The sequence below is a fragment of the Kitasatospora sp. NPDC059722 genome, assembly GCF_042733235.1.
GTDB lineage: Bacteria > Actinomycetota > Actinomycetes > Streptomycetales > Streptomycetaceae > Kitasatospora.
Window position 1 is genome coordinate 14,725 of the sequence record NZ_JBHWGD010000009.1, and the last position, 57,671, is coordinate 72,395.

The 57,671-nt window shown below is 72.5% G+C and carries 46 protein-coding genes and 1 pseudogene (1 of these 47 running past the window's edge); 16 read left to right on the forward strand and 31 right to left on the reverse strand.

Features of this window, described 5'->3' with window-relative positions; all coding sequences use genetic code 11:
* Positions 1–111: 111 nt before the first annotated feature.
* Positions 112–1,557, reverse strand: coding sequence for a DHA2 family efflux MFS transporter permease subunit (locus ACFV4F_RS07740; RefSeq protein WP_380500833.1), 1,446 nt, complete (start codon positions 1,555–1,557; stop codon positions 112–114).
* 79 nt (positions 1,558–1,636) lie between these two features.
* Between ACFV4F_RS07740 and ACFV4F_RS07745 the strand changes: the two genes are divergently transcribed.
* Positions 1,637–2,329: a TetR/AcrR family transcriptional regulator gene (locus tag ACFV4F_RS07745; RefSeq protein ID WP_380500834.1), complete on the forward strand. Its 693-nt coding sequence runs from the start codon at positions 1,637–1,639 to the stop codon at positions 2,327–2,329.
* Positions 2,330–2,340: 11 nt separating this feature from the next.
* Here the strand turns inward: ACFV4F_RS07745 and ACFV4F_RS07750 are convergent, their stop codons facing one another.
* The 8 genes from ACFV4F_RS07750 to ACFV4F_RS07785 all read right to left on the reverse strand — a co-directional run bounded on the left by ACFV4F_RS07750 (position 2,341) and on the right by ACFV4F_RS07785 (position 10,956).
* On the reverse strand, positions 2,341–2,841 hold the full coding sequence (locus ACFV4F_RS07750) for a flavin reductase family protein (protein WP_380500835.1): 501 nt from the start codon (positions 2,839–2,841) through the stop codon (positions 2,341–2,343).
* Entirely contained in the window at positions 2,838–3,923 is a 1,086-nt protein-coding gene (locus tag ACFV4F_RS07755; protein WP_380447676.1) for an alpha/beta hydrolase, read from the reverse strand. The genes ACFV4F_RS07750 and ACFV4F_RS07755 overlap by 4 nt, the downstream gene beginning before the upstream one ends.
* On the reverse strand, positions 3,920–4,693 hold the full coding sequence (locus tag ACFV4F_RS07760) for a 2-oxo acid dehydrogenase subunit E2 (protein ID WP_380447678.1): 774 nt from the start codon (positions 4,691–4,693) through the stop codon (positions 3,920–3,922). Before ACFV4F_RS07760 ends, ACFV4F_RS07755 begins: the two co-directional genes overlap by 4 nt.
* Positions 4,690–4,917, reverse strand: coding sequence for an acyl carrier protein (locus ACFV4F_RS07765; protein WP_359973398.1), 228 nt, complete (start codon positions 4,915–4,917; stop codon positions 4,690–4,692). Before ACFV4F_RS07765 ends, ACFV4F_RS07760 begins: the two co-directional genes overlap by 4 nt.
* Positions 4,914–6,782, reverse strand: a complete 1,869-nt coding sequence (locus ACFV4F_RS07770) for an HAD-IIIC family phosphatase (protein ID WP_380500836.1) — start codon at positions 6,780–6,782, stop codon at positions 4,914–4,916. Before ACFV4F_RS07770 ends, ACFV4F_RS07765 begins: the two co-directional genes overlap by 4 nt.
* 4 nt (positions 6,783–6,786) lie before the next feature.
* Positions 6,787–7,821, reverse strand: coding sequence for a 3-oxoacyl-ACP synthase III family protein (locus ACFV4F_RS07775; protein WP_380447682.1), 1,035 nt, complete (start codon positions 7,819–7,821; stop codon positions 6,787–6,789).
* Between the two features lie 34 nt (positions 7,822–7,855).
* The gene (locus tag ACFV4F_RS07780) at positions 7,856–8,260 is read right to left on the reverse strand and encodes a hypothetical protein (RefSeq protein WP_380447684.1); all 405 of its coding nucleotides are present in this window, start codon (positions 8,258–8,260) and stop codon (positions 7,856–7,858) included.
* Positions 8,261–8,340: 80 nt separating this feature from the next.
* Complete coding sequence (locus ACFV4F_RS07785; protein ID WP_380500837.1) at positions 8,341–10,956, reverse strand: DUF6531 domain-containing protein; 2,616 nt, start codon at positions 10,954–10,956, stop codon at positions 8,341–8,343.
* A gap of 282 nt (positions 10,957–11,238) precedes the next feature.
* Here ACFV4F_RS07785 and ACFV4F_RS07790 point away from each other — a divergent pair, with 282 nt between their 5' ends.
* The gene (locus ACFV4F_RS07790) at positions 11,239–13,962 is read left to right on the forward strand and encodes an AAA family ATPase (RefSeq protein ID WP_380447688.1); all 2,724 of its coding nucleotides are present in this window, start codon (positions 11,239–11,241) and stop codon (positions 13,960–13,962) included.
* Between the two features lie 61 nt (positions 13,963–14,023).
* Here ACFV4F_RS07790 and ACFV4F_RS07795 read toward each other — a convergent pair whose 3' ends face one another.
* Positions 14,024–14,740, reverse strand: a complete 717-nt coding sequence (locus ACFV4F_RS07795; RefSeq protein ID WP_380447690.1) for a BTAD domain-containing putative transcriptional regulator — start codon at positions 14,738–14,740, stop codon at positions 14,024–14,026.
* Between the two features lie 394 nt (positions 14,741–15,134).
* Here ACFV4F_RS07795 and ACFV4F_RS07800 point away from each other — a divergent pair, with 394 nt between their 5' ends.
* From ACFV4F_RS07800 to ACFV4F_RS07825, 6 genes are all read left to right on the forward strand, one after another.
* A complete protein-coding gene (locus tag ACFV4F_RS07800; RefSeq protein WP_380500838.1) occupies positions 15,135–16,316 on the forward strand; it encodes an MFS transporter in 1,182 nt (393 codons plus the stop codon).
* Between the two features lie 37 nt (positions 16,317–16,353).
* Complete coding sequence (locus tag ACFV4F_RS07805; RefSeq protein WP_380501034.1) at positions 16,354–17,502, forward strand: acyltransferase family protein; 1,149 nt, start codon at positions 16,354–16,356, stop codon at positions 17,500–17,502.
* The gene (locus ACFV4F_RS07810) at positions 17,499–18,716 is read left to right on the forward strand and encodes an acyltransferase family protein (protein ID WP_380500839.1); all 1,218 of its coding nucleotides are present in this window, start codon (positions 17,499–17,501) and stop codon (positions 18,714–18,716) included. The genes ACFV4F_RS07805 and ACFV4F_RS07810 overlap by 4 nt, the downstream gene beginning before the upstream one ends.
* A 197-nt stretch (positions 18,717–18,913) precedes the next feature.
* The gene (locus ACFV4F_RS07815; RefSeq protein ID WP_380500841.1) at positions 18,914–19,756 is read left to right on the forward strand and encodes a patatin-like phospholipase family protein; all 843 of its coding nucleotides are present in this window, start codon (positions 18,914–18,916) and stop codon (positions 19,754–19,756) included.
* Positions 19,753–20,934 carry an acyltransferase family protein gene (locus ACFV4F_RS07820; RefSeq protein ID WP_380500843.1) on the forward strand — a complete coding sequence of 394 codons (1,182 nt, stop codon included), beginning with the start codon at positions 19,753–19,755 and terminating at the stop codon, positions 20,932–20,934. The genes ACFV4F_RS07815 and ACFV4F_RS07820 overlap by 4 nt, the downstream gene beginning before the upstream one ends.
* Complete coding sequence (locus ACFV4F_RS07825; protein WP_380500845.1) at positions 20,931–21,746, forward strand: alpha/beta fold hydrolase; 816 nt, start codon at positions 20,931–20,933, stop codon at positions 21,744–21,746. The genes ACFV4F_RS07820 and ACFV4F_RS07825 overlap by 4 nt, the downstream gene beginning before the upstream one ends.
* 163 nt (positions 21,747–21,909) lie before the next feature.
* Here ACFV4F_RS07825 and ACFV4F_RS07830 read toward each other — a convergent pair whose 3' ends face one another.
* The 10 genes from ACFV4F_RS07830 to ACFV4F_RS07875 are packed head-to-tail and all read right to left on the reverse strand — an operon-like array spanning position 21,910 to position 32,121.
* Positions 21,910–22,593, reverse strand: a complete 684-nt coding sequence (locus ACFV4F_RS07830) for a response regulator (RefSeq protein WP_380500847.1) — start codon at positions 22,591–22,593, stop codon at positions 21,910–21,912.
* Entirely contained in the window at positions 22,590–23,786 is a 1,197-nt protein-coding gene (locus ACFV4F_RS07835; RefSeq protein WP_380500849.1) for a sensor histidine kinase, read from the reverse strand. Before ACFV4F_RS07835 ends, ACFV4F_RS07830 begins: the two co-directional genes overlap by 4 nt.
* Before the next feature lie 13 nt (positions 23,787–23,799).
* Positions 23,800–25,194, reverse strand: coding sequence for an MFS transporter (locus tag ACFV4F_RS07840; RefSeq protein ID WP_380500851.1), 1,395 nt, complete (start codon positions 25,192–25,194; stop codon positions 23,800–23,802).
* Entirely contained in the window at positions 25,194–26,261 is a 1,068-nt protein-coding gene (locus ACFV4F_RS07845) for a zinc-binding dehydrogenase (protein ID WP_380500853.1), read from the reverse strand. The genes ACFV4F_RS07840 and ACFV4F_RS07845 overlap by 1 nt, the downstream gene beginning before the upstream one ends.
* The gene (locus ACFV4F_RS07850) at positions 26,258–27,091 is read right to left on the reverse strand and encodes a TIM barrel protein (protein WP_380500855.1); all 834 of its coding nucleotides are present in this window, start codon (positions 27,089–27,091) and stop codon (positions 26,258–26,260) included. Before ACFV4F_RS07850 ends, ACFV4F_RS07845 begins: the two co-directional genes overlap by 4 nt.
* Positions 27,088–28,290 carry an alcohol dehydrogenase catalytic domain-containing protein gene (locus ACFV4F_RS07855; protein ID WP_380500857.1) on the reverse strand — a complete coding sequence of 401 codons (1,203 nt, stop codon included), beginning with the start codon at positions 28,288–28,290 and terminating at the stop codon, positions 27,088–27,090. The genes ACFV4F_RS07850 and ACFV4F_RS07855 overlap by 4 nt, the downstream gene beginning before the upstream one ends.
* A complete protein-coding gene (locus ACFV4F_RS07860; RefSeq protein WP_380500859.1) occupies positions 28,287–29,276 on the reverse strand; it encodes an ROK family protein in 990 nt (329 codons plus the stop codon). The genes ACFV4F_RS07855 and ACFV4F_RS07860 overlap by 4 nt, the downstream gene beginning before the upstream one ends.
* On the reverse strand, positions 29,273–29,956 hold the full coding sequence (locus ACFV4F_RS07865; protein WP_380496499.1) for an HAD-IA family hydrolase: 684 nt from the start codon (positions 29,954–29,956) through the stop codon (positions 29,273–29,275). The genes ACFV4F_RS07860 and ACFV4F_RS07865 overlap by 4 nt, the downstream gene beginning before the upstream one ends.
* 45 nt (positions 29,957–30,001) lie before the next feature.
* Positions 30,002–30,877, reverse strand: coding sequence for an SDR family NAD(P)-dependent oxidoreductase (locus ACFV4F_RS07870; protein ID WP_380500861.1), 876 nt, complete (start codon positions 30,875–30,877; stop codon positions 30,002–30,004).
* Positions 30,874–32,121 carry a sedoheptulose 7-phosphate cyclase gene (locus ACFV4F_RS07875; RefSeq protein ID WP_380500863.1) on the reverse strand — a complete coding sequence of 416 codons (1,248 nt, stop codon included), beginning with the start codon at positions 32,119–32,121 and terminating at the stop codon, positions 30,874–30,876. Before ACFV4F_RS07875 ends, ACFV4F_RS07870 begins: the two co-directional genes overlap by 4 nt.
* 330 nt (positions 32,122–32,451) lie before the next feature.
* Here ACFV4F_RS07875 and ACFV4F_RS07880 point away from each other — a divergent pair, with 330 nt between their 5' ends.
* A complete protein-coding gene (locus tag ACFV4F_RS07880) occupies positions 32,452–32,913 on the forward strand; it encodes a hypothetical protein (RefSeq protein WP_380500865.1) in 462 nt (153 codons plus the stop codon).
* Positions 32,914–32,918: 5 nt separating this feature from the next.
* Positions 32,919–33,818, forward strand: coding sequence for an alcohol dehydrogenase catalytic domain-containing protein (locus ACFV4F_RS07885; RefSeq protein WP_380500867.1), 900 nt, complete (start codon positions 32,919–32,921; stop codon positions 33,816–33,818).
* Positions 33,819–33,869: 51 nt separating this feature from the next.
* Here ACFV4F_RS07885 and ACFV4F_RS07890 read toward each other — a convergent pair whose 3' ends face one another.
* The 3 genes from ACFV4F_RS07890 to ACFV4F_RS07900 all read right to left on the reverse strand — a co-directional run bounded on the left by ACFV4F_RS07890 (position 33,870) and on the right by ACFV4F_RS07900 (position 37,347).
* Positions 33,870–35,045, reverse strand: coding sequence for an MAB_1171c family putative transporter (locus ACFV4F_RS07890; protein WP_380500869.1), 1,176 nt, complete (start codon positions 35,043–35,045; stop codon positions 33,870–33,872).
* On the reverse strand, positions 35,042–35,572 hold the full coding sequence (locus ACFV4F_RS07895; RefSeq protein ID WP_380500871.1) for a hypothetical protein: 531 nt from the start codon (positions 35,570–35,572) through the stop codon (positions 35,042–35,044). Before ACFV4F_RS07895 ends, ACFV4F_RS07890 begins: the two co-directional genes overlap by 4 nt.
* A 320-nt stretch (positions 35,573–35,892) precedes the next feature.
* A complete protein-coding gene (locus ACFV4F_RS07900) occupies positions 35,893–37,347 on the reverse strand; it encodes a DHA2 family efflux MFS transporter permease subunit (RefSeq protein WP_380500873.1) in 1,455 nt (484 codons plus the stop codon).
* 127 nt (positions 37,348–37,474) lie between these two features.
* Between ACFV4F_RS07900 and ACFV4F_RS07905 the strand changes: the two genes are divergently transcribed.
* Positions 37,475–38,059 carry a TetR/AcrR family transcriptional regulator gene (locus ACFV4F_RS07905; RefSeq protein ID WP_380500875.1) on the forward strand — a complete coding sequence of 195 codons (585 nt, stop codon included), beginning with the start codon at positions 37,475–37,477 and terminating at the stop codon, positions 38,057–38,059.
* A 104-nt stretch (positions 38,060–38,163) separates the two neighbouring features.
* Complete coding sequence (locus ACFV4F_RS07910; protein WP_380442279.1) at positions 38,164–38,322, forward strand: DUF6059 family protein; 159 nt, start codon at positions 38,164–38,166, stop codon at positions 38,320–38,322.
* Positions 38,323–38,479: 157 nt separating this feature from the next.
* On the opposite strand, the gene ACFV4F_RS07915 is transcribed toward ACFV4F_RS07910, so the two are convergent.
* The 4 genes and pseudogenes from ACFV4F_RS07915 to ACFV4F_RS07930 all read right to left on the reverse strand — a co-directional run.
* A complete protein-coding gene (locus tag ACFV4F_RS07915) occupies positions 38,480–39,619 on the reverse strand; it encodes a nucleotide disphospho-sugar-binding domain-containing protein (RefSeq protein WP_380500877.1) in 1,140 nt (379 codons plus the stop codon).
* 32 nt (positions 39,620–39,651) lie between these two features.
* Entirely contained in the window at positions 39,652–41,007 is a 1,356-nt protein-coding gene (locus tag ACFV4F_RS07920; protein ID WP_380500879.1) for an acetyl-CoA carboxylase biotin carboxylase subunit family protein, read from the reverse strand.
* Between the two features lie 98 nt (positions 41,008–41,105).
* Positions 41,106–43,163: a PEP/pyruvate-binding domain-containing protein gene (locus ACFV4F_RS07925; protein WP_380500881.1), complete on the reverse strand. Its 2,058-nt coding sequence runs from the start codon at positions 43,161–43,163 to the stop codon at positions 41,106–41,108.
* A 283-nt stretch (positions 43,164–43,446) separates the two neighbouring features.
* Positions 43,447–43,584 (reverse strand): annotated as a pseudogene (locus ACFV4F_RS07930) (exodeoxyribonuclease III); the annotation flags it as partial.
* Between the two features lie 142 nt (positions 43,585–43,726).
* On the opposite strand from ACFV4F_RS07930, the gene ACFV4F_RS07935 reads away from it, so the two are divergent.
* A complete protein-coding gene (locus tag ACFV4F_RS07935) occupies positions 43,727–45,250 on the forward strand; it encodes a recombinase family protein (protein WP_380500883.1) in 1,524 nt (507 codons plus the stop codon).
* Positions 45,251–45,266: 16 nt separating this feature from the next.
* On the forward strand, positions 45,267–45,740 hold the full coding sequence (locus tag ACFV4F_RS07940; protein WP_380500885.1) for a hypothetical protein: 474 nt from the start codon (positions 45,267–45,269) through the stop codon (positions 45,738–45,740).
* 21 nt (positions 45,741–45,761) lie between these two features.
* Here the strand turns inward: ACFV4F_RS07940 and ACFV4F_RS07945 are convergent, their stop codons facing one another.
* Both ACFV4F_RS07945 and ACFV4F_RS07950 read right to left on the reverse strand, forming a co-directional pair.
* Positions 45,762–46,550, reverse strand: coding sequence for a hypothetical protein (locus ACFV4F_RS07945; protein ID WP_380500887.1), 789 nt, complete (start codon positions 46,548–46,550; stop codon positions 45,762–45,764).
* 12 nt (positions 46,551–46,562) lie between these two features.
* A complete protein-coding gene (locus ACFV4F_RS07950; protein WP_380500888.1) occupies positions 46,563–49,697 on the reverse strand; it encodes an NB-ARC domain-containing protein in 3,135 nt (1,044 codons plus the stop codon).
* A gap of 490 nt (positions 49,698–50,187) precedes the next feature.
* On the opposite strand from ACFV4F_RS07950, the gene ACFV4F_RS07955 reads away from it, so the two are divergent.
* Complete coding sequence (locus tag ACFV4F_RS07955; protein ID WP_380500891.1) at positions 50,188–50,598, forward strand: hypothetical protein; 411 nt, start codon at positions 50,188–50,190, stop codon at positions 50,596–50,598.
* 294 nt (positions 50,599–50,892) lie between these two features.
* On the forward strand, positions 50,893–55,707 hold the full coding sequence (locus tag ACFV4F_RS07960) for a hypothetical protein (RefSeq protein ID WP_380500893.1): 4,815 nt from the start codon (positions 50,893–50,895) through the stop codon (positions 55,705–55,707).
* A gap of 249 nt (positions 55,708–55,956) precedes the next feature.
* Here the strand turns inward: ACFV4F_RS07960 and ACFV4F_RS07965 are convergent, their stop codons facing one another.
* Positions 55,957–56,370, reverse strand: a complete 414-nt coding sequence (locus ACFV4F_RS07965; RefSeq protein ID WP_380500895.1) for an AAA family ATPase — start codon at positions 56,368–56,370, stop codon at positions 55,957–55,959.
* Between the two features lie 171 nt (positions 56,371–56,541).
* Positions 56,542–57,671: the end of a WGR and DUF4132 domain-containing protein gene (locus ACFV4F_RS07970; RefSeq protein ID WP_380500897.1), read on the reverse strand. It continues 2,515 nt past the right edge of the window; the window shows 1,130 of its 3,645 coding nt (coding positions 2,516–3,645); its start codon lies off the right edge, out of view — the gene reads right to left on this strand; the stop codon is at positions 56,542–56,544.

Consider the following 57,671-nt stretch of genomic DNA (forward strand, 5'->3'; position numbering starts at 1 on the left):
CCACTGCCGGTCTCCTCGGGGTTGGTGCATTAGTTAAAGTCGGTCGGGGGGGGCGGGGGGGCGGGCCCCCCCCCCGCGCGCCCCCCCCCCCGCCCCGTGAGGGACGGGACGTCAGACGCTCTCGGGCTGCGGCGCGGGCGAGGTCTCGGCGGCGGGCTGCGCCCGGCCCGGCAGGACGAGGCCCGCGACGAAGACGACGACGGCGGCGGCGACCGCCCACCAGAAGGCGTTGCTGAAGGACGCGTCGGTCGGGGCCGCGTGCTCGCCGCCACCCTGGATGATCAGCGCGACGACGGCGATGCCGAGCGACGCGCCGATCTGGTTGAGGATGAAGACCGCGCCGGTCGCGCCGCCCACGGACTCGCCGGGCACGGTGCGGTAGACCGCGCCCATAGTGGGGGCACCGACCAGGCCCATGCCGAAGCCGGCGGCGAGCTGGGCGACGGTCAGCACGGCCTGCGAGGTGTCGGCGCCGGACTGGGTGAACACCAGGGCCCCGGCCCCGATCAGCAGGGCGCCGAGCGGTACCAGTTGCCGGGCGCCGAACTTGTCCGCGAGCTTGCCGGCGATCGGCATGCCGATCAGGGTGCCGAAGCCCAGCGGGGCCAGCAGCAGACCGGACTCCAGGACGGTGTGGTGGTGGACCTGCTGGTAGTAGAGCGGCAGCAGGAAGAGCAGCGAGAACAGGCCGCCGCCGAGCAGGAACATGGTGGCCACCGCGGCGCTGAAGCCCTTGTTGGCGAAGAGCCGCAGGTCGATCAGCGGGGCCTTGTCGGTGCGCAGCGCGTGCACGACGTAGCCGATGAACAGCACGACGCCGAGGACCAGGCCGATGATCACCTTGGCGCTGCCGAAGCCCTCGCTGCCCGCCTGGGACAGCGCGTAGACGATCGCCGCGAAGCCGGGCGGGAGCAGGGCGATGCCGAGGCCGTCCACCGGCACCGGGTCCCCGCTGGGCGCCGGGTCGGCCGGCAGGACCTTGACCGCGAGGATGATCGCGGCGAGCGCGAACGGGATGTTGACCAGGAACATCCACACCCAGGACAGGTTCTCCAGCAGCAGGCCGCCGACGATCGGGCCGACCACCGGGCCGAGGGTGATCGGCACCGAGATGAGGCCCATCACCCGGCCGATCCGCGCCGGTCCGGCGGCGCCGGCCACCACGGTCATCATGATCGGGTCGACCATGCCGCCGCCGAGGCCCTGGAGGACGCGGAACGCGATCAGGGACTCGACGTTCCAGGCGACGGCGCACAGCGTCGAGCCGGCCAGGAAGAGGGTCAGGCCGAGCAGCCACATCCGCTTGGCACCGAAGCGGACCATGGCCCAGCCGGCCAGCGGGATGGCCAGCGCCACCGCGAGCAGGTAGCCGGTGGTGATCCACTCGACGCTGGCCAGGGTGGCGTTGAAGTGGCCGCCCAGGGTGCTGATCCCGACGTTGACGATGGTCGCGTCGAGGTAGGACATCATGCCGCCGAGCACCATGACGCCGACCAGGGTGAGCAGCGGGCGGTCGAGCCGGGCGGGCCCGCCCCCCGCCGCGTTCGTTTCAGACACGGAAACTCCTTTGCACCAGACCGCCAAGCTAAATGAACTAGGTAGTTCATTTCGATGGCTGGGACGGTAGCATGGCTCCATGAGTGTTGGCGAGACCGAAAAGACGACCGGGAGCCCCGGCGACCGGGGCCGGATGGACAAGCGCCGAGCGATCGTGGAGGCCGCCCTGCGGGTCTTCGCGCGGGTCGGCTACGCCCAGGCGAGCCTCGACCAGATCGCCACCGAGGCGGGGGTCGCGAAGCCCACGATCTACAACCACCTCGGGTCCAAGGAGAACCTCTTCCGGCACGTCATGACGGAGACCGCGGCGCGCTCCAACGCGAAGACGATGGACGTGCTGGAGTCCTTCCCCAACGAGCCGCAGGACCTGCGGCCCGGGCTGGAGGACGTGGCCCAGAAGCTGGTCGACTGCTACTGCGACGAGCAGTCCGAGTCGGTGCGCCGCCTGCTGTACGCCGAGGCGGTGCGCTTCCCCGACCTCTTCGACGCCGTCCGGGCGAGCGGGCCGGACCAGTTCGTCGACGCGCTGGCCGGCCGCCTGGCCAGGCTGGCCAACGCCGGGCAACTGCGGATCGAGGACCCGGTCCGCGCCGCCAACCAGTTCATCGCCCTCGTCTACGAGGAACTGCCGGGCCTGAGCGGGCTGGGCACGCGGCCGCTCGACCACGCCGAGGTGACCAAGGTCGTCACCGCCGGGGTCGACACCTTCCTGCGCGCCTTCGGTACGAGGGCAGGCGTCGACCCCGGTACCGCTTCCGGTACCGGGGTCTGACGGATCCGGCCTCAGCGGTCGAGCCGCTGGTACGACCCGCGGAAGAACAGCAGCGGATCGCCGTCGGCGAGCGCGTCGAGCCGGAGCACCCGGGCGACCACGATCACGTGGTCGCCGGCGGGATGCTCCGCCTCGACCGCGCACTCCAGCCACGCCAGCGCACCGTCGAGGATCGGTGCGCCGCCCGGCGAGGAAGTCCACGGCAGGCCCTGGAACTTGTCCGTCCCGCTCGCCGCGAGACGGTTCGCCGCCTCGGCCTGCTGCGCCCCGAGGATGCTGATGCCGAGCGGCTCCGCGGACCGGATGAGCGGCCAGCTGGCGCTGGTGTGGGCGACGCAGAAGGAGACCAGCGCCGGTTCCAGCGACGCCGAGCAGAAGGAGTTCGCGACCAGCCCGGCGCGGTGGCCGGTGGCAGGGTCGGCCGAGGTCACCGCGACCACGCCGGTCGCGAACCGGCCGAGCACGTTGCGCAGGCACCGGGTGCCGCCGTCGAGGTCGATCGTCGTGTTCACGGCCGCCGCCCCTTCCCGTACCGCAGCCGGGCGAAGTCCCGGGTCAGCGCGACGCGCTGGTCGCCCAGGCCGCCGCGCATGCGCAGCACCGACAGCAGGGTCCACAGCCGGGTCTGCGCGAAGTGGCCCGGTGAGCCGTGCACGTCGTCGTGGGCGAGCAGCCGCACACCGCGCACGTGTTCCCGCAGCAGCCGGGCGTCGGCGGGCGGGATGATCTCGTCCCGCAGGCTGGTGACGTGGGCCACCGGGATGCGCAGTGCGCCCAGTTCGCCGGGCGTCAGCGCCCAGTCGCGGATCACCCCGTACACCTCGTCGGGCTTGGTGCCGATCAGGTGCGCCAGGGTGTCGGTGGTGACGCGCGGCACCGTCCGCTGCCAGGCGGTGTCGGTGAAGAAGTCGTGTACCGGGGCGCCCGCGCCCACCACCCCTCTGATCCGGGAGTCGTGCAGGGCGGCCCGCAGGGCGCCGTGGCCGCTGAAGCTCAGCGCCAGCGCGTACGTCCGTGAGGTGTCCGCCCGGTCCCCCACGGCGTCCAGCACGGCGGGGAGCATCCGCCAGCTGTCGGCGCGGTAGGGCAGGGTGTTCTCGCCCACGCCCGGCATCTCGGTGACCACGCCGGCGAACCCGAGGGCGCCGAGCTGGAGCAGCACTGGCGCCCACTGCTCCTTGACGGACACGATGCCGCCGGTCATCACCAGCAGCGGCTTGGGGTCCGCGGCGTCGAGCCCGGCGCTCCAGCAGCGGATCCGGCCCTCGGGCAGCTCGACGTCCAGCCGCTGCACGGCGGGGAAGTCGGCGCGCCACCGGTCGAACGTGTCGGTGCAACGGCTCAGGGCCTCCCGGCGCGCCGAACCGTCCACGTACGGGAACCGGGCCATGTTGTAGTGCACGCAGGCTTCGAGCAGCTTCCCTTCGGCCTCCAGCCGGGCCGCGTCGGTGCTCCACTCGTGGACCCAGGACCCGGGCCCGCCGTTCCCGTCGTGCCGGACGCGGTCCAGCAGCGGGTCGTAGTGCTCGGGTGGCAGGCCCTGCGAACGGGTGTGCGCGACCACGAAGTTCTTCAGCTCGGTGATGTCGTTCATACGCTCTCCAGCGACTCCTTGACCTCGGTCAGTACGTCCGCGGCCTCGGCCCCGTCGATCACGCGGTGGTCGAAGGCCAGGCTGAGCCGCAGCACCGGCGCCACGGTGACCCGGCCGTCGCGGACCACCGGCCGGTCCAGGATCCGGCCGACGCCGAAGGTGGTGGTCGTGCCGCCCACCGAATGGAAGGAGTCGACCGCGCGGTGTCCCAGCGAGGTCACCGCGAACGTCCCGGTGAGGTGGGGGCGCAGCGCGAGCGAACCCGCCGCCTCGCGGAAGCGCTCGCGTCCCTCGGCCCACGGCGCCCGGTGCAGCTGCCGCACGCCCTCGAAGTCCGGCAGCTGCTCGGCGTCGCCGTCCCGGACCCGGACGAGGTGCTCCTGGATGTCGTCGAGTTCGGCCTCGTGGAGGTTCGGTACGACGGTGCCGAGCACCACCCGCCGGCCGTCGAGGGTCCGGTCGAGGGTCAGTTTGCCGTTGACGAACGGGTAGTGCGCGATGCGCAGCCGCTGCGGTCCGCCCTCCACGGCCGCGTTGGCGTCCGGGTGCCCGGCCAGGACCCGTCCGGCCGCGCGCAGCACGTAGGCCGTGGTGGAGTACCGCACGCCCGTGCTGTCGAGGGCCGCGGCGCGGTGGGCCAGCACCCGGCCCATGTCCACCTCGGTGTCCAGGAAGACCGGCGCGAAGTCGCGGATCACTTCGAGGAAGAACAGGGTGTGCCGGCGCTGGCGCGGCAGCGGCTCGCCGACCTCGGTCTCTTCGGCGGTCACGACTCCACCGCCAGCCGGTAGACGGCCTCCAGGCTGGGCGCCTCCAGCACCTCGGACAGCCGCAGCGAGCGGCCGGTCTCGCGCTCCAGGAGCGTGCACAGCGCCAGCAGGTGCACCGAGTCCCACTCCTCGACGGTGTCCAGGTCCCGGCCGAGGTCCTCGGCCGAGACGGGCAGGGCGAGTTCGTCGCGCAGGAGCGTGACGAAGTCGTCGATGGTCCTCACGGGGTGTCCCCTTCGAAGTTCGCGGTCAGTCGGATGTGCCCGACGGGCTCGGGCAGCGGCTCCAGCAGGTGCCGGAAGGCGGCCGAGTCGTCGTCGACCGTGACGGTCTCGAAGCCGGCCCGCGGATAGAAGTCGGCGACGTTGCCGTTCTTCGCGGTGCGGCGGTAGTCGGCGCGCACCTCGGCGGCGCCGCTGCCGCGCGCGTGGCGCAGCACGGCGCCGAGCACGGCCTGTTCGATGCCGCGGCTGAACACCCGGCAGCTGAGCAGGAAGTTCTCGATGTGCAGGACGTCCGCGTCCCGCCGCAGCAGGACGGCGCCCACCAGTCCGTTGTCGCCGAAGCGGTCGGCGGAGGCGATGGTGAGCACCTGCGCGGCCGGGTCCTCGGCCATCGCCCGCACCTGTGCGGGCTGCAGCCGCCGCGTGGTGAGGTTGAACTGGTTGGTGCGCAGGGTGATCTGGGAGACCCGGGCGAACCGGTCGGCCGTCGCGGGGCCGAGGGCCACCGAGATGTCCAGCTCCCGCAGGTAGCCGTCGAGCGAGTCGAAGGTCGACAGGAAGTCCTGCCGGGCCCGGTCCTCGCGATAGCGGGCGGGCCGCGCCAGGTCCTCGTCGGTGAGCCGGCGCGCGTCGAACCAGCCGTCGTGCAGCAGCCGCGTCACGTGGGTCGCCGGGTCGCCGTCGACCCGGACCACGGCGACGGTGGGCAGCTCCCGCTCGACCAGGCCGCACTCGAAGGCGCTGTCGTCGACGAAGACGAAGCTGTCCACGGAGAGGTTGAGGGCGAGGGCCAGTTCGCGGAGGTTCTCGGGCTTGGGCCGCCAGTCGGCCCGGATCTGCACGAAGTCCTCCTCGCGCAGGACCAGGTCGGGGTGTTCGCGCAGGGTCCGTTCCACCGGTTCGCGGTCGTTCTTGCTCACCGCGGCCAGCAGGACGCCCTGCGCGCTCAGCTGGCGGGCCACCCGCTGGAAGCGGGCGAACGCCTCGCCCCGGTAGCCGCCGGCCGTCTCGATGCCCTCGGGGCCGACCTCGCCGAGCACCCCGCCCCACACGGTGTCGTCCAGGTCCAGCGCGAGGACCTTCTTCACGCCACCCGACGCCTGCCGGGCGAGGTGGCCGACCTCCCGCGCGTACGCGGCGAGCAGGGCGTCGGACAGGTGTGCCTTCGCGTACACGCTCTGCCGGACGTCCCGGGCGGCGACACCCTCGGCGAGCAGCGGGTCGAGGTCCACGGTGACGACCTCGGGGTGGGCCTCGGACAGGCGCAGCAGCCGGGCGTTGGCCTCCCGCCAGAGCACCCCGAGCCCGGCCCGGGCCCGGAGGTCGACCAGCTGGCCCGTCAACTCGCGCGGCAGCGGGAGGGTGTTGAGGACGAGCGTGGCCCCCTCGGTGGTGCCGGCGAAGACCCGCGCGGCCCGCTCGACCAGGGCGAGCTTCTCCTCCAGCACCCGCGCCACGTCCTCGACCCGCCACGGCGACGGCAGTTCGTCCACCACCGTCGCGGGGTCGAGCACGCACAGTGCGAAGGAGGGGCGGGCCGCGTAGAGGCCGCTCGACGGGTCGACGAGGTCGAAGACCCAGCCGTCGAAGTCGGACAGCCGGGTCCGGGCCAGCAGGCCGTGCCGGGCGAACTGCGCGGTGAGCGCGGGCAGCAGCGCGTTGAGCGTGCCGTGACCGGTGACGGCGACGACCGGCGCGGGGGTGCCGGGGTGCGCGGCGAGCACCGCGTCGGGGTCGGTCCTCGCCAGCACCCGGCCGGCGCGGACCAGTTCGTCGTCCGTCAGGCCGGCGAGCAGCCGCCGGACCTCCGGGTAGCGGTCGGGCAGGCTGCCCTCCCGGTGCAGCTCCGCCAGTGCGTCGGTCACGGCGTCAGTTCCCTTCCAGGGCGAAGCCCGCCTTGAGCCACTTGCTGGATTCGATGGAGATGCCGACGGCCCGTCGTCCGGGGCCGAGCGGCCCGGCGAGGGCGCGCTCCAACTGGAGGAAGACGATGGCGTTGCCGCAGTTGCCCGCGTCGTCCACGCAGGAGACGTCCTGCGCGCGGGGGAGTCCGAGCCGCCCGCTGATGAGCTTGGTCATCCGGCCGGAGAGCTGGGGCGGCAGCAGCAGGTCGACCTCGTCGCCGCGCCAGCCGAGGCCGGTCAGCAACTCGTCCAGCACCTCGCCGGTCATCGTCGGCACGTGTTCCTCGATCGCCTTGTAGTCCTCGGTCGCGGCGGGCCGGTCGCTGTGGCGGTCGGCCGGGCCGAACCACTCGAGGACGGCCCCGGGCGGACGGCCCAGGCCGACGAGCCGGGTGAACAGGGCCCGCACCGCCGCCGAGCCCGGGGCCGGGTCGGTCGACAGGACCGCCGCACCGGCCGCGTCCCCGAAGAGCACGAAGTTCACCAGCTCGGCCGGGGCCGCCTTGCGCAGGTCCGTTTCGAGGTCGTAGAAGCGGGCGATCACGTCACCGCCCAGCACCAGCACGGTGCGCCCGCTGCCGCTCAGCAGGATCTGCCGCGCGACGTCCAGCGCCTGCACCGCTCCCGAACAGCCGGACTGCAGCTGGAAGCTGCGCACGCCGTCGATGCCGAGCCGGTCGGCCACGACGTTGACGGTGGCCGGCATCAGCTGGTCGGGGGTGGCCGTGGCCAGCACCACCGCGTCGACGTCGCCCGGGCCGAGGCCGGCGGCGGCCAGCGCGCGGCGCCCCGCCTCCTCGGCGAGCGAGGCCAGGGTGCGGGTCTGCTTCCCGGTCTCCAGGTCCAGCGCCAGGTGGCGGGCCCGGGTGCCGATGAACGCGTCGACCCACTGCTCCCACAGCGGGTCCATGCCGAACCGCCGGGCCAGCGTGGCGTTGTCCAGGGCGGGCCCGGGAAGGGCTGCTGCGGCGGACAGGATGTGTACGTCCCGGCCGGTCATGTGTGGTCTCCCGTCGGTTGCCGGCGTGTTGGCGTCAGTCGGACAGCAGGATCCGGGCCTCGGCCGAGGCCCGGACACCTGTCATCCGCCACTTGCGGAACCCGGTCAGGCCCTCGTAGCGGCCGCCGGTGCCGACAGCCGGGTAGAAGACCCACTCGCTGGTGCGGACGTCGTTGAAGTCGGCCCAGCCCTCGGCGTGGACGGTGCCGTCCTCGAATGTGAGGTCCTCGCTGTAGTACGTCATCAGACCGCCGTCACCGGGGCGCGCGTACTCGATCCGGAAGGAGCCGTGGGAGGTGCCGATGAGCTTGCCCGACTCGTCGAAGAGTTCGTCGTCGAAGGTGCCGGTCTGGCCCACCTGCGGGTCCGAGACCTCGACGTCGTCGACGACCTTGACCACGATTTCCCGGGGAACCCGGAGGACGATCTGCTCGGCCATGTGTCCGTTCCTTTTCAGTGCGGTGGAGGGGGTGGATCGGGGGTGCGGCACGCGCGCGGTGCCCGCGCGGTCCGGGTGGGTCAGTGCGCCGCGAACCGCGCCGGCGGCGCCCCGGTGATCAGCGGGGGGACGTCGGGGGTGGCGCCGGGACCGGTGAGATCGGTCAGCACCCGGTCGGCCGGTGCCGCCGGTGCCGGCCGGGGGAAGAACGACCCGGCGGCCGGCTCGAACGGGCGCACCAGCACCGCCCGGAAGTCGTGCCTGGTCCAGGTGCCGCTGTTCACCGGGTCGTTGTCGGAGAACGTGTACGGCGCGTACTGCCGCCCGGTCGGGTCGGGCTGGGTGAAGCGGCCCCAGAACCCGTTGTAGAGGTGGTGGTCGAGGACGTGGGCGCTGCGCAGCAGCTGGTACGCGCCGCGGTAGCGGAAGGGGTTGGCGGCGGCGGCCTCCCCGGTCGCCGTCACCGCGCCGTGCGGCGTGTAGCGGTAGCGGGCGGCGAGCCGGCCCTCCTCGTCCAGCAGCGCGAGCACCGAGCCCTGCTGGTCGGTGACGGCCCAGTAGTGGCGGCCGTCGGCGGTGAGCACGGCGAGCAGCGCACCGTCGGGGGTGCGGACGAAGTCGGTCGGGACCCCGTCGTCGGTGGCACGGGCGATCCCGAGCGGGGTGTGGGTCAGGACGTGGGTGACGGTGTGTCCGTCCACGGTGGTCTCGGTGATCCGCCGCGGCAGCTCCTGACCGAGTCCGTCGTACCGGATGTCCACCACCTGCTGCCCGCCGAACACGCCGGTCAGGGTCTGGTTGGTGGCGCTGTAGGTGAAGGAGCCGGTGGGGTTGGTCTCCTCGGTGAAGTTGCCGGCGCCGTCGTACGCGAAGCCGGTCTCGCCCAGCAGGACCACCTGGCCCGCCGTGTTGAGGGTGAAGCGGGTGCCGCCGAGGCGGACCAGGTGGTGCGCGCCGTCGTACTCGAACTCGGTGTCCCCGGCCCGCACCAGGCGCTTGAGGCCGTCGTAGGCGAAGGTGACGGTCTCGCCGTCGACGGTCGTGGAGAGCAGGACGTCGCCGTCCGAACCGTCGGCGGTTCCGTAGCGGTACTCCGCGCCGACCAGGAGGTCCCCGGCGGGTCCGCGGACCGTCAGGGCGGTCCGGCGCCCGGCGTCGTCGTAGCCGATCTCCTGGCGGCCCGCACCGAAGTCCACGGCGGTGAGGCGGCCCGCGGCGTCGTGGGTGAGGCGGGCGGTGCGTCCGGCGGGGGTGGTGACCGCGACGGGCCGTCCGGCCGGGTCGTAGTCGTAGCGCGTCGTGCCGCCGGCGGTGGTCAGCGTGGTCAGCGCGCCCTCGGCGTCGTGACCGGCCCGCACCTCCTCGGTGTCCGCGCCCTCGGTGCGCACGGCCGAGGCGAGCCGCCCGCCCGCCGCGGTCCGGACCCAGCGGAACTCGTAGGACCAGTCGGGGGAGGACTTGCGGACCACGCGGCCGAAGGCGTCGTGGGCCAGGGTGAGCAGGACCCGGCCGGACTCCTCGTCGGTGACCTCGGCGAGCCGGCCGGTCGGGTCGTGCCGGTAGCCGGTGCGCCGGCCGGCGCCGTCGGTGACCCCGACGACCCTGGACAGCCGGTCGTGGCGGTAGGACGTCCGCCCGAGCGGCGCGGGCGGCGTGACGTCGGTCAGATTGCCCTGCCCGTCGTAACCGAAGGTGGTGGTCCGGCCGTTGCCGTCGGTGAACGCGGTCGGCCGGCCGTGCACCGGATGGTTGACGCGGGTGTCCAGGTCGGCCGCGCGGCCGGGGGCGCAACTGCGGACCAGGTGCCCCGACGCGTCGTACTCCAGGAGCAGTTCGTTGCCGGCCGGGTCGCGCAGGGCGGTGGCGAGCCCGGGGTGCGCGGCGTCGTCGTAGGCGATGGTGGAGCGGGCGGAGGTGGGCAGCCGCAGGGCGACCGGGCGGCCCGCCGCGTCGTGCTCGAACGCGGTCGTGGCGCCGGTGGCGTCGACGACCGCCGTCGGACGGCCGTCCGCGTCCCACTCCCGTCGGGTGACGTGCCCGAGCGGATCGGTGACCGAGGTCGGCCGTCCCTGGTCGTCGAACTCGTAGGTGGTCGGCAGGCCGGTGGCGCCGGTGACGACGGTGCGCCCGGGAGAGCGGGCGAACCCGGTGCGGACCTGGCCGTCCGGGCCGTCCCAGGCCACCTCCAGGACGGCGTTCCGGTCGTCGTACCCGAGCCGGACCGTCTCCCCGCCGGCCGTGACCGACAGCAGCCGGCCCCGGTCGTCCCAGCCGTAGGCCGTGACGCGGCCGTCGGCACCCGTCTGGCGGGCCATCCGGCCGGAGGCGTCGTACGCGAAGGCCGCCGCCTGGCCGCCGGCCGGGTCCACGACCTTGGCGACCATGCCGTCGCCGTCCCGGTGCAGGGTGACCGTGCGGCCCAGGCCGTCGGTCACCGTCACGGGATCGCCGGAGGCGTCGACCTCGAACCCGGGGCCCGCGCAGAGCGACCAGCCGGGGCCGAACCCGTCGGCGGCGGCCGAGGCGCGGCGGTGCTCGCGCAGGAGCCGCAGGTGGCGTCCGGACCCGGCGAGCACCAGGTCGATCTGACGGAACGTCGGCTCGCCCGTGGCGAGGTCGACCACCAGCTCGGCCAGGTCGCCGAGCGGCAGGCGCCACACTGCGCGGTGGTCGGGGAAGTCCCGGAGTTCGAGCACGGATGGGCTCCTCGGTCTGCGGGTCGTCGGTCGGACGGGCGCCAGACTCGCCCGGTCGTCTAAAGCTCGGCTAAGTCCGCGTGACGTGCACGTGGGGCCGTCCGGGCTCGGGAGGAGCCCCGGTGCGGTAGCCGTCGTGCCATTTGTGAACTAACTGGGGAGGTTCTTTCCGGGGCCGGTTGGCATGGATCGGACTCTTAGGCTGGTTGTGGTTGTTGGTGATCCGTTCGCGTTCTTCATCGTCGGAGCCACACCGTCGCTTACGGGGGAAGGGATTTCGGGATGACCACTACCGTCATGACAACGCCGCCCGCTCGGGCGGCCGTTCGTACCACCGAACTCGGCCGACTGCTCGACCACGTCCGGACGATCCGTGAACGGCGGTCCACGATCGTCGAATTGGCCGGGGATCCGGGCAGCGGGAAGACCTGGCTGCTGACCGCGCTGGCGCAGGAGGCGCGGGGCCGGGGCCTTGCGGTGCTCCGGGGATGGTGCTCCGAGGCCGACGCCCGGATGCCGTTCCAGCCGTTCGTCGACGCGCTGGCCACCTGGCGGGGCGGGGCCGGGCCGGTCGAGTCGAGGGCCCGGGCGCTGACCGGCGCGTCGACCGCCTCGTCCGAGGAGGCCGGGAACGCCGACTTCACCTCCCGCGGCCGCCTCCTGACCGAAGCGCGCCGACTGATCGCGGACTGCCTCGCCGCCGCGCCCGAAGGACTGGTGCTGATCGTCGACGACTTCCACTGGGCCGACCCCGGCTCGGCCGCGCTGCTGAACATGCTCGTCCGCTGGCCCATGGACGGCGGCATGGCGCTCGTGGTCGCGCACCGGCCGCGGCAGGCCCCGGTCGCCGTGCGCTCCATCCTGCGGCACGGCACCGAACTCGGCACCGTCGAGACGATCGAGCTCGCCCCGCTGACCTTCGCCCAGAGCGCCGAACTGCTCGGTCCCGCCAGGCGCCCGGCCGAGGTCGCCGACCTGCACGAGCGCAGCGCGGGGAACCCGCTGTACCTGACGGCACTGGCCGACGCCGCCTCCCCGGCGGACGGCGGCTGCGAGGACTGGGCGCGCAACGGCCTGGGCACCCGGCTGCTGGCCGAGACCGAGGCCCTCGACGGAGCGGCCCGCGCGGCCCTGCAGGCGGCGGCGGTGCTCGGGGACGCGTCCGGCATGAGCGCGGTCGCCGAGGTCGCCGAGATCGGCGAGGACGAGGCCTGCCGGGTCCTCGGGGAACTGCAGGGGCGAGACCTGCTCCGCGCCACCGGGCCGGACCTGGTGACCCTGCGCCACCCGCTGCTCGGCCGCTGCCTGAACGCCGCCATGGACGCGTGCTGGCGGGCCGGCGCCCACCGGCGCGCACTGGCCCGGCTCACTCGACTCGACGCCCCGGCCACCGAACTCGCCCCGCACATCGAGCGGTCGGGTTCGCTGGCCCGCGCCTCGGACGCCCGGGTGCTCGCCTCCGCCGCGCGCACCGCCCTGCACCTCGGCGAGCCCTCGCGGGCCGCCCACTGGCTGACCGCCGCGATGCGCCTGCCGCGGCCGGCCGACGAGTCGCCGGACGCCTCGCCGGTGCGACCGGAGCTGTGGCGGGCCGTGGTCCGGGCGCTCGCGGCGCAGGGGGACGCCGAGCGGATCAGGTCACTGGCCGGCGCGATCCTGTCCGGGCCGGTCCGGCGCCTGGCCGCCGGACCGCGCTCCGCCGAGGTCGCCTTCCTGACGACCGTCCTGGCCTCGCTCGGCCAGGACGAGGCGGTGCAGACCCTCCTGATCGTCGAACTCTCCACCGCGGACCAGGCGGACCCGGCCGTCGGCGTACTGCTCCGTGAGCAGCAGCACCTGGCGAAGGTCCTGGCGGGCAAGCTGCCCGCCCGTCCCGACATCGAGGCGCTGGTGCGCGAGGTGCAGCGGACGGACGGGGTGTCGCCGGCCGGAGCACTGGTGCTGAGCGGCCTGTGCGCGGTCCTGGAGGGCGACGTGTGCGCCGCGAAGCAGGCGTTCGACGCCGGGTCCCGGGTGCTCGACACCACCGCGAACGGCGGCCGGCCGAACCACCGGCAGGCCGTCCACCTGCTCGTCCTCGGCTGGGCGGAGGCGCTGATGGGCCGTTACGGCACCGCGCACGCCCACATCGACCGGGCGCTGACGGCCGTCCGGGAGCGCGGCGACGTCCACCTGACGCTGCCGCTGCTCGCCACCCTGGGGTACGTCAACTACCAGTCCGGCCGGATGGCGGACGCCCTGGACGCCGCCGAGGAGGGGCGTGTCATGGCCCTCACCCTCGGGCGCCTCGACCACGCCGCGCTGCTGGACGCGACCATCGCGGCTGCCTCCGCTCAGCTCGGCCGCGGCTCGTTCCTCGTCGCCAGCGGCGTGCTGAGCAAGGCCCCCAGGACCCCCCTCAACGCCCTGCTGCGGGCGGAGGCCGCCCTGGTCTCCGGCGACGCCGAGTCGGCGCTGGCGCTCCTGCTGCCCGAACGCGAGGCGTGGCGGGTGGCCGAACCGGTCGGGGTGCTGGCCGCCCGCGGGTACGAACTGCTCGCCGCGGCGGCACTGCGGACCGGGATGGACGAGGCGAGCATCGAGCAGTGGGCCGACCACGCCGCGGACGCCGCCGCCGTGGTCGGCATCGCCGAGCAGAGCGGGCACGCGCTGCTGGCCAGCGGCCACGTCCTGATGAGCAGGCACCAGCCCGTCGAGGCCGCGCAGCGCTACCAGGAGGCGCAGGAGCTCCTCGGCGCCGAGAGCTCCGCCGGCGTCCGGGCCAGGGAACTGGCCCGGGCCGCGCTGCGCACCGCCGACCGCGGGCCGGAGGGGGCGCTCGCCGAACTCACCATCCGCGAACGGGAGGTGGCGGACCTCGCCGGCCAGGGGCTGAAGACGAAGGACATCGCGGAGCAGCTGCGGGTCAGCCCGCGCACCGTCGACGTCCATCTGACCCGCATCTACAGCAAGTTGGGGATCGCCTCCCGGGTGGCCCTGGTCCGGCTGATGACGCTGGCCGGCTGACCCGGGTGGGTGGTGGTGACGGGACGGGCGCCCCGCCGCCACCACCCGCCCGGAGGCCGGATCAGCTCGCCAGCGGAAGGTCCAGGAGCTGGTCGGAGGTCAGGATCGCCTGGTGCAGCCGGCGCAGTGAGCGGCACGGCTCCAGCCCGAGCTCGGACCTGAGCACCTGCTGGGCCGAGCGGTACACCTGCAGGGCCTCCGCCTGCCGGTCGGCCCGGTAGAGCACGAGCATCAGCTGGCGGTAGAAGGACTCGCGCAACGGGTACTGCGCGATCAGGGTGTTGAGCAGCCCGGTCACTTCCCGGTGGCGGCCGAGTGCGGTCCGGGCCTCGATCGACAGCTCCAGGCACTCCAGCCGTTCCTCCTCCACCCAGGCGGCGAAGGAAGCCAGTACCGGCCCCTCCGCGCCGCCGTCCAGCACCGGCCCCCGGACGAGCGACAGCGCGCGTTCGAAGTCGTCGAGCGCCGCCTCGTACTCCCCGGCGTGCTGCCACGCGCGACCGCTGCGCATCGCCGTCTGGAATTCGGCCACGTCGTACTGGGCGCCGTCCAGTCGCAGGAGGTACCCGGACGGCTTGGTGGTGATCGCGGCCCCTTCGGTGTCCCCGGCGGCGGCGAGGAACTTGCGCAGCTGGGAGAGGTACACGTGGACCGCGGCCGACGCGCGCCGCGGCGGACCGGAGCCCCACAGCTCCTGGATCAACTGCTCCTTCGTGGTGATCCGGCCGGCCCCCACGAGCAGGGTGGCCAGGGTCAGCTCCATCTTCGGCGCGCTCATGGAAAAGCTCGTCGTACCGTCGGACACGCGGAGCGGCCCGAGCAGTTCATAGCGCATCGATACCTCGCAAACGGTGGGAATGGGGAGCCCTCGTTTCTCCTCGCCCCCAACTCTCCGGTCGACACACGTGTTCGCACATCAGGGAAACTGCGTACGTAAGGTCGATTGGCCGATAGTCGACGCCCCGGGCCTGCCGACCCGGCCCGGATCACGGCCGTAGTCTGCCGCGTCTTCCTTCCCTTCGCACGGTCATCCCGCACAGTCCCCGCATGCCGCCGGCTGACTGGACGGTGCGTATTCACTGCAAGCTCGGCGCCGCCTCCGCAGGAATCTGTCTTGTATATTGGCAGCTCGGTTTCTATAGTCTCCTCATGGCTCCTGAGAGGACTCCCACGTGACCCGCAGAACCGTTCCGCTGGTGGCAGGCATCTGCTGCATCGGCACCTCCGAGCTGCTGCCCGGCGGGATGCTGTCCCAGGTCGGGGCTGCGTTGCGCGTCGACGTGACGACGGCGGGGCTGCTCGTGACCGTCTACGCCGCGACCGTCGCGATCGCCGGGCCTGTCGTCGCCGTGCTCACGGCGGGGGTCTCGAAGGTGCGGCTGGCCACCTGGCTGCTCGCGGTGTTCGCCCTCGGCAACGTCGTCATCGCGACCGCCGCCGACTTCTCCCTGGTGCTGCTGGGGCGGGTGGTGACCGCGAGCGTCCATGGTGCGTACCTCGCCACCGCGATCGTGCTGACGCAGCGCCTGCTACCGGTGGAGCGCTCCAGCAAGGCCGTCACGGCCATCCAGTTCGGGGTGAACCTGGCCACCGTGCTCGGCATCCCGGCCGGGGCCGCGCTGGCCCAGATCGGCGGCTGGCGCACACCGTTCGCGGTGATCTCGGTGGTCGCCGCGGTCGCCACGTGGGGCGTGCACAAGGCGACCGCCCACCTGGACATCGGCACTCCGGAGCCGGACGCCCGGCAGGAGATCTCGGCGCTGCTGAATCTCGACGTCGCGCTGACCGTCGGCGCCACCGCGCTGTTCTCGGCGGCGATGTTCACGATCATCACCTACTTCGAGCCGAGCGCCGTCGCGGCCGGCTACGCCGAGGCGGCCGTCCCCGTGCTGCTGGTGGCCTACGGCGTCGCGAGTATCTTCGGCAACTCGATCGGCGGCCGGCTCGCCGGCCGGGGCCGCGGGCCGGCGCTGCTCACGGCGGCCGCGTTCATCGCCGGCTGCGCGGCCTTCCAGCCGCTCCAGCGCAACACCCTCACGTTCCCCATCGGCGGGGTGCTCTTCGCCCTCGCCACCTTCTCGCTCATCCCGATCCTGCAGAGCGACGTCCTGGACCTCGCCGCGGCCGCCCCGAGCCTGTCCCTGGCGACCAACATGTCGGCCTTCGGCGTCGGCGCGGCCCTGGGCTCGTTTGCCGGCGGCCGGGTTATCACCCACTTCCACGACGTGCACGACGTACCACTGGCCGCCGTCGGCCTCGCCGTGGGCGGCTTCGTCCTCTACGGGCTGCGGCACGTGCGACCGGCCCCTTCCCCAGTCGACCGCATCAAGGAGGCGTCCCATTTCCAGGCCTAGCCACGACCACCGCGCCCCGCTGCCGTCCCTGACGGGTCTGCGCTTCATAGCGGCCGCGCCCGTCTTCTTCTTCCACCTCTCGCTCACGTTCATCCCGATGAACCCGTTCAGAGACCAGAACTGGGCCGAGACCTACAAAACGATCTTCTGGAAGGCCGGCTGGGTCGGTGTGTCCTTCTTCTTCGTCCTCAGCGGGTTCCTGCTGATGTGGCGGAGCTCCGACAGCCGCGGCTACCTGCACTTCTTCCGCAAGCGCGTGGTCAAGCTGTTCCCGTCCCACGTCGTGACCTGGGCGCTCGCCATGGTCCTGTTCGCGGGGGCGGCCGCCACCAGCCCCTGGGACTACCTGCCGAACCTGTTCCTCGTGAACTCCTGGTTCCCGGTCCACAACATCTTCCTCGCCGTCAACGTCCCGAGCTGGTCGCTCTGCTGCGAGCTGATGTTCTACGCGCTGTTCCCGCTGATCGCGCCGCTGGTGCGCCGCATACCCCGGGAGCGGCTGACGCTCGCCCTGGCCGGCTGCGTCGCCTGGACCTTCCTGATCGCCGCCGTCGCCACCGTGCTGCCCAACTCGCCGCACACCGACGGCATGCCGATCTCCACCGTCCAGTTCTGGTTCGGCTACAACTTCCCGCTGCCCCGGCTCGCCGAGTTCCTCTCCGGCATGCTGCTGGCCCGCGTGATCGCCGAGGGTCGGCTCCCGGTGATCCGGCCGGCCGTCGCGTGGGGCGCGCTGCTCGTCGGCTACGTCGTCGCCGAAGTGGTGCCGTTCACCTTCTCGTTCATCCCGTTCACGTTCGTGCCGCTGCTGCTGATCGTCGCCTCCGCCGTCCGCCGCGACCTCGATGGGCACCGCACCTGGACGGCCACGCGCACGATGGTGTGGCTGGGCGAGGTGTCGTTTGGCTTCTACATGACGCAGCACGTGCTGATGTACACGCTGCGCACCAAGATCCAGCACGGCGCCCACTACGCGCCGCTGCCCGCGATCGCCCTGATCCTCGGCACCTTCGCGGCGACGATCCTCGCGGGCTGGCTGCTGTACCGGCTGGTCGAGCTGCCGACCATGAAGTACTGGGCCACGGCCCGGCCGAAGGCCGTGGTCCCGACGGAGCCCGCGCCCGCGGCACCGGCCGTGCCGGCGCAGCGGGCCGGGGCCGAGGCCGAGGCGGGGGTGTCCTCGTGAGCACCGCCCGGCCGGTCGGCACGGGCCGCGGCGGTAACCTGCCCGGACTGTCGCTGGCCCGGCTGCCCGCCTCCTTCTTCATCCTCACCTCGCACGTCGTCGGCGTCGGCCTCTTCGCCGACCAGGTGCTCCAGTCGCACGTGTACGGGGCCCTGAGCAAGATCGGCTACACCTCGGTGTCGTTCTTCATCGTGCTCAGCGGCTTCGTGCTGACCTGGACCTCGCGCGGCACGTCGCTGGACTGGCGGCGGTTCATGTCCCGGCGCGTGGTCAAGGTGATCCCCGTCCACCTGGTCGCCTGGGTGATCTGCGCGGCCCTCTTCGCCGCGACGGCGTTCCCGCTCGGCACCGTCCTGGCCAACCTGTTCCTCGTGCAGGCGTGGGTGCCGGACCACACCGTGTACTTCGCGGTGAACAACCCGGCCTGGACGCTGTCCGTGGAGATCTGCTTCTACCTGGTCTTCCCGTTCCTGTACCGGGGGCTGGTCCAGCGCTCCACCAAGGCCCTGCGCATCCTGACGGTCGTGCTCACCGCGGTGGTCGTCGCGCTGCCGTTCGTCCTGTCGCTGCTCCCCGACGGTGCCACGTTCCAGAGCCCCGGGATGAACTACCACGGCGTGCCCGAGGACATCTCGGAGTGGAAGTTCTGGCTGGTCTACGTCTGCCCGGCCGCGCGCATGGTCGAGTCCGTCCTCGGCATGCTGATCGCCCTGCTGCTCAAGCGCGGCGCCTGGCCCCGGATCCCGCGCTGGGCCGCCCTGGTGGTCCTGGCACCGGAGGTCTACGTGGCGACGGAGCACGCGCACTTCATCTTCGCCACCAGCGCGGTCAGCATCACCGGCATCGTGCTGCTGATCGGCGCCGTCGGCGCCGGCGACCTGCGCCGCCCGGCGGACCGGCCCGCGCCCGCGGTCGCCCGCTTCGGCCGCTTCACCTTCGGCGTCTACATGTACCAGTGGCCGCTGCTGTGGATGTGGTACCTGCACCGCTCGGGCCACGGCTACAGCGGGGTCGAGGCGCCGATCGTGTACGCCGGGATCGTGGCGCTGACCATCGCCGCCACCTACCTGTCGTACCAGCTCGTCGAGAAACCCCTCGACCAGCGTTGGCGTCGCCGCAACGCGAGCCCGCGCCGGGCCCCCACCGGCGTGCCCGCCCCCACCGGCGTCCCCACGGACACCCCGGCGCCCGCCGAACCCGTGCACGCGCGCTGAGCGCCGTGCCCGCGACCGTCCCGCCATCCCCCGGCCGGGACGAGGCCGGCCACCGGACCCGCCCCGAGGGCACGGTGGCCGGCCCCCACAGCCCCTACCACCCCCACGACCCCTACCGCCCCCACCGCCCCCACATTCCCCACAGCCCCCACCACCACATCGCACCAGGCACCACCCGCACCAACAGGAGGAAGTTCATGTCGCAGGAATCGACCGCCGTGGTCCTCGGCGGCGGCGGACTCGCCGGCATCGGCTGGACCATCGGCGTCCTGGCCGCGCTGGAGGAGGCCGGGGCGCTCCGGCTCGACGCCGTCGGCCACGTGGTCGGCACGTCGGCCGGCGCCGCCGTCGCCGCCGCCGTGCTGCACTCCGGCGCCGCCGCCGAGTTCGACCGCACGGTCCGCAAGTCCCGCCGCAACGCCGAACTCGCCCCGGCCGTCTCCCTCGCCGAGATCCTGCCGGACGTCCTCGCCGTCCACGGCGCCGACGAGTCCCTGGCCGTCAAGACCGAGCGGCTCGCCGCGCTGTCCCGCGAGCGCTCCGGCACCGACCCGGCGCGCCGCCGCGCGGCCATCGCCGGCCGCCTCCAGCGGGACGCCTGGCCCGAGGCCCGGCTCTGGGTCACCGCCGTGCGCGCCGACGGCGAGCCCGCCGTCTTCACCGCGGACTCGGGCGTCGGCCTGGTGGACGCGCTCACCGCCAGCTGCGCCGTGCCGGGCCTGTGGCCGGTGGCCACGATCGACGGCGCGGACTACGTCGACGGCGGCACCTACTCCCTCACCAACGCCGAACTCGCCGCCCACGCCGACCGCGTGCTCGTCCTGCGCCCGCAGCCCGAGCTGCCCGGCTACGTGACGCCGGAGCGCCGGAAGGTGCTGGACCGGGCCGTCGTCCTGGAGCCGTCCGAGCGCGCGCGGGCCGGCTTCGGCGCCGACCCGTTCGACCCCGACGTGCGCGGCGTGGCCGCCGTGCTCGGGTACGAGGACGGTCTCGCGGCGGTGGCGGCGGTGTCGGCCCTGACCTCCCCGGCCGGGGAATGAGCACGGTGAACAGCGCCGGCAGACTGGCGCCGGCGCCGGCGGCGGTCCCCGCACCCAGCGGGCCGCCGCCGGCGGCGGCCGGGCGGCGCACCCCCCGCCTCGACTCGCTGACCGGACTGCGCTTCTTCGCCGCGCTGTCCGTCTTCGTGTGCCACTCCTCGTACCTGGCGCTGCCGACCTTCGCCGACCACCACACCAACGTCGTCTTCCACGAGGTCTCCAACCAGTTCGGCGGCCTCGGCGTGGCGTTCTTCTTCGTCCTCAGCGGTTTCGTGCTCACCTGGTCGTCCCGCACGGGCGACCGCCTCGGGGCCTTCTACCGCCGCCGGTTCGTCAAGATCCTGCCGCTGTACTACGCGGCCGGCGCGGCGGCGGTGGCGGTGTTCTGGGGTACCGGCACGCAACTCTCCGACGTGCTGCGCTACGCGACGCTCACCCAGGTGTGGGTGCCGAACCCGAAGCACAACTTCACCGTCCTGCCCCCGGGCTGGTCGCTCGCGGTGGAGGCGGTGTTCTACCTGGTGTTCCCGTTCGTGATCGCCCGGTTCCGCACCGTCCGCTCCGGCACCTCCTGGGCGGGGCTGGCCGTGTGCGTGGCCGGCGCCGTCCTGATGCCGGTCCTCGCGTACACGCTGCCGTCGGGGAACATCAAGCTGATCAGCGAGCCGAGCGTGACGGGCTTCCAGCTGTGGTTCGCCTATGTGTTCCCGCTGGGGCGTCTCTTCGACTTCTTCGCGGGCATGTTCGCCGCCCAGCTGGTGGCCTCCGGCCGCTTCCCGCGGATCAGCCTGCCGTGGGTGCTGGTGTCGTTCGTCCCGGCCTACGCCGTCGCCACCTACAGCCCGGTGCTGTTCGGCTGGCGGGCGCCGCTGATCGTCCCGTGCGTGCTGCTCATCGTGGCGGCCGCCCAGCGGGACGTCGCCGGCCGCCCGGGCGTCCTGGCCTCCCGGCCCCTGCTGGCGCTCGGCAACGCGTCGTTCGCGTTCTACCTGTGCCACTACCTGGTGCTCTACACGCTGAACATCAAGGTGCTGCACGGGCCGTTCGGCTCGGGGGCGATGGTCGCCGTCTACCTGGCGTCGGCGCTGGCCGTCTCCCTCGTGATCGCCGGACTGCTGTACCGGTACGTGGAGATGCCGCTCGTGCGGCGGTTCGGCAAGCGGAAGGGAGAGAGGTGACGGACCTCCAGTCGCCGGTGTCGAGCGCGCTGCTCGGCACCGGCCGCACCGAGTACCTGAGCGCCGGGACGGGCACCGGGCTCGCCCTCGCCCACGGGGCGGGCGGCGACGTCGAGTTGAACTTCGGGCCGCTGATCCGGCGCCTCGCCGGGCGCCGGCACCTCGTCGGCACCCGCTACCCGGGCACCGGCGCGTCGGACCCGTCCGGCGACCTCGACGTGTTCGCGCTGGCGGACTCCCTGGTCGCCGCCCTGGTCCGCGAGGGCCACGAGCGGTTCCCGGTGGTCGGCTCGTCCTTCGGCAGCGCCGTCGCCCTCGCCACCGCGCTGCGCCACCCGGAGAGGGTCACCGGCCTGGTGCTCACGGTCGGCTTCAGCGAGCCGGACGCGCAGCTGCGCACGGTCGCCGCGGTGTGGGAGGCCCTGGCCGCGGCCGGGGACCCGTCCGTGCTGGGCGCCTACCTGATCGGCCTGCTGACGCACCCCCGGATCCTCGCGGAGCTGGGTGCGGAGGAGCACGGCGCACAGGCCGCCGCCGTCGGGGCGGGGCTGCCCGCGGGCGGGCTGCTCCAGATCACCGCCGCCACCCGGGTCGACCTGACCGGCCGCCTGGGCGAGATCGCCGTGCCCACGCTCGTCGTCGTCGCGGGCGCCGACCGCGTCGTCCTCCCGGCCACCAGCCGGCTGCTGGGGGAGCGGATCCCGGGGGCGACGGTCGTCGAGTACCCGGGCGCGGGCCACGCCTTCACCGAGGACGAGGGCCGGCTGTGGGCGCGGGACGTCGAGCGCTTCCTCGACGAACACGCCGTCTGACCGGCCCGGTCGCCTCGCACCCCCGTTTGCTGTTGGTTGTTCCGGTGCCGCTTCGGTGCTCGCCGAAGCGGCACCGGAAGCCTTTCAGCCGGCTCGCCCGCCGTGCAGGTCAGGGTTCGTTCCGCGGCCCGCGGCCGAGCGTGACCGGCCCGGTCACGGGCCCCTACCGTCTACGCGGCACGAGTCCGGTTTCGAAGGCGATGATCGCCAGGTGGACGCGGTCCCGGGCCACGAGCTTGGCGAACAGACGCGCGACATGGGTCTTCGCGGTCGCCGCGCTGATCACCAGCCGCTCGGCTATCTCGGTGTTCGACAGTCCCTGTCCGACCAGTGCCAGCACCTCGCGCTCCCGGTCGGTGATCCCCGCGATGGGACTCGGGTCCGGGGCGGGCCCGGCGTCCGGTTCGGGGGCCGCGGGGCCGGACGTTGCGGCGAAGTCCGAGATCAGCCGTCGGGTCACGCTCGGCGCGATCAGCGCGTCGCCCGCGGCCACCACGCGGATCGCTTCCAGGATCGCGTCCAGGGCCATGCTCTTGAGCAGGAATCCACTGGCCCCGGCGCGCAGTGCGCCGTAGACGTACTCGTCGTCGTCGAAGGTCGTCAGCACCAGGACCTTGGGCGGGTCCGGCTCGGCGGTCGCCTGCCGGGTCGCCTCGATCCCGTCCATGCCCGGCATCCGGATGTCCATCACCACGACGTCCGGCCGCAGTTCACGCACCAGGCGCACCGCCTCGCGGCCGTCGCCGGCCTCGCCGACCACCTCCAGGTCGTCGGTGTCGCCGATCAGGATCCCGAGCCCGACCAGCATCAGCGGCTGGTCGTCGACCAGCAGCACCCGCACGCTCATGCCGGGAGCCTCGCCGTCACCCGGAACCCGCCCTCCGGACGCCGGCCGGCGCTGAACTGGCCGGACAGCAACGTCACCCGCTCGCGCATGCCGAGCAGGCCGAAGCCGCTCCCGCCGGCCGCGGAGAGCCTCGGCCGGCCGGGCCCGCCGCGAGCGTCGTCCCCGTCGTCCACCACCTCGATCGTCACCCCTTCCGGCTCGTAACCGACCGCGACCCGGCACGTCCGCGCCCTGGAATGCCGCACCACGTTCGTCACCGACTCCTGGATGATCCGGAACGCCGACAGTTCGATCTCCGGCGGCAGTGGACGCCGCTCGCCCCGCCAGGTCACCTGAACCCGCACCCCGGCGCCGGCCGTGCGTTCGGCGAGCTGCGGCACGTCGGCCAGGCTGCCGGCAGGCGCCAGCGGAGCGGCCTGCGGCATGGCATCGTCGGGCTCGGCGCGGCGGAGCGCCCCGAGCATGCGCTGCAGCTCCAGCAGCGTCTCCCGGCCGGTGGTCTCGATGCCGGCCAGCGCCTGCCGCGTCTGCTCGGGCTTGGTCTCCACGACCCGCGCCGCCGCTCCCGACAGCACCGTGATGATCCCGATGCTGTGCGCGACGCTGTCGTGCAGCTCGCGGGCGATCCGCAGTCGCTCGGCCATGACGACGCGGGCCGCGGTCTGCTCCTGCAGGGCTTCGAGGTACTCACGGCGTTTGCGGTACACCCCGCCGAAGACCCACGCGACCGCGAACCACAACGCGAACCCCCCGGCCCACTGGGACGCGTCGCCGAGGGACTGCTCGCGGCCGTGGAGGTCGTTGAAGAACGCGGCCACGACGCTCGCGACGGAGCCGACGGCGGCAGCCTTCGGCCGCCGGACGGCGAGGTACCCGCCCAAGCCGACGAGCAGGACGAACACGATCGAGGGCCGCGCGCCGAAGGCGTCGCCGAGGACCGCTTCGCCCAGGACCGCCGTGAAGACCGCCGCCGGCAGATGGCGCACGAGCAGGACCGGCAGGGCGAGTAGGAGCCAGAGACCGATCTTCTGGAAGCCCCCGAGGTCGGGGAACCGGAACAGGCCGTGCTCAGGGGCCGGCATCGTCAAGGGGAGCATCAGCGCATACAAGCCGGCGGTGGCCAGCACCACGGCCTGTGACATCAGCCAGGTCACGCGCTTCGATGTCGAGAGACGCTGGAGAAGCTCTTCCATACGGAGATCGTATTCAGCCGCGCCGGCCCTGCGCGTCGCCCCGGGGATGTACGCCGGATACGCCCCCGGGCCGATGGCCTGGGAGGAGCTGACATCCGCCGGCCGACGCGGTGGATCGTGGTCCGTTCCTACGTTCTGACGGGCCGCGCTGCTGCTCGACGGCCTCCGGAGCGCCGGCCGGGTTCGCCTCCGGGATCGGGCGGCGGAGCGTCACGGCGAGCAGGACGGCCGTGGCGAGGGCCGTCGAGACGGCGGGCAGCCAGGCGGGGGAGCCGTCGAGCAGGGCCGCGCCGAGTGCCGAGCCGCTCGCGATGCCGATCTGGAAGCCGGTGACGTAGATCGAGGACGCGCGGTCGGCGTCGTCGCCCGCCAGGCGCATGATCCCGGTCTGGAACACCGGCCCGGCGGCGGCGAACGCCCCGCCCCACAGGGCGACGGCCACCGTGGCCACCGCAGCGGCGACGGCCCCCGGCAGTGGGACGGAGCCGAGCAGGAGCAGGCCGACGCCCGCGGTGAAGGCCGTCATCGTCGCGGTGGCCGTCCGGCGCGGGGCGGTGTCGTTGTGGCGGCCGACGAGGAACGTGCCCGCGGCGCCGGCCAGTCCGAAGACCGTCAGCAGGGTGACCACGGACCCGGCCGAGCCGGTGATGCCGGCGACGAGCACGGAGAAGTAGGTGTAGCTGAGGAAGTGCGCGGTGACCAGCACGAGAGCCACCCCGCACAGCGTCAGCACCGCGCGCCGGTCCATGCGGACGCCCTCGCCCGTCCGTGCGGGCGCCTCGGCGGGCCCGCCCTCCGGTCGTCGGCGCAGGGCCCACGCCAGGGCGCCCGTCACGGCCGCGGTGGCGAGCGCGAGCAGCAGTGCCGTGGCGCGCCAGCCGATCAGCTGCCCGATCAGGGTGGTCCCGGGGCTGCCCACGATCGACGCCAGGGTGGCGCCGCCGAAGACGGCCGCGGTCGCCGTGCCCACCCGCTCGCGCGGCACCAGTCCGGCCGCCTCCGGGGCGATCAGCGACCACAGCACCCCGTGCGTGAGCGCGGCGGCGACCCGGCTGGCCACCATCGTCGGGTAGTCGTGCGCGAGCGCGGCCATGAGCTCGGCGGCGAGCAGGACGAGCAGGCAGACGAGCAGGGCCGTGCGGCGGGAGACCCGCGCGGCGAGCGCGACGGTCGGCATGGTGACCACGGCCGCGACGACGGCGTAGCCGCTGAGCAGCAGCCCGATCCGCCCGGCCGGGACGCCGAGGTCGTCCGCCATGTCCTGGAGCAGGCCGACGGGGAAGACCTCGAAGGTGACGTAGACGAAGGCGGCGGCGGCCAGGGTGGCCAGCCGCGCCGCCGTGCGCGCGTCGATCCGGGCGGGGCGGTCCGCGCCGGGGCGGTCCGTGCCGGGGTCCGTTCCGTTCATCAACTCACCAGCGCCGCTGCGGTTTCGGCCACGCCGCCCGGCTGCTCCGCCCCGATGCGCACCAGGACCTTGGGCCGTCGGCGGTCCGGGGACGCGAGGTGGGCGAACGCGGCGTCCAGGGACTCCACGGATTCCAGCGGGAAGACCCGGTCGACGAGCGGGTCCAGGTCGACGGCGCCCGACTCGACGAGCTCCACCAGCCGGTCCCAGTAGCCGACCCCGGACAGCGCGGCGTGCAGCGTGACGTCCTTGATCACCAGTGCGGCGGCGTCGAAGCCGTCGACGGGGTGGTGGGGCGTGCCGAGCTGGGCGATCCGGCCGCCCGGGGCGACCAGGCCGACGGCCGCCCGGACGGCGGCGCCGCTGCCGGAGGCCTCCACCACGGCGTCGTACGCCCCCTGGTCCCGCTCGCCCGGCGCCGCCAGGGCGGGCAGGCCGAGGGCGGCCGCGAGCTCGCGGGCCGCGGGGTGCGGGTCGAGGACGACGGTGTCCGCACCGAGCGCCCGCGTCACCTGGGCCGCGGCGAGCCCGAGGGTGCCGCCGCCGAGCACGGCGACCCGGTCGTGCCGGCCCACCGCGATCCGGTCCACCGCGTGCAGGGCCGCCGCGGTGGGCTCCAGCAGTGCGGCGGCGGTGTCGGACAGGGCGTCGGGGATCCGGGTCAGGGTGTCCACCGGGGCGGTCAGCAGCTCGGTCCCGGCGCCGGGTCGGGGCCCCAGCACCCCGATCTCGCTGCGGTCGGGGCAGTAGCGGATCCGGCCCGCCCGGCAGGCCGGGCAGCGCCCGCAGACCCGGAAGTTGTGCCCGGAGACCCGGCGTCCGGCCCAGTCGGCGTCGACGCCGGGGCCGGTCCCGCACACCGTGCCGACCCACTCGTGGCCCGGGACGAACGGGTAGCTCTTGAGGCCGTCCCGCAGGTAGTTGCTGGTGCCGTCGAAGAAGCCGAGGTCGGTGCCGCAGAACCCGAGCAGGCCGACCCGGACGAGCACCTCGCCGGGGCCCGGTACGGGCGGGTCGACCTCGGCGATCGTCACCGTGCGCGGTGCGGTCAGCAGGATGGCTTTCACGGGGCGTTCTCCCTGGGAGCGGTGTGCAGGGTGTGCAGGGTGTGACGGGTGTGCCGGGACGCCTCGCGGCACGCGGTGACGTCGGCGCGCAGGCGGCCGGGGGCCCGGCGGTAGTCGTTCTCGACGAGCACCGTGCGGGCGCCGGCGTGCCGCAGCAGGTCCGGCAGTTCGGTGCGGATGCCGCGCCAGGTCGTGGGGCGCGAGGGGTCCTTGACGTGCAGGTCGGGCAGGAGCAGTCCGGCCGCCGCGACGGCGCGGGCGAAGCCGGCGGGCGGGGTGCCGGCGTCGAGCAGGTTGCCGGTGTCCAGGACGAGGCGCAGGGCCGGGCGGCCCACCGCGCGGGCGAGGGCGAGGCTGTCCTGGGCGTCGAGCGGTGACTCGTAGGCGAGCGTCAGCCCGGCCGCGTCGGCTTCGTTGCCCAGGGTTCGCAGCAACTCGGCGGTCCCGGCGCGTAGGTGAGGAGTGACGGGCAGGCTGCGCCGGAAGCCCGGGACGTGCAGGACCCGGGCGCCCAGGCGCAGGGCGCAGTCCAGGGCCCGGCGCAGCAGGGCGAGGGCGGCGGGGTTGGCCGTGCCGTCGGGGAGGGCCAGGCCGAGGTCGTTGGCGTGGTTCACCGCCAGGACGGGGACCGGCAGGATCCCGGCGATCCCCTGGGCGGCGGCGAGTTCGGCGGGGTCGTCGAGGAACGGGCCCCGGTGGGCCCCGCCGAAGTCCAGCTGGAGCGCGTCCGCCCCGGCCGCGAGCGCGGCCCGGGCGGCGGCCGTCCGGTCGTCCGCGATCCGCCACTGCGGTGCGGCCACCAGGAGGGCGGTCACCGGGTGGGCGGTCACCGGCCACCCCCGACCCCGTACTGCCGGTCCCGCGGAGGTGCCACCCGGATCGCCGCCTTGAGGACCCGGCGGCCGTCCGCGACGCGCCGCCGCGTGGTCAGGACCGTGTTGACGAGCTCGGCGGCCCCGTCGAGCCCGACCTCGTGGGTGAGGACGTCCCGGCCCAGCGCCTCGCGCGGGGCGGTGAGGTGGGCGACGGCCTCGCGCAGGTGGTCGCCCGACACGCCCCGGTGGCCGTGCAGGAGCAGCGGACCGGCGGGCCGGGCGAGGCTGGTGGCCCGCGGCGGCCACGGCGCGCCGCCGCAGTGCTCGGCGCGCACCGCCGTGACGTCGACCGGGCCGGCGGTCAACTCGACCGGGCCGGACGGCAGTCCGGCGTGCACGTCCACGACCAGCGTGCCCGGCACGAGGCGGTCCAGCGCCCGCAGGGCGTCCGGGGTGCCGGTGCGCGGGGTGGCGATCACCGCGGCGACCGGTCCGGGCAGGGCGGCCAGCAGAGCCGGCAGCGCGGGGTCGTCCGGGTGGACGGCGCCGTCGCCGTGGCCGGCCAACAGGACGCGCAGGCCCGGCAGTTCGCGCGGCCACAGCTCGGTGGCGAGGCGGCCCACGATGCCGTCCCCCCAGACGACCAGCGAGGCCGGGCGCACCAGGTGGAGCGTGGTGCGCAGCCCGTACAGGACGGAGGCGAGCGGCTCGGCCAGCGAGGCGACCCGAGGGCGCACGGCGCTGTCCGGCACCGGGACGACGAGGCCCGCGCGCACCGCCGACGCCGGGATCCGGGCGAGCTCCGCCCACAGGCCGGGCAGGTTGTGCCCGAGCAGGAACGACGGGTCGTCCGGGTGCGTGGGGTTCACGGTGACGGGCGTGCCCGGGGCGAGCCCGGTGTCGCCCGGCTCGACGACGTACGCCACCCCCTCGTGCCCGAGTACCGGGGTGGGGTCGTCGCGCAGGCCGCGCAGGATCTGCCAGTCGGTGCCGCAGATGCCGGCCACGGCGGGGGCGAGCAGCGCGTCGCCCGGCCGCAGCGCGGGGGTGGGCACCTCGGCGACGTCGACGAGGGTGCGGCCGTGGCGGTCCGGGGCACGGCGCACCAGCGCGCGATGCGTGGCCGGGGTCGGGGCGCCGGTCGTGTTCGTGGCGCTGGTCGTGCTCGCGGCGCCGGCCGGGCGCACCGGGCTCACCGTGCTCGCCGCGCTCACCGGGCGATCCTCGGCGGCCAGTGGCCGATGCACTCGGCGCCGCGCAGCGCGTCCACGTCGCCGGGGCCGCACAGCACCAGGTGGTCGTCGAGCCAGGCCCGGCCGTAGCCGCGGGCGGCGTACGAGGTGGAGGCGGCCAGGCGGCGGCGCAGCTCGGTGGCGTAGTGCGCGCCGAGGCCCTCGACGACGCCGCCGCCGAGCCCGAGCAGGTCCAGGTGCGGGTCGAGGCACCACAGGGTGCGGATCAGCTGGGCGACCGGTTCGACGCACAGGCCGAGCAGCCGCCGGGCGGCCGGGTCGCCGGCGTCGAGCGCGCCGGGCAGCCAGTCGGCCACCCGTGCGGCCTCCGGCAGGCCCAGGCGTTCGGCGACCCGGACGAAGCCGGGGCCGGCGGCGAGCGAGGCGAGGTGGTCGGGGCCGCCGCACTCGCACGGCAGCCCGGCCAGGTCCGGCGGGCAGGCGACGGTCAGGTGCCCGACCTCGCCCTGCAGGCCCCACGCGTCGACGGGGATCACCGTCCGCTCCAGGTCGGCGGTGCGCAGCGCGATGCCGCTGCTGACGGTCAGGTAGGCGACGCGCCGGGTGCCGGGGCGGGCGTGGTTGACGGCGAAGTCGGCGAGGGCGGCGGTGACGTCGTTGACGAGGGTCCAGGTGACGTCCGGCCGGTGCTCGCGCAGGGCGGCCATGAGGTCGTACGGCTCGTCCGCCGCGCCCCACAGCGGGGCCGAGCCGTGGACGACGCCGGTGAGGTGGTCGATGGCCGCGCCGAAGGAGACGGCGGCCCTGGCACCGGGCGGGGCGGCCCCGCCGAGCAGCTCGACCATGTCCCGCCGCAGGTCCGCGACGGCCCGTTCCGGGTGCCGCAGCCGACTGGGCGCGGGCACCCGCTCGACCGGGCTCCCGGGGCCCCCGGCGCGCCAGCGCACCCAGGTGCCGCCGACGTCGGCGGCGAGGGTGGTCGCGGCCGGGGCCGTTGTCCCGGTCACGGCCGCACCAGCCGGCCGTCGGCGACGGGTTCCGGCACGGTGAGCGTCACGCCGGGGCGGGACGGGTCGGCCGGGGCCACCGCGAAGCCCCGGAAGTCGGGGTGCCGCTCCGCCTCGTGGTCGTGGTCGGCGCAGCCGCCGATGACCACCGTGCGCGCGCCGGAGGCCAGTCCGGCGCGGATGCCGGCGGGGGAGTCCTCGAAGACGACGGTCTCCTGCGGTTCCACGCCCAGCCGCCGGGCGGCGAGCAGGTAGCCCTGCGGGTCGGGCTTGCCGCGGGTGACGTCGTCGGCGCTGACCAGCAGCTCCGGCACGGGCAGTCCGGCCGCGCCGAGCCGCACTTCGGCCAGTCGGCGGCTCGCGGAGGTGACGACCGCCCAGGAGCCGGGCGGCAGCGCGGCGAGGAGCGCGGCGGCGCCGGGCACCGCCGCGATGCCGGCGGTCTCCGACTCCTCGTGCGCGACCAGCCGCCGCGTCTCGGACGCCGCGAGCGGCGCGTCGGCGACGAAGCGGTGCACGGTCTCGCGGGTGGGGCGGCCGTGGGCGTAGGCGAGGACCTCGGCGAGGTCCAGCCCGTGCCGCCCGCTGAAGTCCGCCCAGGTGGACTCGACCAGGGCGGTCGAGTCCACCAGGGTTCCGTCCATGTCGAACAGCAGTGTGTGTGCCTGGAGCTGTGGCACGGGTCCTCCTCGACGTCGTGCTCGGGGACAGGGAGTCGGGCGCGCTCAGGCGCCGGACGGGGACGGTGACAGTGCGCCGGACGGGGACGGCGGGCGGGACGGTGACACCGCGTCGGACTGGGCCGGCGGGTGGGACTGGGACTGCGGGCGGGACTGGGACTGCGGGGTCCCTGCGCGGACCGGCGTCCAGCTCCGGTCCTCGTGCACGACCAGCGCCTCGCCCGCGTACGGCACCCCGCGCGTGCGGGCGAGTTCGGCCGCGAGCGGCCCGAAGTGCGCGGGCGTCATGTAGGCCCCGTAGTCGAAGCCCGCCGGCCGGCGGGCGCGGATGCCGGGGGTGTCCACCATCCCGGCGGGCAGCGCCTGGACGAACGTCACCTCGGCGGGGTCGGTCTCCTGGGCGACGGAGCGGACCAGCGAGTCGGCGGCGGCCTTGGTCGCGGCGTAGCCGGACCGGTTCGGGCCCGCGTTGTAGACCACCTCGGAGGAGATGTGCAGGAACAGGCCGGGGCCGGCCGCGCGCAGGGCGGGCAGCGTCTCCTTCAGGGTCCACGCCAGCCCGTGCACGTTGACCGCGAACTGGTCCAACCAGTCGGCCTCGTGGACGTCCGTGAAGGGCTCGCGGCGGTCGGTGAAGTACACGGCCGAGTAGCAGACCAGGTCGACCCGGGGCGGGATGCCGGAGCGCAGGGCGGCCCGCGCCGCGTCGCCGTCGCGCAGGTCCAGCGGGTGCCAGGCGAGCAGGTCGGCGCCGGGGCCGGCGGGCCGGGAGCGGCTGAGGACGTGGGTCTCGACGCCCTCGGCGGCCCACGCGTCGGCGACGCCCCGGCCGATGCCGGTGGATCCGCCGATCACGACGGCGGTGACGGACCGGGCCCCGCCGTGGGGGGCGCTCACGCCCACCTCGCTGCGCTCGCTCACGCGCTCACCCGCGCGTAGCCGGCCGGGATGTGCCCGGTCACCGCGGCCTTGCGCCGCAACAGCTCGGTGGCGGCGCGGAGTTCGGCCGGGGTGACGTCGTTGACGAAGTGGTGCCGGCCGATCCCGACGGGCAGCGGCAGCCGCTGGTGGCCGTCGCGATGGCGGACGGTGTCGAGCAGGGCGGCTTCCAGGAGCGCCGGGTCGGCCAGGACGTCGTTCCACACGGGCAGTCCGAGCGCGGTGGCCACGCGGTAGATCCGGTCGGCCTGCTCCTCGGAGAGGTCGCCGCGCAGGGTGGCCAGCGCGGTGGTGAGGGCCATGTCGATCATGACGGCCTCGCCGTGCAGCAGTTCCGGCAGCGCGTGCATCTCGACGGTCGGGCTGAAGGTGTGCCCGTAGTCCACGCACCGCTCCAGGTGGGACTCCCACAGGTTGGGCTGGAGCTCTTCGAGCATCAGGTGGATGGCCTCGGCGACGATCGCGTCCGACGCGGCGGCCAGCTCCCCGGTGGAGCCCTGGAGCCGGTCCGCGTGGACGGCGGCGCCCCAGGACTCCAGCAGCGCGAACAGTTCCTCGGAGCGGATGAGGGCCATCTTCATGATCTCGGCGAGGCCGTTGCTGATGTGCCGCGGCGCGAGGCTGCGCAGGAAGGTGCGGTCCAGGAAGGTGGCCGTCGCCGGGGCGTAGGTGCCCAGGCGGTTCTTGCCGAGGCCGTAGTTGACGCCGGTCTTGACGCCGACCCCGGCGTCGACCAGGCCGATCAGCGTGGTGGGGATGCGGATGTACGGGGTTCCGCGCCGGTAGAGGCTGGCGGCGAAGCCGACGATGTCGGTGAGCACGCCGCCGCCGATGGCGAGGACCGGCTCGCGGCGGCGGTCGATGCCGAAGTCGTTCATGGCGTCGACCACGCGCAGGACGGACTCCCACTCCTTCACGGGTTCGTCCGCCCGCAGCGGCAGCATCGTGACCGCGACGCGGTGGTAGGTGAAGTAGTCGCGGATCCGGCCGCCGTAGAGCTTGTCGACGTTCTCGTCGATGACGACGAGGCGGCGGTCGCCGGCGCGCATGGGCGCGTCCGGGCAGCCGTCGAGGAGGGCCGTGTTGTCGAGCGCGAACAGGTGGTCGGAGCTGACGACGTGGTAGCGCACCTGGCGGACGGCCTCCACCGTCCACGCCGGGCCGCCGGCCCGGCCGTCGTCGACGCTGTGCCGCAGGCCCTGGGTGAAAGTCGTACCGCTGCGCATGTCTCCTCCGGATTCGGAAGGGTTCGGGCGGTCCTGCGTCCCCGGCCTCCCGGGGCTCCTGCGCCCTGGACTGCCAGGGCTCCCGCACCCCGGGTGGCCGGGGCGACGCAGGACCTTCTCACAGGACGATTGTCTCTGTGGCGATCGCAAACGCCAGTATATTAGCACTTGCTGCCACTATATTGGCAGGTGTGTTGATGAGGTGGCACTGGTGTTAGACTTCGAGAACCTCGGCGACTTCACAGGCGAAGCGCTAGCGTCTACCCTGCCGTCACCGAACGTCGCGCCGAGTCGTCCCGACCCGAGGCGCCGGAGCCCAGGGAGACGGACATGGCCACGTTGGCGGAACGCCTCAACGCGTGGTTCGCGGATGCAGCCACCACGGACGCCGTGGGACGCCGCCGGGAACCCTCCACGTCCGAGGTCGCCCAGGCGATCTCCGAGGACCCGTCCCACGACGTCACCATCTCCAGGAGCTACCTGGCCGCCCTGCGCAACGGCTCGCAGACCAACCCCACGATCAGCGTGCTCGCCGCGATCGTGCAGTACTTCCGCGCCCGCCCGATGACCCTCCCGGTCTCGGTGGGGGCGCTCATCAACGAGGAGGCGGCCGCCGACGCGGCCGACGACCCGGCCTGGGCCTCCGTCCTCGCCGACCGGCAGGTGCGCTCGATCGCGATGCGGGCCGGCGGGATGACCCCGGAGGTCCGCGAGCAACTACTGTCGATCATGGACGCGCTGGACGCCCCGAGGCCTCCGGCGCCGAGTCCCGGGGAGGACACCGCACGATGAAGGCCGTGGGGATCACGCGCACCGGAGGCCCGGAGGTACTCGGCCTCCTCGACCTGCCCGAACCGGACGGGGACGGACTCGTCATCCGGGTGGCGGCCGCCGCCGTCAACCCCGTGGACCTGGCCACCCGTTCGGGCCTGATCCCCACCGCCCTCCCGGCCGTCCTCGGCTGGGACCTCGCCGGCACCGTCGCCCACGCACCCGCCGGCTGCGGCTACACCGCCGGCGACCGCGTCATGGCGATGACCGCCCAACTGGGCACCGGCGTCGGCAGCATGGCGGAGTACGTCCGCTTCGACCCCGAGTACGTCGTCCGCGTCCCCGACGCCCTGGACCTCGTCGACGCGGCCGCCCTGCCGCTGGCCGGCGTCACCGCCGTCCAGGCGCTGCGCCGCACCCCCGTCCGGGCCGGCCGCCGGGTGCTGCTCGTCGGCGCCCAGGGCAGCCTCGGCGGACAGCTCGCCGTCCGGCTGCTCGACGAGCCGGACACCACCACCGACCTCCTCATCCGCCCCGGCGACGCCGAGGCCTGCCGGGCGCTGCGCCTCGGCCGCCCGGGCGGGGGAGCGGTGCTGACCGACCCGGCGCGCGTCGAGGCGAAGGCCTACGACGTCGTCGTGGACGCCGGCGGCGCCCCGGACCTGATCGAGGCGGTGTGCCCGGGCGGCACGTTCCTGACCCTCGTCCCGTTCGCCGCGCCCGACCCGGCCCGCCGCCCGGACGTGGAGTTCGTCCTCCACGGCGTGGAGCTGGACCGCGCGGACCTGGCCGAGGTGGCCGCCCACGCCGCCCGCGACGCCGGTGTGCGGCCGCGGACGACCGTCCTCCCGTTCGCCGACGCGCACGAGGCGCACCGGCGGCTGGAGGCCGGCGGATTCCGGGGCAAGTTCGTCCTGGTGCCGTAGGGTTCCCGCACCCTCGGGCCGGTGCGCCGAGCGGCGCACCGGCCCGGGCGGCTACGCCGCGCCCGTGCGCTGGGCCCGCAGCGGCCGCAGCTCGCGGGAGATCTCGATCAGCCCGACGAGGTCGCTCTCGTAGTCGTCGGAGGCCTCGCGGGGCCCCGGGATGAACAGCGCGTTCGTCTTCGGCGCCGCCTCGCCCAGCGACTGCGCCCCGTACAGGAGCAGCGCGCGGTCGACGATGCGGGCCGCCGCGCGCGGATCCTTCGGCAGACCGTCCCCGCCGGGCGCCAACTCGTCGGCGGCGAGCCGGAGGTAGGGGCCGAGCCGGGTCAGCCCGTCCCGGCACTCGACGTACCGCCGGTACGTCGCCGAGGCGTAGTCCGCGACGGGCCCCAGCTGCCGCCCGACGAAACTCCGCTGGTCGAGGATCAGTTCGGGGTAGAAGACCGCCACCCGCTGCCACAGCGCCTCCAGGCCGTGGTACTGCGCGCGGTGGTCGCGCCGGTCCCGCCGCAGCTGGAACAGGCCCACGAAGAACGGCAGGCTCAGCCCCGCGCACACCACGATCGTGGCGGCGATGCCGAAGCCGAAGTCCTCGTCGTACGTCACCGGCGTCCCGGGCGCGCGCAGCCCCGGCAGGTTGACCCACAGGACGCGGAAGACGCAGCTCAGGTCCAGCCCGATCAGGCCGGCGGCGATGACCGCCAGGGACCATCTGCGCAGCGGGTGCCCGGCGCGCGAGTGCCGCAGGGCGAGCAGGGCGCACGCGGCGTACCCGGAGAACAGGAAGACGTTGCCCAGGTCGTAGAACACCCGCACCCGCCAGTCGACCAGGAAGTGGCTGGTCAGGGTGTGGTTGCGGAGCGGCGGCGGCAGCAGGACGGTCATCGCGACCATGCCCGCCAGGCAGGCCGCGCACAGCAGCACCTCCCACGAGCGCCCGGCCGTACGGCGGTTGATCGGGCGCTCCCGCAGGAACGAGACCATGAGGCAGAGCCCGACCAGGACCAGCGCGTTGTAGCTGCACTTGGCGACCCCAGCGGTGGTGCGCCGGTCGAGGAGGGCGACCAGGCGGGGCTGCGCCAGCAGGTTGCCCAGCCCCATGAACAGCAGGGACAGGCTCAGGTGCAGCCGCATGGGATCGCGGAAGCGGCGGCGGACGAGCGCGGGCAGCGTCCAGGCGGTACCGGCGAGCAGCGTGACGATGGCGACGCAGTCGAACGCCCTCACGTCAGCCCGTCGGTCAGGACCAGGCTGTTGTACACCGAGGGCTGCCAGGGCTCGTCGATGCCGTAGCGCTGCGCCCGCCGCCCGAGCGTGATCGCGTGCCGCATGATCGTGGAGGCGATGACCTCGGCGTCCCGCTCGTCCCGGTCGGAGTAACACCCGTGCGGCCCGGCCTCGGTGGGCCGTCCGCCCGCGAGGTCGTACGCGACGATGTGGCCGACCTCGTGCAGGATGATGTGGGCCTGGTGGGCCTTGGTGGTGTGGGACTGGTAGACGATGGCGTCCTCGTGCGGGCGCGATATCAGCATGCCGAACGGCCCGTCGACCGGCAGCTCCCACGGCATCAGCCGGATCGGCGTGCCGCGGTCCTCGCCGAGCCGCTCGCACAGCTCCGCCGGGTCGAGCGGCACGGGCAGCTCCAGCCGCCGCATCAACCGACGGCTGTGGGTCTGCAAGTGGGCGTCCCGGCTCCGGCCCTGGCGCGAGTCCCTTAACCGCCGGTAGGAGTCCCGTACACGCCTGCTGAGCATTGCTTTCCCCCGCGTTGATCTCTTTAGGCCTTACCCAAACCTACGTCAGCAAGTGGGATCCACCCAGATTTCCCAATCGAACGTAACGAAAACGTAACGCCATGTAATGGACAGGGCAACCGGGTTCGGGGCCGACGCCGGGCGCGCCGGGCCGGGCGCGCTGGGCCGGGTGTGCCGCGCCGGGCATGCCACAGTGCCCCCGGTCCCGCGGGGGCGGCGGGGATCGGGGGCACCGAGGATGCCGTCCGTCGTGGTGTCGGGGTGTCACCGCGACGGACGGCGTCGTGGGGCCGGGCGGTCGCCCGGCGGGTGGGGCGGGGTCAGGCGGGCTGCGGGGCGGCCGCGGCGCGCTTGGCCTTCTTCTCGGCCGCGGTGAGCAGCAGGGTCGGCGTGGTCGCGGCGATCGCGACGCCGAGCACCCACCAGAAGGAGGTGCCGAACGCGGAGGCCTGGTCGGCCTGGTCGGCCGCGCCGGACAGGTGGTTCTGCAGGATCACCGCGAAGATCGCGGTGCCGACCGAACCGCCGACCCGCTGCAGCACGCTGAGCTGGACGGTGGCGTCGCCGATCTTCATCGGCGAGACGGCCCGGTAGGCGGCCGTCATCGCGGGCATCGCGCACAGGCCGATGCCGAATCCGCGCACCACCATCGCGGTGCCGAGGTACCAGTAGTTGGTGTCGGAGCCGATGGCGACGAAGGGGAGGGTGGCGACGATGCTGACCATGCCGCCGATGAAGGAGGTCGGCCCGCTGCCCAGCTTGTCGATCAGCCGCGCGCCGAGCACCATCGCGATGGCGGCGCCGCTGCCCTGCGGGATGAGCAGCAGGCCGGTGTGGACGGCGTCCTCGTGCCGGACGATCTGGAAGTACAGCGGCATCAGGATGATGGCGCCGAACACCGCCGCACCGATGGTGAAGGTGGTGAGCGAGGCGGAGCTGTACGCGGCGTTCTTGTAGAGCCGCAGGTCGACGAGCGGGTTCTCGACGGACAGGGTGCGCAGGACGAAGGCGAGCACCAGGGCCGCGCCGATCACCAGGGAGATCAGCACCTTGGCGGATCCGAGGGACCCGGTGGTGCCGGCCTCGGCGAGGCCGTAGGTGAGGCCGATGCTGCCCAGCACGATCAGGGCCAGGCCGAGGAAGTCGAGCTTGCCGGCCTCGCTCTTGGTGTCGCTGGGCAGGAGGCGGATGGCCAGGTAGGTGGCCAGGATGCCGATCGGCAGGTTGATGAAGAAGATCCACTGCCAGCTGTAGTGCTCCAGGATCAGGCCGCCGACGGTGGGGCCGACCACGGGCATCAGGATGGTGGGGATGCCGATGGTGCTCATCACCTTGGCCATCAGCGCCGGGCCGGACTTGCGCATGAGGATCATCTGGCCGATCGGCATGGTCAGACCGCCTGCCGCGCCCTGGATCGCCCGGAAGGCGATCAGTTGCCCGGTGTTGGAGGCCAGGCCGCAGGCGATCGAGGCCAGGGTGAAGACGACGATCGACGCCGTGTAGAGCCGCTTGGCACCGAACCGGGTGGCCGCCCAGTTGCTGGCCGGGATCACGGCGGCCAGGGCCAGGAGGTAGGCGGTGACGACCCACTGGATGTCGGCCAGCGAGGAGTCCAGTTTGAGCGAGAGCGTGCGCAGGGCGACGTTGACGATGGTCGAGTCAAGGAATGTCATGACCGAGCCGAGGATCACCGCGGTGATCACCTTCTTGAGCTCGGGGGAGAACGTCGTGGCCTGTGGCGGTGCGGGAGGTGCGGTGTTGGCGTCGGTCGCCATGCGGGGTCACTTCCTCGGCGGGGTGCACGGGTAATATGTGGAGCACTGCTCCAGAAGCATATGGAGCAGTGCTCCGATTTTCAAGGCAGAACTGTCACAGCAGAAGTTCCAAGGCAGAAGGAGTGCCATGACCGAGAAGACTCCGGGCGGGGAACTGCGCGCCGACGCCCGGCGCAACCGAGAAGGCCTGCTGGCGGTCGCCCGGGAGGTCTTCTCCGAACAGGGCACGGACGCCTCGCTGCGGGACGTGGCCCGCCGTGCGGGGGTCGGGATCGGCACCCTCTACCGGCACTTCCCCACCCGGGAGGCGCTGCTGGAGGCGATCCTGCACAGCGGGTTCGAAGGGCTGCGCACCTCGGCCGACGAACTCGTCGAGGCCGAGCCGCCGGGCGTGGCGCTGACGCGCTGGCTGGAGGAGTTCGCCCTGCGGTCGGGCGCGTACCGGGGCCTGCCGGCCTCCGTGATGTCCGCGCTGCACGACGAGGGGTCGGAACTGCACGCCTCCTGCAGCGCCATGTACCAGGCCGCCGCCCGGCTGCTCGCCGGCGCCCAGGCGGCCGGAGCGGTCCGCACGGACGTCGAGCCGGAGGACCTGTTCGCGGCGGCCGCCGCCGTCGGCTGGGCCGCCGAGCACACCGACCCCAAGCGCGCCTCCCGCATCCTGGCGCTCCTCAACGCCGGGCTGCTCAGTGACGGGCGTCCCACGCTCTGATCCGCCCGCGCGCGGTTCGGTGCCGAGCAGCGCGGCGCCCGCGCCGTCGCGTGTCCGGGATCCTGCGTTCCTGGGGCCGGCGGTGCGCCCGGGCGTTCTGGTCCATGCTGATCAGCTACGGAAGCTCCTGGGTCCACGTTCCGGTCCTGCCGCCCGAGGAGGAGGGACCGGGCCGGTGGCACCCCGAACGGCTCTGCCCGGAGGTTCCGCTGACGCCCCTCGAACGCTTCCTGGCGGAGCAGTTGGGCACCGGACCGTTCTGACCGCTCCAGTCGGCCGGAGCACGGACGCCTGCGTGAGGTCGCCGTTCCCGGCCGCCCGGGGCCGAGGGCCGGGACCCGGGGCAACCCCGGCGGACCGGGCGGCGGGTACGGGCCGGACCCGACCGCGCGTTCGCGGCCGGGGCACCGGCCGCCCGGCTCAGTGGGTGGCGCCGGCCAGGCCGATGAGCCGCTGCGCCACGTCCGCCGGGCTCGGCATCGCCGCGATCTCGGCGCCGACCTCGCGCGCGGCCCGGCGCAGCCCCTCGTCGGTGAGCAGCCGCTCCAGCAGCGCGGGGCCGATCTCCTCGGCACTCGCCCGGAGCCCCGCGCCGCGGGCGTGCACGGCGTCCGCGGTGATGTAGCGGTCGGAGCCGTCGGGCAGCACGAGTTGCGGGACGCCCGCGTCCAGCGCGCCGAGCGCGCTGGCGCTGCCGCCGTGGTGGATCGCCGCCGCGCAGGTGTCCAGCAGCGCCCGCCACGGCACCCAGCCGTACGCGCGGACGTTGTCCGGCAGCGTGCCGAGCGTGCTCAGGTCGAGTTCGCCGGTGGCCAGCACGAACTCCGCGTCGAGGCCGGCCGCCGCCGCGATCACCCGCTCGACCCTGGTCAGGCCGTCGGTCTTGGGCGGCACGGTGCCGAGCGTCACCGCGACGCGCGGGCGGCCGGCGGGTGCGGCCAGCGGTGCCGGGACGCCGCCCTCGCCGTTGTACGAGACGGGCCGCATCGAGCAGCCGTACAGGTCGCCCCCCGTCGTGCTCGGCGGCGCGAGGTCGATGGTCTCGGCCGGCTCGGGCAGCCGGTCGATCCCGTGCCGCGAGAAGGTGTCCGCCATCTCGGCGAGCATCAGCGCGCGCAGCTTCGGGGTGCGGACGAAGCCCAGGTCGTGCTGGACGGCGGGCACGCCCAGGCGGGCCGCCGCGAGCAGGGCCACCGGGAACTGGTACTCGTACACCACGAGGTCCGGCCGCCACCGTGCGGCGAGCTCGACCACCGCGTCGGCCACCCGGCTGTTGACGTGGGCGGCGAGCGGCACGAACGCCTCGCGGTCGGCCGAGTTGGTCGCGATGACCCGCTCCATCAGGTCGGGCCGCCGGGTGCGGCCGGCCTCCCTGATCTCCTTGCGCCAGTCGACGCCGGGGGCGATGGACAGGTACGGCAGCCCGGACGCGGCGACCGGCTCGCCGCCGTCCATCGAGGCCACCGCGACCTCGTGGCCGAGCCCGCGCATCGCCCTGGCGAGCGGGACCAGCGGGAAGAGGTGGCCGAAGCCGGGGGCGCCGGCGAACAGTACGCGCATGGGAGGAACCTCGGTCGTCGGGACGGGCGGGATCAGGAGGAGGCCCGGTGCAGGGCGGCTTCGAGGCCGTTCAGCACGGCGTTGCAGTCGCGGTGCAGGGTGGCGGCGTCGACGGCGGTCAGCAGGTAGACGCCGAGCCAGTTGCGCGACCCCGCGGACGGGTCGAAGGCCGGGACCGGCTCGCCCTCGGGCAGGGTGAAGGCCGGCACGGCCTCGATGGTGCTGCCCGGCGACAGCAGGCCCTGCCAGTCCACGGCCCGCGGGTTCCAGACCGGGCTGCTCCGCCAGGGCGTCCCGGCCGCGTCGGCCGGGACGACGGCCACCGACGCGGCGGCCCTCACCCCGTCGGTGGGCATGGCCGCGGGGTAGTCGACGCGCTCGCCGAGCAACTGCCGCACCAGCATGCCGATCGGGTCGAGCCCGAAGACCTCGTGGACCTGCCTGGTCGTCAGCAGACCGCCGAACCTGGCGGCGGTCTCGATGACCACCAGCCCGCCGTCCGCCATGAGCTTCAGCTCGGTGTGCGTGCCGCAGTTCTCCAGCCCGAGCGCGTCGACGGCCTGCCGCGAGACCTCCTCGATCCGGCGCTGCACCGGCACCGGGAGGACCGCGGGCGAGGTGCTGGCCACCTCGACGAAGGAGGGCACGGTCGGCAGCTTGGCGGTGATGGCCAGCGGGTGGTAGACGCCGTCCGCGACGATCCCCTCCACGCTCACGTAGTCGCCGTAACCGGGCTCCTCGTACCAGCCCCCGGTGGAGCCCTGGGCGATCTCCTCGACCAGCCGGTCCCGGTCGGTGTCGGCGGCGTAGAGCTCGTTCATGCCGACCCGGCTGCCGGCCCGCAGCCCGCGCTCGATCTCCTCCCACGCCGGGGCGGCGTCCTCGGGCGCGTCCAGCACGATCTGTGCCACCGACCCGGCGCCCCAGGCCGGCTTGAGCAGCAGCGGGGGCGTCAACCCGGCCAGCGCGGCGTCCAGGTCGGCGAGGCTGTCGACCCGGCGGAAGGCGGGTATCGGCACGCCGGCCGCGGCCCACGCCTCCCGCATCAGCCTCTTGTCCCGGGCGCGGAGGATCCCCTCGCCGGCCCCGGCCAGCCCGAGCCGGCTCGCCGCGTGCGCGACGGCCAGCACGGCGAACTCCGAGAGGGTCAGCACCGCGTCGGCCCCGAGGGCCTTCGCATGCTCCACGATCAGCTCGACGAGCTCGTCGCCGCGCGGGGCGTCCGGCACGAGTTCGATGCTCGTACAGCTCGGACGCCAGACCTCCTCCGCGGTCGTGGGCAGCGGTGCCAGCGCGAGGACGTGCAGCTCGCCGCAGGCGGCGATGCGCGGGAAGGCGTATTCGAGCGGGGCTCCGCCCTTGACGTAGACGTACAGGATCTTGTTCAACTTCGGCTCTCCGGAAGGAAGTTCAGTTGGCCCGGCGGCACGTGCGAGCTGCCTCGCGCAGGCCTGCGCAGGGCTGGGGGCTAAAGGTGCGGGACTCGTCAGCCGGCGGTGCGGAAGGGGCGCACCTGCAGCAGGCTGATCCGGTCGCCCTCGACCGCCCACTCGACGTCGACCGGGGCGTCGTAGGCCTCGTCGGGCGAGAAGTGCGACTGCAGCAGCCGGCTGATCAGGGCCAGCCGGCCCAGGACGTCCTTGGTCCCGCCGTCCAGGTCGGCGCCGGCGGTGCCCAGCGAGACCGTGCGGCTGCCGCCCTCCATCGTGTTGCACAGGTACTGGATCGGGGCGCCCCGGCCGGTGACGACGTCGGTCACCGAGCGCGGCGAGATGTTGAGGAGGACGTTGCGGAAGTCCCCCGGGCTCAGCGGGTTGCAGCTCACCAGGACGCCGCCGACGGTGGCACCCACCTGCTCCTGGACGATCACGCCCATGCGGCAGTGCTCCGGCGGGATGCCGGCCTGGCTCCGCAGCAGCACCGCGCGCGGCGACAGCAGCGACGCCCACACTTCCCGGACCGCGTCGAGGAGCGCATCGCCCGGGGTCGTGCCCGGGGCCATGCCGCCCGCACTCCCGACGTTCGCCACCGACTCGTACAGGCCGGCGGCCGAGAAGCCGGGCAGGTCCTCGGCGTTGGAGGAGCTGCGGACGACCAGGACGGGTGCGCCGTACAGGTGCCGGCCGACGGCCCGGTCGATCTCGGTGCGGATCGGTCCGGGTACCGGGACGGCGCGGATCAGCCGCTGCGCTTCGAGGCAGAGCTCCTCGACCCGCTGGGCCGAAGTCCCGTCGGACACAGCCGAATCGATCGCTCCGACGACTCCCCGGAGCTCTGCCGACGAGTCGAGGAAGCACTGCTGGAGGGCGAAGGGCAGAACGATCCCGCGGGGAACCTGGGCGTGCTCCTTCACCAACTGCTGTGCGGCGAAGTCGAGTTCCGCGACGTCCGCGTCCTCCGGGAGGTCGAGCTGCCGGGCCAGGTAGCGCAGCAGGTTGTCCCGGGGCGGCCGGGGTGCGCGGTAGAAGCCGAGCCAGCGCGGCGAGCCGTGCTGCAGCAGGTGGGTGAGCTCGCCGAGGCCCGCCGCCTTGGTGCCGAACCGGACGTGGTCGCCGGCGCGCAGCTCGGACAGCGGGGCGATCGGCGTGGGCGTGAGGTCGGGCACGTCCACGACGACGCGGTCGCCCGGCGCGGCGGGCCGCGTGTCCCCGGGGTTGCCCGGCTGCGCGGCCTCCAGGAGGAAGTCCTCGCCGTCCGCCGCGACCCGGTAGCGCACCCACCGCCCGGCCAGCCCGGCACGCTCGATCCGTTCGACGGCCCCGAGGCCGACGGCGTTGGGGATCCGCCAGCCGGCGGCCATCACGTTGATGTGGGAGAGCGGCGTGGTGTGCTCGGTGTGGATGATCCCGGACACCCGGGGGATGTCCTCGGGCACCCGCGGCATCACCACGATGTCGTGCCACGCCAGCGGCTCGGGATCACCCCGGTACTCCTCCTCCGACCGGAACACCCGCAGCCGCCCGTGGGCCGCCCCGGCCGCGAGCGGCACGAACGCGGCCGTGGAGTAGAGCTGGTGGGACAGTACGCGCGGTATCTCGCTCTCCGGGATGCGGGCGACGTAGCCCTCCTGCCGGTGGTTGGCCGGCTTGAGGACCAGCGGCAGCGCCGGGTCGACGTGCTCGCGCACCCGGTGGAAGAAGTGCCGCAGCATCTCCTGGGACATGGTGTCGACGTCGACCGTTTCCAGGGACAGGAATTCGCCGTGGCGGGTGTGGTGGCTGTGGTGGGTGTGGTGCGCGAGGGTGCCGAGATAGAAGCGGCGATCGGGATTCCGGTAAACCTCGTCGTTGAACGCGTCGAGCCCGCGGGCCAGTTCGTCGATCGACATTCCGAGGATCTCGCTCGCGATGTACCGGACGTGGAGGGTGCCGTCGGCACTGTCGATGAAGTGGAGTACCGACTCCTGACGGTCGAGCACGATCTTCACATAGGGGTAGCCCCCGACCTGCCCGGCGAGCCGGGAGAACTCCTGGAGCGTGAGCTGTTCATCTGGAAGGCGGGGCCGCGTGGTCGCGTCGTTGCGATCCGACCGGGTAGTGCGCACAGTTCAGCCATTCGTCATCGTGTACACGATCATGTGTACTTGGTGCAGAAGGGTGGTACGGCTACGCACACACTGCCATCGAATATGAAGGTTTGACGAATGATCACATGGCATCAGGCCATCGTGAGTCGTTTCGGCCAGGTAAACGGCCGCCAATGAATGATGTGACCCTCGCGGCTGTGGCAAGGGTCACATCGGGGATGTGCGTCCAGATGCTTGATGTGCGATCAAGCGCATCCGGAATTATTGATTTCCATACGATTCTCCGGCGACCGCCGGCCGTTCAGTCCGCCACGGCGTACGCCACCGTCACCGGCGCGTGGTCCGACCACCGCTCGGCGTGGGTGTCGGCACGCTCCACGCGGGCGTCGGTGGCGCGGGCGGCGAGGCCGGGGGTGGCGACCTGGAGGTCGATCCTCCAGCGGAACGACGCCTTTTGTAAAAGGTCCACCCGTTCGAGTGCAGGTTGTTCGAGGGTTCCCGCTGGCCTGGGCGGTAGGGGACCTCCTATGGGCAGCAGCATGACAGCTTTGGCGCGGGTTCGGGCGGTGGTGGGTTCACGTGTGTCGGACACGCACGGGGATGAGGGCAAGGTCTCGCACCTGGTACAGGCGGAGTCCGCGTCTCGGCACGCGCTGTCGAAGGAGTGGGAGATCGTCGGGTCCTTCGAGGACCTGGACGTCTCGGCCCAGATCACGCCGTGGGAGCGTCCCGACCTGGGGCCGTGGCTGACCGAGCGGCAGGGCGACTGGGACGCGATGGTGTGGGCGAAGGTCGACCGGGCGTTCCGCTCGGCCAAGGACTGCGCGGACGTGGCCCACTGGGCGGAGGAGAACCGCAAGGTCCTGGTGTTCACCGACGACGGCATCACCCTCGACTACCGGGAGGGCCGCGAGTCGTCGTTCGGGAACGAGCTGGCCAAGACCTTCCTGATGCTGGCATCGATCTTCGCCGAGATGGAGCTCAAGCGGATCAAGGCTCGCGTCACGGCGGCGCACAAGCACCTGCGCAAGACGGACCGGTGGGCCGGCGGGCAGCCGCCGTACGGGTACCGGATCGTCGACAGGCCCGGCGGCGGCCGTACTCTCGAGCCGGACGCGGTCACCTCGGAGGCCGTCCGCTACATGGGCAAGCTGCTCCTGGAAGGGCAGAGCCAGTGGATGATCGCTACGGCTCTGGAGGCTGCCGGCTTCGACACGCCGTCGATGCACGCGTTCAAGAATCAGGGTGAGTCGTACTCGAGCAAGCGCAAGACCGCGCCGTCGAACCACTGGAACCCGACCAGTGTGGGGAAGATCCTGCGGTCGCCGGCGACGATGGGCCTGAAGCTGACCGGCCGCTCCGTGAAGGCGCGCAAGATCGCCCGCGACGCCAAGGGCCTGCCGATCAGGATGGCCAAGCCGCTGTTCACGGAGGAGGAGTGGGCGGCGATCCAGGCCGTGATGGACGAGCGGTCCATCACCAAGGAACGATCGAACGGCGCCTCGCCCTGGCTCGGCGTGCCGCACTGCGACCGCTGCGGCGACCGGTTCTACCGGCAGGTGAACCTCGCCAAGAACGGAAAGATCTACGAGTACTACCGTTGCGCGAAGACGGCCGGCAAGCCCGCCTGCAAGGGCCAGTCCATCAAGGGCGAGCGTGTCACCGCCGCGATCACCGCCCTGGTGGAACGCCTGGCAGGGCTGGCGATGACGGTACGCAGGTTCATCCCCGGCGAGGACCACACCGAGCAGCTCAACCACGTCACCCAGGCCATGAAGGACTTGCGCGAGGAGAAACGCCGCAACCTGTTCGACTACCCGGGCGGCGACGACGAGTACTCCGAAGCCCTCGAGACCTTGGTCGACGAACGCCGCCGCCTCGCCGCCCTCCCGCAACGCCCCTCCGCGTGGGTCGAGGTCGAGACCGGCCAGACCTTCGCCGACGCGTGGGCCGAAGCCGACCAGGAACACCGCCGCCAGCTCCTCCTCGGCCTCAAGACCCGCCTCTACATGACCCCCAATACCGAAGGCTGGCACCTACCCGCCGAACTCGAAGCACGCGTAGGACAACTGGCGTGCGCTGGAAGCTCGGCGTGGGCCAGGTAGTTCAGGGCACTTGTTGATGCCCGGCTCGTCGACCAGCCGCGAGGCGCAGGCGCCCTTGCCGGCGGCGGTGGTCGGCTGCGACGCTGGAACCGTGGATCCTGAAGCGCTGATTGCGACTGCTCTTGCGGCGGGCTCGGTGGCCAGTTCCAAGGGCGTGATGACGAGCGTGGCGACCGACGTCTACGCAGGTCTCAAGAACCTGGTCTTGAGGCGGTTCCGTGGCCAACCAGCTGCCGAGGCTGCCCTTGAACGACTGGACGACGACCCGGAGGCCTGGCGGACGGCGGTCCGGGCGGAGCTGGAGCGGATCAGGGCCGGCGACGACGACCAGTTGGTGGCCTCGGCTCAGGAGCTGTTGGCCCTGCTTGACGCGGCCGGGACCGAGGCCGGGCGTTATCAGGTCGATGCCCGGGGTGCCCAAGGTGTTCAGATCGGCGATCACGGCAATCAGAGCAATGTGTTCAACGGTCCCCCGCCAACGGTGGGTTGAGCCGTATGGGCCCGGCGCTGGTCAGCTGAACGCGCGGAGGTGGGACACCTCGGGGTCCGGGTCCCAGCCCTGACCCGAGTGGCGCAGTTGCCAGCTCTCGGACCAGGCTCCCGAGGCCTTGAGCGCGGATGGGCCGCTCGCCGCGTCCGCGCGAACCGTTAGTTCGCCCCACGGGACGTAGAGGCAGAATCCGTTCCCGGCAGCGATGTCGGCAGCGCTGAACTGCACCCGGCCGCGGGGGTCACCGATGTACGTGCCGAGGTGCAAGTAGGTGAGTTCGAGCCAGCGTCCTGCGCCCAGCCAGCTGCCGCTGCTCAGCATGCAGCGCACTCCGACGCCGGGAGTGCCGTCGTCCTTGCGCACGCTGTACTCGTTCAGCCAGGGGCCGCCGCGCTCGATGTGGCGGGGCAGCGGCTGGTAGTCGGGCAGAACGCCGTCCGGGACCAGCGTCCATCGTTCGTGACGGTCCCCGGTCACCGTGAGCTGGGTCGGTACCTGCGGTGGGGGTGAGGACAGCTGGAACCGCAAGCGGACGAACGGCTCGGCGCGTTCGCCGTTGCCGACCAGGCCGGCGGCGTGCGCGGTCAGGATGGTCGGAGCGGATCGATTCGCGCTGGTGACGAAAGCCTCACCGAATTGCCGGAAGGGGCCCGCGGGTTCCGTACCTTCCGCGTACCAGACGAAGGCCACGCCCTCCTGGCCCGGGCGGTGGACGAGGTTGGCGAACTTGACGCAGCGGACGCCAGCAAACGCGCCGTCGGGGAGGGAGACGGCTCGGTAGCAGCTCACGTGGGGGCCAGCTTCGTACATAGTTCCGGTTCCTCACTTCGTGATGTCACGGACGCCGTGGGGCAGGTAGCGGAACAGGTAGACGCCAGACTCTCCCACGGCACACAACAGGGGTCGGTTCGGATGCCAGGCGAGGCCGAGCAGTGGGGTGACCACTCGGATCCCGCACCAAGGTTCTTCGGTACCCGGCCGCCACATCCGCAGCCGTCGTTCGACGATGTCCGTCGTTATCAGGAATCCGTCGGAGGTGAAGGTGCAGGCGGCCACGCCGCTGCTGTGGCGTTTCAGGGTGTGGTGCGGCGTGCCGGATTCGGCACCCCAGAGGATGGCGGTCCGGTCGTGACTGGCAGAGGCGATGAAGCGCCCGTCGGGGGAGAAGGCACAGTCGCTGACCAGGTCGGTGTGCCCGGTAAGCACGGTCCGCAGCCGACCGGTGGCACTCTCCCAGATCCGAACAGCGTGGTCGTGGCCGGCCGAGGCAACAGTGCTGCCGTCCGGAGAGAAGGCGCAGGCCGAGACTGCTCCGGTGTGGCCGGACAGGGTGTGCCGGAGCCGCCAGGAGGTCGTGTCCCAGATCCGCACAAGGTCGTCGCGGCCCCCGGTGGCCAGGAGTCTGCCGTCCGGGGAGAACCGGCAGGCGGTAACCGCGTCCTCGTGCGCGGTGAGGACGGTTCGGATGGTGCCCGTGCGAGCATCCCACAGACGGATCGTCCGGTCGTGGCTCGCTGAGGCCAGTAACGTGCCGTCCGGGGAGAACGCACAGCTGGTGACGGTGTCGGTGTGACCTTCCAACCGCCGTTCCAGGTGGCCGCTCGCCACATCCCAGAAGCGCACCGTCCGGTCGTGGCCCCCGGTCGCAACGGTCGCGCCGTCCGGGGAGAACGCGGCGGTGTACTCCCACCTCGGTGAGGGCTGGGGGCGGGACATGTCGGTGGAGGTCTCCCACAGGCGGATCCGGTGGTCGTGGGCGGACGTGGCGAGCAGGGCTCCGTCGGGGCTGAACGAGCAGGAGGTGACGGTCTCGCAGTGGTCGTCGAACAGGATGCGCCGGGTGCCGGTGTGGACGTGCCAGAGGCGGGCGGTGCGGTCGTGGCCGGTGGTGGCGAGGAGGGTGCCGTCGGGGGAGAACGCGCAGGCGACGGTTTCGGCGTCGTGGCCGGTGAGGGTGCGGACGGGAGTGCCGGTGCGGGTGTCCCAGAGGCGGGCGGTGCGGTCGTGGCTGGCGGTGGCGAGGAGGGTGCCGTCGGGGGAGAACGCGCAGTCGACGACGGGGCCCGAATGGCCGGTGAGGGTGCGGACGGGGGTGCCGGTGTGGGTGTCCCAGAGGCGGGCGGTGCGGTCGTGGCCGGTGGTGGCGAGGAGCGTGCCGTCGGGGGAGAACGCGCAGGCCGCGACCGCACCGACATGGCCGGTGAGGATCCTGACAGGTCCGCCCGTTGCGGAGTCCCAGAGCCTGACCGTCCCGTCGTGGCTCGACGTCGCGAGCAGTGTCCCCTCGGGGGAGAAGGCGCAGTCGCTCACCCCGTTCACATGGCCGGTCAGGACCCTGACGACGCCGGTCCTAGGCTGGTCCGGGAGCGGCCAGGCGGGCGTGAGTTGGGGCGAGGACAGTCGGCTGCGGTACGAGGTCACCAGCGGCTCCAGCGCGGGAACACCGGAGAGGTACCCGTAGAGCGTGGCCTGCAGTATCGACGGCGGATCACCGGGCGTCAGCAGGTGGGTGATGGTTCCGAGGGACTGCCGCAACGCGCGAGCGCTGTCGGTGGGCACGTCCAGGAGATCGGTCTCGGCCGGTACCGACGACCCCAGCCGGGTGGACTTCGCCGCCACCCAGCTCAGGTCGCACACCAGCGCCTCCCGTTCGGCGAACCGGCCGGCCGCCGCCAGGTGGTGCGGCAGCCGCTGCCAGATATACCGGGGTTCTGCTGGCAGGTCCCACCACGGCATGTCCGGCCCCGCTGGGTCCGGCAGCAGCTCTGCCGCGGTACGGACTAGCAGACCGTGGCGCAAGGCCAGTTCCTGGGAGGTGAGCCGGTGCCGTAGCCAGGAGCCCAGAACGTCGTGGAGGCCGACGGCCGGTGAACCGTCCTGCCAGCGTGGCAGGACGAGTCGAAGCCGGATGAACCGCGCCCGGAGCCGTTCGGCACGGTCCGGGGGCAAGCTCGCGGCGGTGCCCCACAACCGGGAAAGCAAGTCCGCAGGCAGCAGGACGTCCTCGGGGAGGATCGCCAGGTCGAAGTAGCGCTCGCGTTCGTCCGGGCCGAGCAGGTCCAGACTCGCTTCGACGGTGGCGGTGACCGCCTGGCCACGGTCTCCGGAGTCCTCCGGATCGACGTCGAACGCGGCTGGGCCCGAGGCCTCCAGACGGCCGAGCACCCACCGGGCCGCCTCCGTCGGATCCGCGCCGTCCGACAGCCGGTCGAGGAGCACTCCGTTCACCAGGCTGAGCAGGAGCGGCCAACGCCCGGTACCGGCCACCAGGCGCGTGAGTAGACCGGTGGGCAGCGGGCCGGTGCCGTCGGTGAGCGTGGCAACGGCCTGCTCCGTCGTCATCGAGTCGACGAGGATTGAGACCCCTCGCCGGGGAGCGACACCCGTGTTCCTGGTGGTGACGAGGCGCCGGCACGTCCGCCCGCCTATCACGAACGGCAGGAGCTGGTCGGAGCGCCACACGTCGTCGACCACGAGGAGTACCGGACCCTGGGCATCGAGGAGTTCACCCAGCCGACCGCCCGCAGTCGCAGGGTCGGTCGTCGTCACTCCCTCCCCGGACAGCACCTCGCACAGGCCGCTGATCAGTTCGGCCAGTCGGGCGCCGCGGGTGTGTTCGCCGATCGTGATCCACAGCAGGCCGCCGCTGAAATACCGCGCTGCCCTTAGGTCCTGGCAGAGCATGGCGGCCAGTGTGGTCTTCCCGAAACCGCCTGCGCCCTCGACCGCAGTGATCAAGGTCGTGGGCCCGGCGTCGTCCCGGGTGACGGCTTGCCACAACGCTGCATAGAGGTTCGGCCGCGGGATGATCGACCCGGACAGGGGCGGTGACATCCACGGCCTGCGAGGCCGGGGTGCAGGGGCGAAGTAGTTGACCTGATGGCCGCGGTCGCCGATCAGGACGCCCTGCGCCCCGTGCAGGTCGATCGACGGCGTGCTCGGATCGTCCGTAGCCATGGACCACCTGGCTCCATGTCGTGTTCCCCGTTGGTCCGGCGTCGGCCCGACGCAGGCATCTCGGATGGTAGTACCCAGAGTTGGGCTGCCGCACTGATGGGGCCGGGATCGAATCGCTTAACTCGGGCACGAGCCCGATAACCGGACGGGCTGCGTCGACGAGCGAGCGGGTCTCGCTCTCGCTCGCCCAGTGGGCGGTCACCAACAACCGGTGGATCAGGCCAGGATGTTGCCTGCCTTGTGCAGGCTGGTCTACTTGCGCAGGTTTCAAGATCGCCCGGGATGTGAAGGGCCTACCGATCTGGATGGCCGTACTGCTGGTCACGGAGGAGACATGGGCTGCGATTCAGGCCGCGGTGGACGAGCACTCGGTGACGAAGGAGCGTTTCAACAGCGCCTCGCTGTGGCTGGGCGTGTGGCTTTGTGGTGGTCACCGGTTGTACCGGCAGGTGAACCTCACGAAGAACGGCAAGATGTACGAGTACTACCGGTGTGCGAAGACGGCCGGCAACCGGTCTGCAAGGGCCAGTCCGTCAAGGGCGAGCGCGTTACCGCCGCGATCAGCGCGCTGGTGGAGCGCCTGGCCGGGCTGGCGATGACGGTGCGCAGGTTCATCCCCGGCGAGGACCACACCGAACAGCTCAACCACGTCACCCAGGCCATGTGCGACCTGCGCGAGGAGAAGCGCCGCAACCTGTTCGACTACCCCGGCGGCGACGAGTACTCCGAAGGCCTCGAAGTGCTGGTCGATGAACGCCGTCGACTCGCCGCCCCCGCCCCTCCGCGTGGGTCGAGGTCGAGACAGGACAGACCGTCGCCGACGCCTGGACCCAAGCCGACTAGGAAAGGCGCCGCTCCTCCTCAGCCTCAAGGCCCGCCTCTACGTGACACCCACCATTGAAGGCTGGTACCTGCCTGCCGAACTCGAAGCACGTGTCAAGCAGTCGGTACACGCTGGAAGCACGGCGCAGGGCGGCTGACGATCGGGATGCATCAGCGGGAGCACCCCGGTCTGCACCACCGGCAGTGAGTTCTTCGGCGCCTCTCCCGCATCACCCTGGTGTGGAAGGAGCGTCGCACGGCTCTCCTTCCGTGTTCTCGAACCCAAAATCGTCACCGCCAGGATCCAGGCTGCGGAAGGATGGCCGAGTAGAACGACCGAAGACTTGCTTGCTGAGAGGAGCACGGCCCGCCCATGCCGCCAAAGGGAGGCCTCGCCGACAAGATCGGAAACCGCTACGAGCGCCGGCTCGCACTGTTGCGCCTGCTCGAGCTCTTGGATGAGGCGCATGACTCGGTTCGGTTTCGGCTCGAGCAGCCGGGCGAGGACGACTTCGAGTGGTGGGTTGAGCATGGTGACTGCTCCCGGACCTACGCCCAGGTCAAGCGTCAGCTGGACAGTGATGAGCAGTGGACGCTGGCGAAGCTGGTGGGCAGGGGCATCATCAAGGACTTCGGCACGCAGATGAAGAGCACGTCCACCGCCAAGTGCGAGTTCTACTCGACTCTGTCCGCCTCCCACCTACAGGACCTGACGGAGAGCGCGCGCATGGCCGGAGACCTGCAAGACTTCGAGGGGGTCTTTGCGGCCGCCAAGGAGAAGAAGCAGTCCTGGACCAAGATCTCTGCCGAGTGGGATTGGTGGGGTCCGGAGGAGTGCTGGCAGGCGCTCCGGAAGGTCACCGTTGGGGTGATCAGCGAGCCGATTCTGGAAGCCCTCCTGGAGGCGAAGGCTCGCTGTCTGGTGAGTGGTGACCCGGCGACGGTGGTGAGTCTCCTTGGCACCTACCTGGAGGACCATCTCAGCCAGGAGATCACCGCCCAGGACGTCTGGAACTACCTGGCCGCCAAGCAGCTCACCCCCAACGACTGGGGAAAGGACCCTGGCACGCGCGCCAGGATCAACGCGGTCAACCGGTCCTACGCTCTCGGCGTCGCGACGGACCGCGGCCAGCTCGCCGCCATCCGGCGGACGGAGGCCGACACCATCTACGGGCGGCTCACTGCCACCGACGGTCCACCCGTCGTGACGGTAACCGGTATCGCCGGCATGGGGAAGTCGGAGCTGCTGGGCCAGGTCGTCGAGCAGCTCACCACACCGCCCGTCGATGCGGCCGCATCGCAGCCTCTGGTACTCGCCGCGCGGCTGGACCGCCTTGCCGGGGAGTTCTACGATGCCGCTGGACTGGGTGCGGCACTCGGCCTGCCGGAATCACCCGCTGTCGTCCTGGCACGGCTGGCCGCAGGGGGACCGGCCGTGCTGGTGCTGGACCAGGTCGACGCCTTCAGCAGCGTGTCCGGGCGCCATCCGGAGCGGTTTCATGCCGTCACCGAGACGCTGAGACAGGCCCGCGCCATGGGAGTGCGTGTCCTCCTGGCCTGTCGGACGTTCGACTTCCACGAGGACGACCGCTTGCACGGCCTGACCGTGCCCGCCGCCGAGGGATCCCAGATCGACCTGGGCCCGCTCCCGGTGCAGGACGTGGAGCGGGCACTGACCGCAGTCGGCCTGACGCTCGCCGCGCTGCCGCCCACTTTGCAGGACCTCATACGCACTCCGCTGCACCTGCGCATGCTGGTGATGCTGGGCGATCGAGGCGAGGACACCACCGGAATCACCACGCGCCTCCACCTCTTCGACCGGTTCTTCAAGAGCGTCATCCGCGAGGTCCACCGGATCGAGCCCGGCGCGCCGGCCGAGGAGGTCACCAGCATCCTCGCCGTGCGGCTGAGCACCCACCAAGAGCTGACCGCTCCCGAAGCACGACTGAGTCAGTATCTGGTCACGGTGGACCACCTCATCAGCGCCGGCTGGCTGCGCAAGAGCGACGGGCGCGTCGGCTTTGCCCACGAGGCCTACTTCGACCACGCCTACGCCCGCCACCACGTCCACGGTGAGCTATCCCTGCTGGAGCTCCTGCGCAGCGCGGAGCAGCACCTGTTCCGCCGCTCCCAGGTCCGCCAGATCCTGACACTCGAACGGGAGCAGGACCGAAGCCAGTACTTGAGCGACGTCCGTGACGTAATCGCGGCTGCGGACGTACGTCCGCACATCAAGGAACTGGTCATCGCCTTGGTGACCAGCGCCCCCGACCCGACGCTGCAGGAATGGCAGGCCCTGACCATCCTGGGCGACGGCCGCACCGAGCCTCTGTCGGACCGGGCTCATGCCCTCGCCGCCCGCTCTCCTGCCTTCGGTGAACTGCTGCTGACCCACGGCATCGTCAGGGACTATCTTGCCGACCCGGCCACGGCCGGGTTCGGTGTGTGGCTCTGCAGGATCATGGTCCGCAACCACCCGGACCAAGTCGCCGCACTCATGCGGCCCCATGTCGACGATCCGGCATGGGCTCCGCGCATCATCGACGTGATCAACCTGGCGCCGCTGGAGGGGAGCGACGCGGCCGTCGAGTTGTTCGAGAACTCGATTAAGGCCGGCGCCACTGATGACCCGAGGCACGACGTTTTCACCCTCCTTTACGCCACTACGGACACGGCTGCTGCGGCGGGCGCCAGGATCGTCGGCGCCTACATGAGCCGCCGGCTCGTTCTCCACGTCGCCGCGCTCTCCTCGGCCGATACCGTGGCGGAGCACGAAGCCGGGGAGAAGTCCGTCGTTCAGGAGCCGGAATCCAGCTCGACCCCGGCCAAACCGCAGGGCCTTCGCCCCGTGGAGCTTCTCGGGATCGGCTACCACAGTGCCTTGGACGTCATCGGCAGGCTCGCGGGACAGGACCCGGCCGCGTTCGTGCGCCACGTCCTGCCCGTCGTACGCGCTGCTAGCGCCGCGACCCACACCGGCCATGTCGCGGACCGCGGGGAACTGGACGCCACTTTCCCGCAGCGGCCGTCCCAGCCGCCGATGGTTGGAGGCGACAACAACACCGTCCTCGGCCACCTGGCACGCGCCATCCTGGCTGCGTCGGGCGCCGGCGACAGCGAAGCCCACGCCGCCGTGCGGGACATGGCCAAGTCTGGACTTGCCACTGAACAGGTCCTCGCGGCCGCCGGGTTCGCGGCCGGACACCCCGACCTCATCGACGACGCGCTCGCATGGCTGAGCGGGGACTCCTTCGCTCTCGTCCAAGGCTGGGTCTTTGCCCCGTACGGGTTCTCGGCCGAGGCGCTCACCCAGGTCTGCCAGCATCGTGCTCCCGAGCAGTCCGCCGCCGCTCAGCAACGGGCCGCCTCCGTAACCAGCCCGGCCGAGGAGGACGGCAGACTGCCCAAGGGCAGCATCTCGCGGATCCTCCTGGCGAACATCCCAGCCTCACAGCTCACCAAGGAGACCCTGCAACACCGGAACAGGCTCGACACCGAGCTCGGGCGCGTCGACACTCCCGCGAATACGATCCAGCCACTCGGCGGCTTTGTCCGGTTCGCACCGCTACGGCCGCCGATCAGCCTCGAAGACGTCGAGGCCATGGAGGACGACCAGCTCATCCAGCAGCTGAACGATCACGCTGCCGACGGACAGGCCTGGCAGGAGGACGGCCAGCTCATCGGCGGGGCGATCAGCCTGGCTGAGGTCGTCACCACCGCGACCGACCACAACCCCGAGCGCTTCACCACGCTCCTGGAACGCAGCGGCCTGCTCCCTGAAACCTACGTCGCCGCCATCCTGGTCGGCCTGGACAAGGCCCGCGCCGGAAAGAGCGCAACCAGCGTCCAGCTACTGCGTGCAGTGAAGGCCGCCGTTCCCCGCGTGGAGACGTACGGCCGACAGAGCCTCGCCATCCTCATCGGCAACACCGTCGGGTACATCACCCCCGACGACCTCACCGCCGCGCACTGCACTCCCCAGGACCTCGTCGCCATTCTCCGCAGTATCTGGACAACCACGGGCGCCACCGGAATGCCCGCGAGCGCAGCGTCCGGGCCTACTCCCCAACTCCCGAAGGAGCCGGCACCGAGAGCGGAGGACATCCCCGACCAGGGCCAGCTTCAGCTGATGGAGTACGGCGGTGACATCGCAGGTCAACTTGTCAGCACCGTCTGGCAACACGCCGAAGGGACAGCCCTCGACGCCCTCCGCAGCCTCGCCGAGAGCCACCCGGAGGCTGCCACGGCCCTGCAGGAGGAGCTCCATCGCTTCGCGTCGAGCCCCGACCTTGTGGCGCGCGTAACCGCCCTTCAAATCGCCGGCCGGACCCAGAACACCGACAAGGCCACGCTTGCAGAGCTCCTCACCACCGCGCTCGACGCCCCAGGCCTCACGGCGCCCCCCGGTTCGGACTACCCGGCTGACTCCCGGATCCTGCTCGCCACCCTTCCCCTCCACGCACTCCTGAACACGATCGGCTGGGGAGACTACGCCGCCATCGAGACCTTCGCCGCGCGCATGCTTGACCTGCGCACCGCCGCCAGCACCGAAGACTCCACGAACCGGATCCTGGCATCTGTCGCCGAGCGAGCCGCCCACAACGCCGCCGCCCTGACCACCTACGCCTACGCGACCGACCTGGCCCCGGCCGCGGAAGGTGCCTTCGACGCCGTGGCCGAGGGGCAGGTGCCAGAGCGCCTTGGGGTGGCGACCGCCCTGGCCGATCTGCAGCCGGTCATCGCCTTCCCCCGCCGACTGGTTGACGCGCTGCTGAAGCTGTGCGACGACCCCAACGATGCGGTCGCCCGAGCAGCTCTGACAACCGTCCGTGAACTCCCAGCAACCGATCACCCGCACGTCCAGGCTCTGCTCGCCGACGTCGCCTACACCCGCGCTTTCGAGCTGGATCCCGGACCCGCTGTCAAGGCAGCCGTGCGCTGTCAGGAGGCGTACCCCGGCCTCGTCCTCGACCTGTCCGAGTGCTTCTACGAACTTCACGGCAAGAAGACATCAGACCTAAGTTCGGCTGCAGCTGCGCACGCGCACGTGCTGACGGAGGTTGTCACCAGCATCTACGCCCGACACCCGGAGGGCGACCTCGGGCGCCGAGCACTCGATCTGATCGACACCATGGTCCTCGAGCGAAGCCTCGGCCTCGAGGACCGGCTCGGCAGCCATGACCGCTGACGATCACCGCTGATGTGTGAAGGCTCAAGACATGTTTGACGTTCTGTTCTCAGGAGTTACTTGACGGCTTCTGGCGGGACTGGCGGTCTGGCCACGCCTTGACTCGGGCGACGGGATTGTTGGTGGTGCGGGGTGGACGGCCAGTTCCTCCCGTCGTGGACGACCCGCAGGTGTTGGCGGTGGCGATCACATTGAAGTCCTGCTTGGCGAAGACCATGTCCTCCGGCCCGTCTGGCTCGGGGATCGCGACTATCCGTTCGGAGAGCAGGGACAGAAGCGAGTCCGGGGCCTCCAGCGGGCAATGGGTGATCTACTCGAACCCGACCAGTCGGCCCCCGGCCATGCCGCGCAGCATCGGCACGGGCAGCTGCAAGTGGGTGAGAGGCCCTCCGGCACCAGTAGGGCGCAGTTCCACGAGTACTCGATCTGATCCTCGGTGGTTGCTGCGCTACCCTGCACAGTCAGCCGAGAGGTACTGCTGACCGCCGCCGCGATTAGCTCCGAGAGCAGCGACTTGGCAGTGTCCGGCTCACCGACCAGCAACAAGCCGCGGTTGGTGGCCAGGGTGACAAGGGCACGCTCGACCAGCGCCGGATCACCGACGAACTTGCGGGCGATGCTGGCCGCCTCGTCGCCGACGATGAACCGGCGGGCAGCGCGCAAGCTCAGCTCTCAGCCCGGCGGGTGCGGGTCACGGTCCTCGGCACGTAGCGCCGCCAGCTCCTCCGCGTACCAGACCTCGGCGGGCGTCCGCTGGAACTGCTCCTCGACGGTGGTGGTCACGGCGGCTTGCCCCGAGTGGTTCGCGTGGCTGTCGTTGGGGGTGGTGCGCCGTCACGGCGTGGTCAGCTCGGTGAGGTCGGCGATCACCTCGGAGGCGATCACCGGGTCGAGCTCGGCGAAGGTCGGGAAGGTGCGGTTGTGGGTCCAGTAGTCTCCCGGGCGCCTGTCGAGCCACACCGTTTCCACCCGCTGCTCGGGGTACGAGTGGAACATGCCGACGGCGATGCCCTCCTCCGGGGCGATCACCACGTAGAGGTCGGGCCCGACCCGGCGGGACAGCCAGCGCTCGACGCCGTTGTCCTCGGGGTTGCCGCGCTGCCAGCCGCGCCGTTCCATGCCGACCAGCCGGGTGGTGGGCAGCACCGGACCGTTCTCGAAGCGGGTGAGGCGGTGTCCGGCCCGCTCCTCGTTGGTCAGCGTGTACACCGGGCGGCCGAGCTGACGGAATGGCTGCAGGATCTCGTAGTCGGCGAACAGCTCCGACCAGTCGGCGAGGCCGTCGCCGAGCAGGAGCGGGTGCGCCAGCCGGACGGAAGCTGTGGCTGGCAGCGCGACCGCCTCGTCCCGGACGTCAGCCAGGGTGCGGTCCTCGGCGACGTGGAACGCCGTCACCGTGCCGTCCGTGTCGGACAGCCACACCAGGCGGCGCACCAGGTGCCACAGCAGCGGATGCCCGACGAAGAGCTGGTCGAACTCCTCCGCCGTCCATGAGCGTTGGGTGATCATCGCCTCCTCCAGGCGGCGGATCTGGTCCCCCGCCACCGTGCGGACGTCCTTCTTGAGCGCGGCGAAGCGCTTGCGCTCGGCGGGCGCCAGCTCGGCGTCGTCCCGTGCCCCCGGGGCGGGCAGGTCCTTGCGGCGGGCGCCGGCCGGGTCCAGCACGTACGGCTTGAGCTGTTCGTCGAAGCCGACCGTGAACGTCCGGGTGCCGTAGTCGATGACGGTGGTCCCGTTGGCGTCCAGCCCGAAGTCCGGGACGAGGCGGTCGGACAGCTGCTCCCCGGTCAGGCCGAGACCGACTGCCACTTCGGCGATCTTCTCCTGGGCGCGGGTCTTGAGGGCCTTGAACTTCACCCGCTGTGCGATGCCGTGCAGGTGCAGTAGGGCCGTGTCGGTGCCGATGGCTGCCAGCACCTCCAGGCCGTCCACCGCACGGTGGTGGGCCCCCTCGCCCGGCCAGG

Bases quoted from the DNA above. Each gene is read 5' to 3' on its own strand.
- ACFV4F_RS07905 (WP_380500875.1), top strand. From the start codon at position 37,475: ATGACCGAGAAGACTCCGGGCGGGGAACTGCGCGCCGACGCCCGGCGC.
- ACFV4F_RS07755 (WP_380447676.1), bottom strand. From the start codon at position 3,923: ATGAACGACATCACCGAGCTGAAGAACTTCGTGGTCGCGCACACCCGT.
- ACFV4F_RS07790 (WP_380447688.1), top strand. From the start codon at position 11,239: ATGACCACTACCGTCATGACAACGCCGCCCGCTCGGGCGGCCGTTCGT.
- ACFV4F_RS07835 (WP_380500849.1), bottom strand. From the start codon at position 23,786: ATGGAAGAGCTTCTCCAGCGTCTCTCGACATCGAAGCGCGTGACCTGG.
- ACFV4F_RS07875 (WP_380500863.1), bottom strand. From the start codon at position 32,121: ATGCGCAGCGGTACGACTTTCACCCAGGGCCTGCGGCACAGCGTCGAC.
- ACFV4F_RS07915 (WP_380500877.1), bottom strand. From the start codon at position 39,619: ATGCGCGTACTGTTCGCCGGCGCCCCCGGCTTCGGCCACCTCTTCCCG.
- ACFV4F_RS07820 (WP_380500843.1), top strand. From the start codon at position 19,753: ATGAGCACGGTGAACAGCGCCGGCAGACTGGCGCCGGCGCCGGCGGCG.
- ACFV4F_RS07895 (WP_380500871.1), bottom strand. From the start codon at position 35,572: ATGCTCAGCAGGCGTGTACGGGACTCCTACCGGCGGTTAAGGGACTCG.
- ACFV4F_RS07880 (WP_380500865.1), top strand. From the start codon at position 32,452: ATGGCCACGTTGGCGGAACGCCTCAACGCGTGGTTCGCGGATGCAGCC.
- ACFV4F_RS07840 (WP_380500851.1), bottom strand. From the start codon at position 25,194: ATGAACGGAACGGACCCCGGCACGGACCGCCCCGGCGCGGACCGCCCC.
- ACFV4F_RS07950 (WP_380500888.1), bottom strand. From the start codon at position 49,697: ATGGCTACGGACGATCCGAGCACGCCGTCGATCGACCTGCACGGGGCG.
- ACFV4F_RS07775 (WP_380447682.1), bottom strand. From the start codon at position 7,821: ATGACCGGCCGGGACGTACACATCCTGTCCGCCGCAGCAGCCCTTCCC.
- ACFV4F_RS07815 (WP_380500841.1), top strand. From the start codon at position 18,914: ATGTCGCAGGAATCGACCGCCGTGGTCCTCGGCGGCGGCGGACTCGCC.
- ACFV4F_RS07945 (WP_380500887.1), bottom strand. From the start codon at position 46,550: ATGTACGAAGCTGGCCCCCACGTGAGCTGCTACCGAGCCGTCTCCCTC.
- ACFV4F_RS07960 (WP_380500893.1), top strand. From the start codon at position 50,893: ATGCCGCCAAAGGGAGGCCTCGCCGACAAGATCGGAAACCGCTACGAG.
- ACFV4F_RS07780 (WP_380447684.1), bottom strand. From the start codon at position 8,260: ATGGCCGAGCAGATCGTCCTCCGGGTTCCCCGGGAAATCGTGGTCAAG.
- ACFV4F_RS07745 (WP_380500834.1), top strand. From the start codon at position 1,637: ATGAGTGTTGGCGAGACCGAAAAGACGACCGGGAGCCCCGGCGACCGG.
- ACFV4F_RS07830 (WP_380500847.1), bottom strand. From the start codon at position 22,593: ATGAGCGTGCGGGTGCTGCTGGTCGACGACCAGCCGCTGATGCTGGTC.
- ACFV4F_RS07795 (WP_380447690.1), bottom strand. From the start codon at position 14,740: ATGAGCGCGCCGAAGATGGAGCTGACCCTGGCCACCCTGCTCGTGGGG.
- ACFV4F_RS07900 (WP_380500873.1), bottom strand. From the start codon at position 37,347: ATGGCGACCGACGCCAACACCGCACCTCCCGCACCGCCACAGGCCACG.
- ACFV4F_RS07910 (WP_380442279.1), top strand. From the start codon at position 38,164: ATGCTGATCAGCTACGGAAGCTCCTGGGTCCACGTTCCGGTCCTGCCG.
- ACFV4F_RS07940 (WP_380500885.1), top strand. From the start codon at position 45,267: ATGCCCGGCTCGTCGACCAGCCGCGAGGCGCAGGCGCCCTTGCCGGCG.